At 65.7% G+C, this 57,671-nt stretch carries 50 protein-coding genes and 2 tRNA genes (2 of these 52 running past the window's edge); 19 read left to right on the top strand and 33 right to left on the bottom strand.

Annotated features, from left to right (window positions below; translation table 11 throughout):
* The 3 genes in view from CXR02_RS12120 to CXR02_RS12110 are tightly spaced (at most 57 nt apart) and all read right to left on the bottom strand, a layout consistent with a single transcriptional unit that may run on beyond the window.
* Positions 1-42: the 5' portion of an NAD-glutamate dehydrogenase gene (locus CXR02_RS12120; RefSeq protein ID WP_104062211.1), read on the bottom strand. Its footprint begins 4,812 nt before the window's first position; 42 of the gene's 4,854 nt are visible here — the first part of the coding sequence; its start codon is at positions 40-42; its stop codon lies beyond the left edge, outside the window.
* Positions 43-99: 57 nt separating this feature from the next.
* Positions 100-1,407, bottom strand: a complete 1,308-nt coding sequence (locus CXR02_RS12115; protein ID WP_104062210.1) for a P-loop NTPase — start codon at positions 1,405-1,407, stop codon at positions 100-102.
* A complete protein-coding gene (locus tag CXR02_RS12110) occupies positions 1,404-2,048 on the bottom strand; it encodes a hypothetical protein (RefSeq protein WP_104062209.1) in 645 nt (214 codons plus the stop codon). Before CXR02_RS12110 ends, CXR02_RS12115 begins: the two co-directional genes overlap by 4 nt.
* Positions 2,049-2,200: 152 nt before the next feature.
* Between CXR02_RS12110 and CXR02_RS12105 the strand changes: the two genes are divergently transcribed.
* Complete coding sequence (locus CXR02_RS12105) at positions 2,201-2,416, top strand: helix-turn-helix domain-containing protein (protein WP_104062208.1); 216 nt, start codon at positions 2,201-2,203, stop codon at positions 2,414-2,416.
* Positions 2,417-2,428: 12 nt separating this feature from the next.
* Here CXR02_RS12105 and CXR02_RS12100 read toward each other — a convergent pair whose 3' ends face one another.
* Complete coding sequence (locus CXR02_RS12100) at positions 2,429-3,001, bottom strand: hypothetical protein (RefSeq protein ID WP_104062207.1); 573 nt, start codon at positions 2,999-3,001, stop codon at positions 2,429-2,431.
* 147 nt (positions 3,002-3,148) lie between these two features.
* Between CXR02_RS12100 and CXR02_RS12095 the strand changes: the two genes are divergently transcribed.
* Positions 3,149-3,952: a LysM peptidoglycan-binding domain-containing protein gene (locus CXR02_RS12095; RefSeq protein WP_104062206.1), complete on the top strand. Its 804-nt coding sequence runs from the start codon at positions 3,149-3,151 to the stop codon at positions 3,950-3,952.
* A 43-nt stretch (positions 3,953-3,995) separates the two neighbouring features.
* A complete protein-coding gene (locus tag CXR02_RS22625; protein ID WP_219816419.1) occupies positions 3,996-4,463 on the top strand; it encodes an Rv3235 family protein in 468 nt (155 codons plus the stop codon).
* A gap of 123 nt (positions 4,464-4,586) precedes the next feature.
* Here the strand turns inward: CXR02_RS22625 and secA are convergent, their stop codons facing one another.
* The 7 genes from secA to mtrA all read right to left on the bottom strand — a co-directional run bounded on the left by secA (position 4,587) and on the right by mtrA (position 14,926).
* On the bottom strand, positions 4,587-7,325 hold the full coding sequence (secA, locus tag CXR02_RS12085) for a preprotein translocase subunit SecA (RefSeq protein WP_104062205.1): 2,739 nt from the start codon (positions 7,323-7,325) through the stop codon (positions 4,587-4,589).
* A gap of 42 nt (positions 7,326-7,367) precedes the next feature.
* Positions 7,368-8,639, bottom strand: a complete 1,272-nt coding sequence (locus tag CXR02_RS12080) for a winged helix-turn-helix domain-containing protein (protein WP_104062204.1) — start codon at positions 8,637-8,639, stop codon at positions 7,368-7,370.
* Between the two features lie 32 nt (positions 8,640-8,671).
* Positions 8,672-9,397: a ribosome-associated translation inhibitor RaiA gene (raiA, locus tag CXR02_RS12075; RefSeq protein ID WP_104062203.1), complete on the bottom strand. Its 726-nt coding sequence runs from the start codon at positions 9,395-9,397 to the stop codon at positions 8,672-8,674.
* A 211-nt stretch (positions 9,398-9,608) separates the two neighbouring features.
* Complete coding sequence (locus tag CXR02_RS12070; protein WP_258060922.1) at positions 9,609-10,487, bottom strand: ComF family protein; 879 nt, start codon at positions 10,485-10,487, stop codon at positions 9,609-9,611.
* A gap of 152 nt (positions 10,488-10,639) precedes the next feature.
* On the bottom strand, positions 10,640-12,358 hold the full coding sequence (locus tag CXR02_RS12065; RefSeq protein ID WP_219816418.1) for an LpqB family beta-propeller domain-containing protein: 1,719 nt from the start codon (positions 12,356-12,358) through the stop codon (positions 10,640-10,642).
* Complete coding sequence (mtrB, locus tag CXR02_RS12060; RefSeq protein WP_258060927.1) at positions 12,355-14,160, bottom strand: MtrAB system histidine kinase MtrB; 1,806 nt, start codon at positions 14,158-14,160, stop codon at positions 12,355-12,357. Before mtrB ends, CXR02_RS12065 begins: the two co-directional genes overlap by 4 nt.
* A gap of 91 nt (positions 14,161-14,251) precedes the next feature.
* Positions 14,252-14,926 carry an MtrAB system response regulator MtrA gene (gene mtrA / locus CXR02_RS12055; protein ID WP_056343773.1) on the bottom strand — a complete coding sequence of 225 codons (675 nt, stop codon included), beginning with the start codon at positions 14,924-14,926 and terminating at the stop codon, positions 14,252-14,254.
* A gap of 154 nt (positions 14,927-15,080) precedes the next feature.
* Between mtrA and CXR02_RS12045 the strand changes: the two genes are divergently transcribed.
* From CXR02_RS12045 to CXR02_RS12020, 6 genes are read left to right on the top strand one after another with little or no spacing between them, the layout of a single operon-like run.
* Complete coding sequence (locus tag CXR02_RS12045; protein WP_258060921.1) at positions 15,081-16,424, top strand: hypothetical protein; 1,344 nt, start codon at positions 15,081-15,083, stop codon at positions 16,422-16,424.
* Positions 16,414-17,070: a DUF4129 domain-containing protein gene (locus CXR02_RS12040; RefSeq protein WP_104062199.1), complete on the top strand. Its 657-nt coding sequence runs from the start codon at positions 16,414-16,416 to the stop codon at positions 17,068-17,070. Before CXR02_RS12045 ends, CXR02_RS12040 begins: the two co-directional genes overlap by 11 nt.
* 14 nt (positions 17,071-17,084) lie before the next feature.
* On the top strand, positions 17,085-18,338 hold the full coding sequence (locus tag CXR02_RS12035; RefSeq protein WP_104062231.1) for a DUF4350 domain-containing protein: 1,254 nt from the start codon (positions 17,085-17,087) through the stop codon (positions 18,336-18,338).
* Entirely contained in the window at positions 18,335-19,336 is a 1,002-nt protein-coding gene (locus tag CXR02_RS12030) for a MoxR family ATPase (RefSeq protein WP_104062198.1), read from the top strand. Before CXR02_RS12035 ends, CXR02_RS12030 begins: the two co-directional genes overlap by 4 nt.
* A gap of 11 nt (positions 19,337-19,347) precedes the next feature.
* Positions 19,348-20,640 carry a DUF58 domain-containing protein gene (locus CXR02_RS12025; protein ID WP_104062197.1) on the top strand — a complete coding sequence of 431 codons (1,293 nt, stop codon included), beginning with the start codon at positions 19,348-19,350 and terminating at the stop codon, positions 20,638-20,640.
* 41 nt (positions 20,641-20,681) lie between these two features.
* Positions 20,682-21,395 carry a DUF4166 domain-containing protein gene (locus CXR02_RS12020; protein WP_104062230.1) on the top strand — a complete coding sequence of 238 codons (714 nt, stop codon included), beginning with the start codon at positions 20,682-20,684 and terminating at the stop codon, positions 21,393-21,395.
* 37 nt (positions 21,396-21,432) lie between these two features.
* On the opposite strand, the gene CXR02_RS12015 is transcribed toward CXR02_RS12020, so the two are convergent.
* From CXR02_RS12015 to mnmA, 7 genes are all read right to left on the bottom strand, one after another.
* A complete protein-coding gene (locus CXR02_RS12015; protein WP_104062196.1) occupies positions 21,433-22,443 on the bottom strand; it encodes a hypothetical protein in 1,011 nt (336 codons plus the stop codon).
* The gene (locus CXR02_RS12010; protein ID WP_104062195.1) at positions 22,434-22,820 is read right to left on the bottom strand and encodes a chorismate mutase; all 387 of its coding nucleotides are present in this window, start codon (positions 22,818-22,820) and stop codon (positions 22,434-22,436) included. Before CXR02_RS12010 ends, CXR02_RS12015 begins: the two co-directional genes overlap by 10 nt.
* Before the next feature lie 120 nt (positions 22,821-22,940).
* Entirely contained in the window at positions 22,941-24,656 is a 1,716-nt protein-coding gene (locus CXR02_RS12005) for an ABC transporter ATP-binding protein (protein WP_104062194.1), read from the bottom strand.
* The gene (locus tag CXR02_RS12000; RefSeq protein WP_104062193.1) at positions 24,653-25,666 is read right to left on the bottom strand and encodes an ABC transporter permease; all 1,014 of its coding nucleotides are present in this window, start codon (positions 25,664-25,666) and stop codon (positions 24,653-24,655) included. The genes CXR02_RS12005 and CXR02_RS12000 overlap by 4 nt, the downstream gene beginning before the upstream one ends.
* Positions 25,666-26,748 (bottom strand): ABC transporter permease, encoded by a 1,083-nt coding sequence (locus CXR02_RS11995; protein ID WP_104062192.1) that lies wholly within the window; start codon positions 26,746-26,748, stop codon positions 25,666-25,668. The genes CXR02_RS12000 and CXR02_RS11995 overlap by 1 nt, the downstream gene beginning before the upstream one ends.
* Positions 26,749-26,841: 93 nt before the next feature.
* The gene (locus tag CXR02_RS11990; protein ID WP_104062191.1) at positions 26,842-28,482 is read right to left on the bottom strand and encodes an ABC transporter substrate-binding protein; all 1,641 of its coding nucleotides are present in this window, start codon (positions 28,480-28,482) and stop codon (positions 26,842-26,844) included.
* Between the two features lie 174 nt (positions 28,483-28,656).
* On the bottom strand, positions 28,657-29,781 hold the full coding sequence (mnmA, locus tag CXR02_RS11985; protein ID WP_083510467.1) for a tRNA 2-thiouridine(34) synthase MnmA: 1,125 nt from the start codon (positions 29,779-29,781) through the stop codon (positions 28,657-28,659).
* Between the two features lie 207 nt (positions 29,782-29,988).
* Between mnmA and CXR02_RS11980 the strand changes: the two genes are divergently transcribed.
* The gene (locus CXR02_RS11980) at positions 29,989-31,260 is read left to right on the top strand and encodes an NAD(P)/FAD-dependent oxidoreductase (protein WP_104062190.1); all 1,272 of its coding nucleotides are present in this window, start codon (positions 29,989-29,991) and stop codon (positions 31,258-31,260) included.
* Here the strand turns inward: CXR02_RS11980 and CXR02_RS11975 are convergent.
* Positions 31,236-32,468 (bottom strand): cysteine desulfurase family protein, encoded by a 1,233-nt coding sequence (locus CXR02_RS11975; protein WP_104062189.1) that lies wholly within the window; start codon positions 32,466-32,468, stop codon positions 31,236-31,238. The genes CXR02_RS11980 and CXR02_RS11975 overlap by 25 nt on opposite strands.
* A 56-nt stretch (positions 32,469-32,524) precedes the next feature.
* Entirely contained in the window at positions 32,525-33,187 is a 663-nt protein-coding gene (locus CXR02_RS11970; RefSeq protein ID WP_181037206.1) for a metalloregulator ArsR/SmtB family transcription factor, read from the bottom strand.
* Between the two features lie 91 nt (positions 33,188-33,278).
* Between CXR02_RS11970 and CXR02_RS11965 the strand changes: the two genes are divergently transcribed.
* Positions 33,279-33,719, top strand: coding sequence for a hypothetical protein (locus tag CXR02_RS11965; RefSeq protein WP_104062187.1), 441 nt, complete (start codon positions 33,279-33,281; stop codon positions 33,717-33,719).
* Here the strand turns inward: CXR02_RS11965 and CXR02_RS11960 are convergent.
* Positions 33,716-34,387 (bottom strand): hypothetical protein, encoded by a 672-nt coding sequence (locus CXR02_RS11960; protein WP_258060920.1) that lies wholly within the window; start codon positions 34,385-34,387, stop codon positions 33,716-33,718. The two genes, CXR02_RS11965 and CXR02_RS11960, sit on opposite strands and share 4 nt — an antisense overlap.
* A gap of 168 nt (positions 34,388-34,555) precedes the next feature.
* Here CXR02_RS11960 and CXR02_RS11955 point away from each other — a divergent pair, with 168 nt between their 5' ends.
* The 4 genes from CXR02_RS11955 to CXR02_RS11940 all read left to right on the top strand — a co-directional run bounded on the left by CXR02_RS11955 (position 34,556) and on the right by CXR02_RS11940 (position 37,740).
* Positions 34,556-35,518, top strand: coding sequence for a J domain-containing protein (locus tag CXR02_RS11955; protein WP_104062186.1), 963 nt, complete (start codon positions 34,556-34,558; stop codon positions 35,516-35,518).
* Positions 35,519-35,584: 66 nt separating this feature from the next.
* On the top strand, positions 35,585-36,052 hold the full coding sequence (locus CXR02_RS11950; RefSeq protein ID WP_058931909.1) for a tRNA (cytidine(34)-2'-O)-methyltransferase: 468 nt from the start codon (positions 35,585-35,587) through the stop codon (positions 36,050-36,052).
* A 202-nt stretch (positions 36,053-36,254) separates the two neighbouring features.
* Positions 36,255-36,863, top strand: a complete 609-nt coding sequence (gene sigK, locus CXR02_RS11945) for an ECF RNA polymerase sigma factor SigK (protein ID WP_104062185.1) — start codon at positions 36,255-36,257, stop codon at positions 36,861-36,863.
* A gap of 1 nt (position 36,864) precedes the next feature.
* Positions 36,865-37,740: an anti-sigma factor gene (locus CXR02_RS11940; RefSeq protein ID WP_104062184.1), complete on the top strand. Its 876-nt coding sequence runs from the start codon at positions 36,865-36,867 to the stop codon at positions 37,738-37,740.
* A 47-nt stretch (positions 37,741-37,787) separates the two neighbouring features.
* On the opposite strand, the gene CXR02_RS11935 is transcribed toward CXR02_RS11940, so the two are convergent.
* The 4 genes from CXR02_RS11935 to CXR02_RS11920 form a co-directional block, all read right to left on the bottom strand.
* Positions 37,788-38,567, bottom strand: coding sequence for a PIG-L deacetylase family protein (locus CXR02_RS11935; protein ID WP_104062183.1), 780 nt, complete (start codon positions 38,565-38,567; stop codon positions 37,788-37,790).
* A 3-nt stretch (positions 38,568-38,570) separates the two neighbouring features.
* A complete protein-coding gene (locus CXR02_RS11930) occupies positions 38,571-39,524 on the bottom strand; it encodes an electron transfer flavoprotein subunit alpha/FixB family protein (RefSeq protein WP_104062182.1) in 954 nt (317 codons plus the stop codon).
* A gap of 14 nt (positions 39,525-39,538) precedes the next feature.
* On the bottom strand, positions 39,539-40,339 hold the full coding sequence (locus tag CXR02_RS11925; RefSeq protein WP_104062181.1) for an electron transfer flavoprotein subunit beta/FixA family protein: 801 nt from the start codon (positions 40,337-40,339) through the stop codon (positions 39,539-39,541).
* 252 nt (positions 40,340-40,591) lie between these two features.
* Positions 40,592-42,202, bottom strand: coding sequence for a S1C family serine protease (locus CXR02_RS11920; RefSeq protein WP_104062180.1), 1,611 nt, complete (start codon positions 42,200-42,202; stop codon positions 40,592-40,594).
* Positions 42,203-42,488: 286 nt separating this feature from the next.
* Here CXR02_RS11920 and CXR02_RS11915 point away from each other — a divergent pair, with 286 nt between their 5' ends.
* The 3 genes from CXR02_RS11915 (at position 42,489) to CXR02_RS11905 (ending at position 47,039) form a co-directional block, all read left to right on the top strand.
* Positions 42,489-44,537, top strand: coding sequence for a TPM domain-containing protein (locus CXR02_RS11915; RefSeq protein ID WP_104062179.1), 2,049 nt, complete (start codon positions 42,489-42,491; stop codon positions 44,535-44,537).
* 110 nt (positions 44,538-44,647) lie between these two features.
* Complete coding sequence (locus CXR02_RS11910) at positions 44,648-45,433, top strand: PspA/IM30 family protein (protein WP_056343844.1); 786 nt, start codon at positions 44,648-44,650, stop codon at positions 45,431-45,433.
* Between the two features lie 130 nt (positions 45,434-45,563).
* On the top strand, positions 45,564-47,039 hold the full coding sequence (locus tag CXR02_RS11905; RefSeq protein WP_104062178.1) for a deoxyribodipyrimidine photo-lyase: 1,476 nt from the start codon (positions 45,564-45,566) through the stop codon (positions 47,037-47,039).
* Here the strand turns inward: CXR02_RS11905 and CXR02_RS11900 are convergent.
* The 5 genes from CXR02_RS11900 to CXR02_RS11880 form a co-directional block, all read right to left on the bottom strand.
* The gene (locus CXR02_RS11900; RefSeq protein ID WP_104062177.1) at positions 47,029-47,961 is read right to left on the bottom strand and encodes a cytochrome b/b6 domain-containing protein; all 933 of its coding nucleotides are present in this window, start codon (positions 47,959-47,961) and stop codon (positions 47,029-47,031) included. The genes CXR02_RS11905 and CXR02_RS11900 overlap by 11 nt on opposite strands.
* 130 nt (positions 47,962-48,091) lie before the next feature.
* A tRNA-Met gene (locus CXR02_RS11895) sits at positions 48,092-48,168 on the bottom strand.
* Positions 48,169-48,314: 146 nt separating this feature from the next.
* Positions 48,315-48,388: transfer RNA gene (locus CXR02_RS11890), tRNA-Met, on the bottom strand.
* Positions 48,389-48,468: 80 nt separating this feature from the next.
* The gene (locus tag CXR02_RS11885; protein WP_104062176.1) at positions 48,469-51,477 is read right to left on the bottom strand and encodes a UPF0182 family protein; all 3,009 of its coding nucleotides are present in this window, start codon (positions 51,475-51,477) and stop codon (positions 48,469-48,471) included.
* A gap of 136 nt (positions 51,478-51,613) precedes the next feature.
* On the bottom strand, positions 51,614-52,642 hold the full coding sequence (locus tag CXR02_RS11880) for a PDZ domain-containing protein (protein WP_104062228.1): 1,029 nt from the start codon (positions 52,640-52,642) through the stop codon (positions 51,614-51,616).
* Positions 52,643-52,938: 296 nt separating this feature from the next.
* Between CXR02_RS11880 and CXR02_RS11875 the strand changes: the two genes are divergently transcribed.
* Positions 52,939-54,360 (top strand): zinc-dependent metalloprotease, encoded by a 1,422-nt coding sequence (locus CXR02_RS11875; RefSeq protein ID WP_104062175.1) that lies wholly within the window; start codon positions 52,939-52,941, stop codon positions 54,358-54,360.
* A 225-nt stretch (positions 54,361-54,585) separates the two neighbouring features.
* On the opposite strand, the gene CXR02_RS11865 is transcribed toward CXR02_RS11875, so the two are convergent.
* The 3 genes from CXR02_RS11865 to CXR02_RS11855 all read right to left on the bottom strand — a co-directional run.
* A complete protein-coding gene (locus tag CXR02_RS11865) occupies positions 54,586-55,209 on the bottom strand; it encodes a dihydrofolate reductase family protein (RefSeq protein WP_104062174.1) in 624 nt (207 codons plus the stop codon).
* A 133-nt stretch (positions 55,210-55,342) separates the two neighbouring features.
* Positions 55,343-55,954, bottom strand: coding sequence for a M48 family metallopeptidase (locus CXR02_RS11860; protein ID WP_104062173.1), 612 nt, complete (start codon positions 55,952-55,954; stop codon positions 55,343-55,345).
* A protein-coding gene (locus CXR02_RS11855; RefSeq protein ID WP_104062172.1) for an ATP-dependent DNA helicase UvrD2 crosses the window boundary here: on the bottom strand, positions 55,951-57,671 show its 3' portion. 415 nt of this gene lie beyond the right edge of the window; the window shows 1,721 of its 2,136 coding nt (coding positions 416-2,136); its start codon lies beyond the right edge, outside the window — the gene reads right to left on this strand; the stop codon is at positions 55,951-55,953. The genes CXR02_RS11860 and CXR02_RS11855 overlap by 4 nt, the downstream gene beginning before the upstream one ends.

The raw sequence follows: 57,671 nt of genomic DNA, 5'->3' as shown, positions 1-57,671 counted from the left end.
AATGGCCAAGGCTTGATCCTCCACGCTGGATCCAGACGACATCAACAAACGCCTCCATCACAAGTTTGATGCTGCACCGTCGCAGCTCCTACGGCGAGCCTAGCCCTTTCGGCGACGCCTCGGTGTGGAAGAAAATACAGAGGATCGGGAAGATCGCTGGACAGGTGCACAAACCAATTCAGCGATCGCGTGCCTGAGCTTGGAATCTGGCGCCGTTTCGAGCAGCAGAGAGCCGCCTAGCAGCGCCGCATCAGCTGCGGGGCTGTCCGCCGGAAGGAAGACCGCGATCTGCGACGACGGACCATACCGTTCCCACGCATCCTTCAGCTGGCGTTCCGGGGACCTCCCCACCGCCGCCGCCCGGACCTTGTTCATCACCACAACAGGCGACACCTGCGGGACTGCCAACTCGAGCTCTGCGAGTCCGCGGACCAGCCGAGGAACCCCCACCGGATCGGCGGCCCCCACGGCATAGACGGTGTCCGCCAGTTCCAGGGTCCGCAGGGTCGCGGCATTCCGGCGCGGAGCCATCGTGTCGAAGCTGAGTTCCTCGTCCGCCTCCAGGCAGAAGCCGGTGTCCACAACCACGACGTCGGCAACCTCTTTGGCGCGGTCCAGCACCAGCGACAGTGCTGCTGCCCGTAGTTCGGTCCACCTGTCCGCCCGGGTGATCCCGGTCAGGACCCGGAAAGTTCCAAGCTTGGTGGTGACCGGTGTGGCCACTTTCAGCAGCGCATCGGCGTCGAGCAGTCCCTGGTCGGCAAGCCGGCAGGCCTGCGCGATCCCCGCAGATTCATCCAGCAGGCCCAGGACTGCGGCGATGCTGGCCCCGTAACTGTCGGCGTCAACGAGGAGCACGGACTTCCCATCCGCAGCCAGTTCCCCCGCGATGTTGGCTGCGACGAAGGTCCGGCCGGGCGAACCGGCGGGACCCCACACGGCAATGATCTTGCCTTCCCCGGAGGCCGGCGGCACGTCCGCCTGGTCTGCGGGACGCTGACGCAGCGCAGCACTGGTATCCCCCAGCCCACTCCCGAACGTCGCATCCTTGGCGGTGCCGGTCAGCTGGGCAACCGCCTCGGCAATCCTGCCGGCCAGGGCGGCAGACTCTACGCCGGTCAGTGCGGAGGCCACACCGATCCCACGCAGCCTGGCGGCCTCGTCGGCGTCATCCGTGAGGGCGATGATCGCCACGCCCACGGCTCCGAGCCGGTCAACAAGCGAAGCAGTCAGGCCCTCGCAGCCATCGGCGACAACCGCCGCCCGTGCCAGGCCGCTCTGGCAGGCGGCCAGCAGCTCAGTCAGTTCGGCGCAGCGCCGGACCACCGTGACGGGACCGTGCAGCCGCTCCAACCCGCCCACCACATCCTCGCGGGACTGGCCCACCGTGACTACGGGGATGCTCATGAGGCCCCGCCGCCCGGGTTCCACACCACTGAAATCTTGGCCTGGTTCGCCTGGGCGCCGAGAATGGCCGGCATCTGGCCGTCGGCAACCAGCACCAGCAGCACCGTATTGCGGGAGGACCCCAAGGCCGTGGAGCCGGCGGTCACCTGTGCAATTTCCGCGCCGGGCAGCAGGAGCTTCGGCTCACTGAAGCCGTTGCGGGCATCCGGCAAGGCAACCCAGACGTCCACCCGGGTCCCGGCAACCGCCTGCGGCGGCAGTGCTTCCTCAATGGTCACGGCCACGGGCTTGCGGTCCAACGAATCCACGGTGGCCAAACTTTCCTTGGGCACTAATTGGTTCTTGCCGATTCTTTGGACTGCGACCAACCCGTCGGGGAGCCCTGCTTCAACGGTGACGTAATGCTGTTCGGTCTCACCCAGGCGGACCTTGGCCCGGACCACGTTGTCCGCGGTCAGCTTCTCACCCACCGCAATGGAGTCCCTGGCGGCGTAAACCTCGGTGGTCTGATCAGCGCTGCCAACCAGCGAGATCACTCCCACGACCGATGCCAGGACCAGCAGCACGCCAACCAGCAGCCGGGGATCCTTCCACGACGGCGGTTTCAGCCTGGCACCTGTAGTAACAGCATCGTGGCTCATGCTCTTCTCCCCCTAGCTCCGGTCCAGGCGGCTGGCTGCGTCCGGACACCTCATTGTTACGGCATGGGCCCCGGAACAAAAGTCAAAAGACCAAACAACATCAAACTGTGGATAACCGCACCAGATGACGCCTTCAATGGCAAAATGGAGCTATGCCCAGATTCCTGACTCTCGCCGATGTTGCTGAACAGCTGCAAATCAACTCGCCGGCGGCCTATGCCTTGGTCCGCAGCGGAGAACTGAAGGCCATCCAGGTGGGTGGGCGCGGGCAGTGGCGCGTCGAGGAAAAGATGCTGGAGCAATACATCGAAGAGCGTTACGCCGAGGCCAGCCGCATGATCCAGGAAGCCAAAGCCAAGCAGGGCTGATACAGCCCGCCGCTACAGTTCCCCTGCACTCCGTGACCGCAGGGCACCCAGCGCCGCAAACGGTATCGTGGCTACCTGCCGAACCTGTGATGCACGCCGGGACTCCCCGGGGCTGACCAGCGCCAGGTCCAAAAAGTCACTGCCCACCCGGTCGATGACTCCGGCCAGCCCGGTATCCCTTTCCGGCGCGTGGCGCAGAGTGACTGCAAGTTCGGCCCGGTCCCGCGCCAGGCCCCGCAGCGCATGCGCCAATCCGATCCGTCGCCGCACGTGCGAAGTCTCGGCCACGGAGCCGCGGCCAAGGCCCGCATACCGTGCCACCGCGCCGTAAGGGACCAGGACCTGGTGACGCAACTCGTTCAGGACCAGCGCATCGGCGCCGGCATGGCTCAGGGTTCCTTCGAAGGCGCGCCCACACGCCAGGTACACGGCCACGTGGCTGTGCAGGGAACCACGCAAACGGTCAGCCAGGGCTACGGAGGCTGTTTCCGCTCTGGCCCGCTCAGAGATCTCGGCATCGACGGCCAGCCGCTCGCCCTCGGCGAACTGTGCCTCCATATCACTGAACAGTGCATCCCAACGCATGGGGCCAAGCGTAGGGTGCGGCTCATTCGCGGTCAATTCGCCAACAACTTCACTCCAGTCTCTGGACAAACCCACCAGAGTTACGTCAAACTGGTCCTAGACACATCAAACTGCATCAAACTGCATCAAACATAAGATGGGAACACCATGACGGCAGGTACAGCACGCGAGCTCCGCGCAGACGCCGTCATGGCAGCGTCCATCCTCCTGTTGGGATTCTTCCTCTGCGTTGCCGGCGGGGACATGGTGGATCGGTGGCAACTGTCCACGGCACGCCGGCAAGGCCCTGACCTCGATGACCTACTCGGTGCCGTGGCTGTCGCCGCAGGGCTGGCCATCGTGGCGTGGTGGATCTTCTCGATGATTGTGGCGGCAACGGCTGCCGTGCTGGACAGGTGCGGCAAGCGGCGGGCCGCCGACAGGGCAGGCAAGTGCTGCCCGGCATTTATGCGGCGGCTGGCGGTGGCCGCACTTTCCGTGCAACTGCTGTCGGCACCGTTGGCCCACGCCGCCATACCGCCGGCCGGACCCGCCTGGGTACCTACACAGGAAGTGGCCGTCCAGGCCCAATGGTCCCCCACAAACGGCGACCGGCAAATCCCGGAACAAGAGGGCACAGCTCCCGGGGACCCGGGAGAACAAGTCGTGCAAGCACGTGCGGCGGCGGTCCGGCCCGACTGGCGTCCCAGGCCGCCGGTTCCGGACCCCGGCCTATTGGCGGCCCAGCCCGTCCGTGCGGAACAGGGCACACCACTTGCATTGAGTGAGGTCACGGTACTGGCGGGCGACACACTGTGGGACATCGCGTCCCGCCACCTGGGCCCGGCGGCTTCGGATGTGGACGTCGCCCTGCACTGGCCCCGCTGGTACGAGGCCAACAAATCCCAGATCGGCGAGAGCCCGCATGTCCTGCTGCCCGGGCAGATATTGAAAGCACCTTCCGCGGCCTGACCGACGTTCCGACATTCATCAGCTCACGACTAAGGGGAATCACATGTACGCAGTTACGCCAATCCGCTCCGCCACGGTTAACCCGGGCAGCGCGGCAGCAGTCCGCCAGGTTCCTCCGCGCACCACTTCCGCACCGGTCGCGCCGCTGCGTGCAGCAGACGAGAACTCCGAGATCCTGGCGATCACACGCAGTACCGTGCAGGCGGCCATGGAAGTCCTCGCAGGCGTCCGGCCGATCCACCAGCTCGCCCGCCGCCTGGATCCGCGCTGCCTCGCCGTCCTGCAGCACCGCGCGGCCCTGATCCGCCGCGAACAGGCCCGCTCCGCCTCGCCATCCCTGGCCCGGCTGCACAGGAATTCCATCGTGCGCTCCGTCCGCGCCTGCGAGGTCGCCCCGGGCATCTATGAGGCAAGCGCCGTGGTGGTTGATGACATCCGGGCACGGGCTGTAGCGGTCCGGCTTGAGCGCAGCAAGCAGGTCTGGCGCGTGACCGAGTTTATGGTCGGCTGAACCGCTTGCCGACGAATGCAGAAGTGCCCGGAGCTGAGGCTCCGGGCACTTCCAGTATCGAACTATTTCAGCGACGATCTATTGCAGTGCCGACCTATGGCTGATCAGTCTCGATCCCTGCTGTCAGCGGCGCTTTTTCCTGGCCGGACGCTTGGTGGCATCCTGCGCTGCAGCCTTGGCAGGATTTCCGGACCGTGAAGAGACACGACCCTCCACCCGGGTCTGCGATGCGCCGTCTTCACCGGGAGCCGTGTACTGCAGCTGGGCCGGCTTCTCCGGCGCTTCCAGTCCGGCAGCGTGGATCCGCGGCTCAACGTGCTCGGTGTGGCCACCTGCTGCATCGGGCACCACCACATCCTGGGCCGGAGTCACCTCAACTTCAAGGTTGAACAGGAAACCGACGCTTTCCTCGCGGATGGCCTCCATCATGCTCTGGAACATAACGAAGCCCTCGCGCTGGTATTCCACCAGCGGGTCACGCTGTGCCATGGCGCGCAGGCCGATGCCTTCCTTGAGGTAGTCCATCTCGTACAGGTGTTCCTGCCACTTGCGCCCGATGACCGAGAGCACCACGCGGCGTTCCAGCTCGCGCATGCTCTCTGCGCCGATGGTCTCTTCCCGGGTCTGGTAGACCACACGGGCGTCGGAGAGCAGCTCCTCCTTGAGGAATTCAACAGTGAGCTTGGACTTGCCGCCGGCTTCCTCGATGATCTCTTCCCCTGTGACGCTGACCGGGTAGAGCGTCTTGAGGTTGGTCCACAGCTGCGAGTAATCCCAGTCGTCGCCATTGCCTTCGGCCGTGGCGGAGTCGATCAGGGCGGTGATGGTGTCCTCCACGAAGAACTGGACCTTCTCGTGGAGGTCGTCACCTTCGAGGATCCGGCGGCGGTCACCGTAGATGGCTTCGCGCTGGCGGTTCAGGACGTCGTCGTACTTGAGGACGTTCTTGCGCTGCTCTGCGTTGCGGCCTTCAACCTGGCCCTGGGCAGACGCGATGGCCCGGGAAACCAGTTTCGATTCCAACGCCACATCGTCCGGGACCGAACTGTTCATCAGCCGTTCGGCCGCGCCGGAGTTGAAGAGCCGCATCAGGTCATCGGTCAGGGAGAGGTAGAAGCGTGATTCGCCGGGGTCGCCCTGGCGGCCGGAACGGCCACGGAGCTGGTTGTCGATGCGGCGGGACTCGTGCCGCTCAGTTCCCAGGACATACAGCCCGCCGAGGTTCAGTACTTCCTCGTGTTCGTCCTTTACGGACTGCTTGGCCGCCTCCAGGGCAGCCGGCCACGCGGCCTCGTACTCTTCGGAATTCTCTTCCGGGTCCAGCCCTCGCTTGGCCAGATCGGCCACCGCAGTGAATTCGGCGTTGCCACCCAGCATGATGTCAGTGCCGCGGCCTGCCATGTTGGTGGCCACCGTAACAGCACCCTTGCGTCCGGCCTGCGCAACGATGGCCGCTTCACGGGCGTGGTTCTTGGCGTTCAGGACTTCGTGCCTGATGCCTTCCTTGGCGAGCAGCCCGGAAAGGTATTCGCTCTTTTCGACACTCGTTGTGCCCACAAGGATCGGCTGGCCCAGTTTGTGACGCTCGGCAATGTCCTTCACGACGGCGTCGAACTTCACTTTTTCATTCTTGAACACGAGGTCCGACTGGTCGATCCGCTGCATGTCCCGGTTGGTGGGGATGGCCACCACGCCGAGCTTGTACGTGCCCATGAACTCGGCGGCCTCAGTCTCGGCCGTGCCGGTCATGCCTGCCAGCTTGGAGTACATCCGGAAGTAGTTCTGGAGCGTCACCGTGGCCAGGGTCTGGTTTTCGGCCTTGATCTCCACGGCTTCCTTGGCCTCGATGGCCTGGTGCATGCCCTCGTTATAGCGGCGGCCAGCCAGGATGCGGCCAGTGTGTTCGTCAACGATGAGCACTTCGCCGTCGAGGATGACGTAGTCCTTGTCCCGCTTGAACAGTTCCTTGGCTTTGATGGCGTTGTTCAGGAACCCGATGAGCGGAGTGTTCGCGGATTCATAGAGGTTCTGGATGCCCAGGTAGTCCTCCACCTTTTCGATGCCGCTCTCCAGGACGCCGACCGTGCGCTTCTTCTCGTCCGCCTCGTAGTCCTCGCCGGCCTTCAGGCGCTGCACCACCTTGGCGAATTCGCTGTACCACCGGTTGGTGTCGCCCTGGGCAGGACCGGAAATGATGAGCGGAGTGCGGGCTTCGTCGATGAGGATGGAGTCGACCTCATCAACAATGGCGAAGTTGTGGCCACGCTGGACCAGTTCTGACTGGTCCCACGCCATGTTGTCGCGCAGGTAGTCAAAGCCGAATTCGTTGTTGGTGCCGTAGGTGATGTCCGCGGCGTACTGCTGCCTGCGCACCGCGGGATCCTGGTTGGACAGGATGCAACCGCTGGTCAGGCCAAGGAAACGGTAGACCCGGCCCATGAGGTCTGACTGGTATTCGGCAAGGTAGTCGTTCACCGTGATGACGTGGACGCCGTTGCCGGTGAGGGCGTTAAGGTAGGCGGGCAGGGTGGCCACGAGCGTCTTGCCTTCGCCGGTCTTCATTTCGGCGATATTGCCGAGGTGGAGCGCGGCGCCACCCATAAGCTGGACGTCGAAGTGACGCATGCCCAGGGTGCGGGATGAGGCCTCCCGCACGGCGGCGAATGCCTCCGGGAGGAGATCGTCCAGGTGCTCGCCGTCCCGGTGGCGGGCGCGGAGGTGGTCTGTTTCCTCGCGGAGCTCAGCATCCGTGAACGTTTTGAACGAGTCTTCGAGCGCATTGATGGAGTCGGCATAGTTCCGCAGGTGCCGCAGGGTTTTTTTGTCACCCGTGCGGAGAAGTTTTTCGATAAGTGATGCCACGTGAAGATACTCCCAGTCTTATGCTGCCGAATTCTGGCGTTTTTAGTCTACGGGAGAGACACAGGCCACGCGGCCGGTGTTCCCTGAGAGCGGAGCGGACCCGGCGCGGTGACGCAGGGCGGCGCCGAGGGACTCTGCCAGGTCCCCGATCGGGCTGACCACAATGTCTTCCAGTTCCAGCCATTCGGCCATCAGTTCCAGCTCGGCGGCGAGCTCGACGGCGGTCCCTGGCGGTGCGTCCGGCTCACCGTAGGCGGACCTGACCAGCAGATTTCCTGCCGCACGGTCCGCTTTCAGGTCCACTCGCGCCACGATGGTGTCACCCAGGAGAAAGGGCAGGACGTAGTACCCGAAGCGCCGGAGGTGCGCGGGCGTGTAGATCTCGATCCGGAAGTGGAACCCGAAGAGCTCCTCAAGCCGGCGCCGCTCGAAGACCAGGGAGTCAAAGGGACTGAGCAGGGCGCGCCCTGCCGCCCGCCGCGGCATTGTGGCGTCGGCATGGAGGAATACCTTCCGGTCCCAGCCTGCGACAGCCACCGGCTCCAGCCTCCCTGTGCTGACCAGGTGGTCCACAGCGGCGGCAGCCGCCTTGACCGGTGTACGGAAGTAGTCCGCGAAGCACTTCACGGTTCCGATGCCATGGGCTTGCGCGGCCGCGTCGATGAGCCGATGCATGGCCTCAACAGGGTCCGGGGTGGCTTCCAGGGCCAGCCGGCGCGGCAGCACCCTGGCCGTCAGCGTGTACTTTCGCTCGAACTGTTCGGTTCTGGACGCCGCGGAAATGGTGCCCCCCTCGAACAGGTCTTCAAGCACGCGTTTGACGGCGTTCCAGTTCCATCCCCAGTTCTCGTCCCGCCGGTCCTCCACGTGCCCGATGTTCACCGTGAGTTCCGCCGCCGTCATGGGCCGCCCGGCGGCGAGGGCGGCGAGGATCTTTCCGGCCACCGCGTCGCGCAGCTCCGGGTCCAGGGCGGACGCACCCACCCACGTGCGTTTCTGCCACAATCGGAGGTCCTGGAAGTGCTCGGGCCGGATGAAGCTGGCCTCGTGCGCCCAGTACTCCATCATGCGTCGGGGAGGCGAGCTGGCCATCCGCTGAAGAATGGTGCGGTCATAGCTGCCGAGCCTTGAAAAGAAGGGCAGAAAGTGACTGCGGGACAACACGTTGACGGAATCGATCTGGACAAGCTGGATCCGGGCAAAGGTACGGCCCACCGTCCGTGAGGTCACGGGGCCGGCGGGCCGTCCTTTGTCGAGTCCCTGAGCTGCCAGGGCGATCCGCCGGGCCTGGTTAAGGCTCAGCGTCGCTGGCACATCAGTCCTTTCATTGAGGGGTGTGAACCACCCTAGACTTTTGCACCCTCGTCATCGGAACGGTAGGCGAGGATTTTTTCTTCGACGGCCGTCTCCCCCGGTTCGCATTCGTGGTCCAGGGTGATCACCCCGTACGTCCAGCCACGGCGCCGATAGACCACCGAGGGCGTGTTGGTGGCCTTGTCCACAAACAGGTAGAAATCGTGGCCCACGAGCTCCATGTTGTCCACAGCATCGTCAAGGGTGAGGGAGGCCGCAGGGAAAACTTTGCGCCGGATCAGCACCGGGGAGTCCCCAGCCGGAATGTCGTTCTCGACCTCGTAGGGCGATCGTTCAACAGGTGCTGCCTGGGGTTCGCTGCGATGGCTCGCCTCGACATAAAGGGGCTCACTGGTACTCGCGGGTTCCAGTGATGCGGTGGCCTCACGTACTGCCTTGGGGGTGTGGCGCCCGTGGTGGACCTTCTTGCGGTCCTTGGCGCGGCGGAGACGTTCAAGCAGCTTGGTGTAGGCGAGATCGAACGCAGCGAATTTGTCTGCGGCGCTGGCTTCGGCACGGATTACGGGTCCCCGGCCCAGGACCGTCACTTCAACGGTGAGCTGGTCGCCGGTCTGGCGCGCATTCGTTTCCTTGGAAACCTTCGCGTCAACCCGCTGGACCTTGTCGCCAAGTGACTCGATCTTCGAGATCTTCTCACCGGCGTATTCGCGGAAGCGGTCTGAGACCGTCAGATTTCGTCCGCTAATCATAAACTCCATGGTGCCCTCCAAATGACTTCGGTGACACGACGGCGGCACATCCCACGGGCCGATCTGCTTGACAGTCGAGCCCCTTTCCGAGCCGCCATCGAAAGGTACAACTTGTTCTTGGTACCCACAACCGACGTTAGTTCATAGCCACCTGTTATTCATCCTTTCTTCGTTTATTTTTTTCTAAGACGGGCAGCGTTCCGCCAGCTCCCGGGGCGGGCTATTCGCCGCCAGCTGAATCCGGCGGGCGTGTCGCGGCAAGGACCACCGCCCCCACCACCACGGCGCCGCTGACGTGCAGCGCGCGGGCTGCTTCCGCGAGTGTGGCCCCTGTGGTGAGGACGTCATCGACAATGATGCAGCGGCGTCCGGCCACCCGCGCGCGCTGGCGTTTCGGGACCTTCATGGACCCCTTGACCCGGCTCGCCCTGGCCCCGCGGCCGAGTCCCTTTTGGCCTCCAGGCAGCCGCTCCAGTGCGGCGCGGCGCCGGGGTTTCCGGATCACGTCCACCACCGGTGTACCGCGGATGGTGGTCCCCCGACGCAACTCTGCGAGCAGGAGGTGGACCGGGCTGAATCCCCTCTTGATGTAGCCGGCCGTACTGCTGGGCACCGGAACCAGGCAGACGCCGTCGACGCCGGCCACGGACGCGGCAATACCCTGCCCTAGTCCGCGCGCCAGGACTGACGTGAGCTGGTGCTGGCCATGGCTCTTGAACGAAAGCACCGCCTGCGCTAGCTCCTCGCGGTACACCCCGGCCGCCACCACGGGAAGGATCAGGCCGCCGTCGACGTTCATCAGGGCCGGCGCCTGCTCCTCTGCCCGGAACGGGTGCCTGGTCAACAGGCGGACGTGGCGTTCGCACATGACGCACAGGGCCAAGTCCTCCGCACCGCAGCAGACGCAGTCCACAGGGACGGCAAGTGCCAGCAGCTCCGCGGCGGCCACGCCCATCTGGTCGGCGGCCCGCAGCCAGCGGCGGTGGTGGCCGCCGCGATGCTTGGCGGACTGCAGCGGAGGCGGCAGGAGGTCCGGATCCAGGCTTGGCGCATTTCTGGCGGGACTTCCCCCGGAGCCGCCCCCAGCGCGGCCCCCCACGCCCCCCGACCGGCGCGCAGGCGCCTGGCGATCAGGCGGGTGGCGAGCAGGCGGGTGGCCGGCAGGAGGACATCCGGGCTGAACTTCGGTCACACCCCATGGTGGTCTGCCGGCCGCGGCCCCGGAACCTCTGGTCCGCGCTATGTGGAAAGCTACCCAGGGAATGAGGGGTCAATGGGGCCCTTCAGCTGGGGCGACCAGCCGTTGCCAAGCCGCTGGAAGATGCCCTCGGCCGATTGTCCGTAGATTTCCTCCAGCCCGTTGCCGGCGCTGAGCCACACCAGGCCGGGCCACGGAGCCAACTGCTGGGGTTGTCCGGAGGTAAGGGACAGCAGCTCCGGCGTGACGTTCGAGCCTGCCGAGGCTTTCATCACTGCGACCGTTGTGTCGTTCACCCAGACGCCCTGGTCCGGGTCACCGGAAGCCACTAGGGTGATCGGGGCAGTCAGTTCCCGGGGTGTCCCGTCGGCGTTCCGGATGATCCCGGCAATCTGCACCTTCGTCTTGCCGTTTTGTTCCGAAATGACCAGCGCCCGGACGCCCTCGCGGGAGATCCTCAGCTCCTTGACGGTTCTTCCGGCCAACCACGACGGCGTGAGCGTAACGGTGGGGACGGCGGCACCTTCGGCAACTCCGATGGGCCGGTAGGCCACTACCTCCGTACCGCCGGTAGCTCCCGGCCCTGCGGCCCACACCCAGTCATGAATACTGAAGGACGGGTGCGTAATGGTGCTGCGCGTTGTCAGCGCACGGGCGGGCTGTCCCGGCACCATGCTGTAGAGCGTCGTCCGGCTTTCGTTGAGGAAGGCAACGGTCTGGGACACCGGGGATTCCGCCGGGTAGCGGGGCCCGAGCGATGAAACTGGCTGCATATCCGGCAGCGGGGATACCCTGTTGTTTTCGTAGCGAACCAACTCATTGCCGCTGACGGCAATCTCGCGGACCGGCACGTTTTTGTCCCGCACCGGGGGCAGCACCGAACCGTTGTCTTCGACGCGGACCAGGTCCTGGTTGGCATGCAGCTCCACATTAACGACGTCGGGCTGGCTGCGGAACGTGAGCGAAAGCTGCGTCTGCATCCGGAGCCGGTCCTCCGTGGACGCCTCGGTGAGTTCCTTGGCGGTGAGGTCCACCTGCGCGGCGCCGGACACCACCGGAACGGATTCGCGGGCAAGTTTGATGCCGGACGGGAAAGCGCTCACCACCGCGCCCCGAAGGTACGGCGCGGGGCCGGCCAACAGGGCACTGGTCATGGCTTTGACGGTCTTGTTCTTGATGAACCAGCGGACATCAGGGACAGCATAGGTGAAGCTGGGATCGTAGAAGTAGATGGGGTAGGCGCCGTAGATGACCTTGAAGGTTTCCTCCGGGATCGCTGTTCCGTCCGGGATGGCTGAGATCCGCCATTCGCCGTCCACCTGGGTGAGCGTGGCCGGGATGTTTTCGACGGTGCCTTCGGGCATCTGGGTGGCGATGCCGTCAACATCCACGCTGTAGGCAACGTCCAGCTGGTAGTTGTAGACGTTGTCGACGCCGGTGCCCACCACTTTCGCCTCGCGGTACACCAGCGCGCGCTGGTCGGGTTTCCAAGATACTGACGCTGCCTGCGTCAGGTATTCGCGGGCCACCGCGTAGTCCCCCTCATATCCGGTACCGGCACGGTAGAAGTAGTCAATGATATTTTCCGGAGTAGCGCCGGGCTGGGGTGCGGCCGGGAGAAACACCGGTGCGTTGACGTTGCCGGCGCTGCCTTCCGCGCTCTTCCCCACCGGCCCGGCCGTGGGAATGCGAGCGCAGGAGGCCAGGACCAGGACAACGACGAGCAGCACAACGCTCCTCTTCAGCATCGCCCGGACTTTTCGTGCCGTCATGAAGATTCCTTCGGTGTTGCGCCCGTCCCGGCAGGGGCGCGCCCGGCGCCCTGGCCACGCCCGCCGCCAGCGGGGACATCAGGCGCCCCAGTGGGGCCGGGCCCCAGGACCAGCACGTTTTTCGAATGTGGGACGTCGGGGAGGATGATGTCCTCCGGCTCAAGCTGCACAGGTGAGCGGTCGATCTCCTCGCCCTGGCGCAACGGAATGGTCAGCCGGAAGTTGGCTCCTCTACCCTTGTTTCCCCATGCCTGCAGCCAGCCGTTATGGAGTTTGGTGTCTTCCATGGCGATGGACAGGCCCAGTCCGCTGCCTCCGGTGGTGCGGGCCCGTGCCGGATCCGCACGCCAGAACCGGTCAAAGACACGGGCCGCCTCGGCCGGGGTCATGCCGATCCCCTGATCCCGGACAGCAACTCCCACCGCTGACTGGTTGGCCGCCACAGTCACGGTGACCGGCCTGCCTTCGCCATGCTCCACTGCATTCAGGATAAGGTTCCGCAGGATCCTGTCGATCCTCCTGGCGTCCATCTCCGCGACAATTCCGACGGCGGGAGCCCGGAGGATGATCTCCGAGCCGTATTCGGCCGCGACGGGCGCTGCCCCGTCAATGACGTGGGCGATCACCTGCAGGATGTCCTCGGGCTCGGCGTCGAGCATGGCCACGCCGGCATCGAAGCGGGAGATCTCGAGCAGGTCGGCCAGCAGGGACTGGAACCGCTCCACCTGGTTGTACAGGAGTTCCGCGGAGCGCTTGTTGATGGGGTCGAAGTCGTGGCGGGCGTCGTACAACACTTCCGCGGCCATCCGGACGGTGGTCAGGGGCGTGCGCAGCTCGTGGGAGACGTCGGAGACAAACCGCTGCTGCATCTGGGACAACATGGCCAGCTGGGTGATCTGCTCCTGGAGGCTGGCGGCCATGTGGTTGAACGATGCCCCTAGGCGGGCAACCTCGTCTTCGCCTTTGACCACCATCCGCTCCTGCAACTGACCGGCCGCGAGCTTCTCCGACACCAGGGCAGCGTGGCTGACGGGGCTGACAACGTTGCGGGTGACGTACCAGGCGATGGCCCCGATCATCAGCACCAGCACCGCGCCGCCGGCCAGGAGGACGCCCTGGATTTCGTCGAGCGTCTGCTGGGCGGTGTTGACGTCATAGATCAGGTAGAGCTCGTACACGGTCCCGTTGAAGGTCACCAGGTTGCCCACGGCGATGCCCGGCCTGTCCTCGGTGCCTACCGGAATCACGGTGGAGGCCCAGTACTGGTCCTTGCCTGATGCCTGGACCGCCGTACGGAGTTCAGACGGGATGACGCTGACGGTCAGCTGGTCCGACGCCCGCGACTCCACCCAACGGTTCCTGGGTTTGGTCTGTTCGGGCTTGGCTTCGAAAACGTAGCGGCGCTGGATGACGGAGCCGCGGCCTTCCACGGCGTTCAAAGTGTCGTAGACCAAGGTGATGACGCTGGACTGGTCGGTGACCTGGGCGCCGTCGAACGTCTCCTGGACCTGTTTGACGTAGTATCGGGTCTCGGATTCGGCCTGGGTGAGGCGCTCCTGGAACAGGTTGTTGGCGATCTGGTTGGACAGGTAGGCGCCCACGGCGCCAAAGGATGTCACGGCCAGCAGCAGCGTGGTGAGGACTGTCCGGAACTGCAGGGACCGGCGCCAGCGTCGACGCATGGCCCGCCCGGCGGAACGGACCGCAGGGAAGAAACGGGTCACGCCGAGGCGGACAAGGCGGCCCACCCGTAGCCCCACGATTACTCCACGGCGCCGCCAGATCCGTGCCCGGAATGGCAGCGTTGCCAGCTCCGACGGCAGCGCATCCGTGTGCTCCGGGCCCTTGGCTGCGGGAAGGTCCGGGGCGCGGTGCGCTTCTGGTCCTGAGGGCTCAGGAACCTGCTTTGTAGCCGACACCACGAACCGTCAATACAACTTCGGGAGCTTCCGGATCCCGTTCAATTTTTGACCGGAGGCGCTGGACGTGGACGTTGACCAGCCGGGTGTCCGCCGCGTGGCGGTAGCCCCAGACCTGTTCCAGCAGCAGCTCGCGGGTGAACACCTGCCATGGCTTCCGCGCCAGGGCTACGAGGAGGTCAAACTCCAGGGGCGTGAGGGAAATCCGCTCATCGGCACGCTTCACGGTGTGGCCGGCCACATCGATGGTGATGTCAGCGATCCGCAGCGTTTCAGGCGCCTTCTGGTCGCCGGGCCGCAAGCGGGCACGCACGCGTGCCACGAGTTCGGCGGGTTTGAACGGCTTGGGTACGTAGTCGTCTGCGCCGGACTCCAGGCCGCGGACGACGTCGGACGTATCCGACTTGGCCGTGAGCATGACGATGGGCACGTCCGATTCGGAGCGGATCTGCCGGCAGACCTCGATGCCGTCCACGCCGGGCAGCATCAGGTCAAGCAGCACGAGGTCAGGCTTCGATGAACGGAAAATATCCAGCGCCTGGCTGCCATCGGCGCAAAAGACCGGCTCAAAGCCGTCGTTGCGCAGAACAATCCCAATCATTTCGGCCAGCGCTTCGTCATCGTCAACTACCAGAATGCGTGCCTTCATAGTTATATATTCCCTTATTGAACAGGGTTTGTCCTGTTGAACGGCCTTACGGCATGGCGCCACGCTATGACGCCCGACGCCGGAACTATAGGCTGGCAACACGCGGACAGTCCCGCACGGGGGAAGGAACAGGGTGCCACACCAGGATCCGAACATGCAGCAGCCGCATCCTGCCGGCGAGGCTGGGAAGGGCCAGCCGTCAGGGAACCAGCCTCCATGGGGCCCGCCGCCCGGCCCGGCACAGCAGCCCTGGGGCGGCCAACCCGTGTGGGGCGGCCAACCCGTGTGGGGCAGCCAACCCGTGTGGGGCAGCCAACCCGTGTGGGGCGGCCAGCCGGTGTGGGGCGCTCCTCCGGGTGGCCCGCCGGCTTGGGGCACTCCGCCGCACAATCCCTACGGCGGTCCGCCGCCGTACCAGCAGCCGCGTTATGTTGCCCCGCCCAAACCCGGCATCGTTCCCCTGCGGCCACTGATGTTCGGCGAGATCCTGGATGGCTCCTTCCAGGCGATCAGGCGCAACGCCAAAGCCATGCTGGGCGCCGCGCTGCTGGCGCAGACGCTCGCCGCAGTGCTCACGGCAGTTCTCAGTTCATTTTCCGCCACGTCCGCGGCGTCACTTGAAGCCTGGGCGGCGGGCCTGACGGAGCAGGACCTGGTCCCGCTGGTGGTGACGTTCGCGTCCGGGATCCTGCTCGTCTCGGTGCTCACCGTTTTTCTGTCCGCGGTGCTTCAGGGCGCCATGGTGGTTCCGGTCGCCAGGTCCGTCCTCAACCGCCCCACCGGCTTCACGCAGATGTGGTCCCTGGCGCGGTCCCGCGCTGGTGCCCTGATCCGCCTTGCGGCCCTGCTGGTGGGCGGCGGGCTCCTCGTTGCGCTGCTGTTTGTGGCGCTGGCAGTGCTGCTGGTCAGCACCGTCGGCGGAGTGGGGGCCCTGATCCTCATCCCGCTGGGGCTGGTGTGCTTTGTGCTGTACGTATGGGTCTATATCAAGCTTATGGTGGCCCCTGCCGCCGTTGTAGTGGAGGAACTCGGTGCGATGGCCGGCATCCGGCGCTCCTGGGAACTGACACGCAGCAATTGGTGGCGGCTCCTGGGCATCACGCTGGTGGTGGGCATCATGGTGGGGGTCATCGCCCAGGTCGTCACGATTCCCGTCACACTGCTCACCGGCTTTTACACCGGCGTGGTCTCACCCCACGGCGGTTCCGAGCAGGCCATGACGGCGGCCGTGGTGGCGGGCGTTGCCACCGCGGTCGTTACCGCAGTGGTCGCCGCAGCGGGTTTTGCCTTCCAGACCTCCGTGATGGCGCTGCTCTACCTCGACCTCAGGATGCGCCGGGACGGACTGGATATCGCCCTGCTCCGGCTGCTGGAATCCGGAGCAGATCCCGACGGCGTCCCGGGCCGAGGCGTTCCGGTCTACCGGGCGGGACCCGGCCAAAATCCGCGGCCGCCCTACGGGGCAGCGCCCGGCGGGGCATGGCCGGATGGCCGCTGAACCACCGGTCCTGCCTGGCCGCGATGAGGCCCGCCGCTGGGCCGAAGAAGAACTTGCCAAGCCGGAATACCGTGACGCGGCCCCCGGCTGGCTGGACAGTGTGTGGGCGGACATCCTGGACTGGCTGCGGTCCCTGGACGGCGGCTCCGGCCCGGACACCACCGTGGCGGCGCCGTGGATCGGTGTGGCGACCGCCGTGCTGATCGGCGCCGCGGTCGTCCTGGCCCGCCCGCGCCTCAACGCGAAGGCCAAGCGTGCCGGAGACGTGTTCGACGTCGGCACAACAGTCAGTGCCGAGGCCTACCGCGGGCGCGCGGCGGCCGCTGCCGCAGCCGGCAACTGGAGTGCCGCCGCCGTGGACTGTTTCCGCGCGCTGGTGCGCACAGCCGAGGACAGAACACTTTTCGACGCGCGGCCGGGCCGGACCGCGGACGAGGTGGCGCACGAACTGGCCACACCGTTTCCGTCAGAGGCCGGCCGCCTGACGGAAGCCGCGCGAACTTTCGACGGGATCCGCTACGGAAATGAGTCCGCAGGCCAGGCTGACTATGCCGCGGTGCGCGAACTGGACATTGCCCTGCAGTCCCTCACACCGGCGAGCGCCGCCCTGCCCGCTGAACGTAACGAACCGGCGGTTCCGCGATGACGCAGGGTCCCACGATGCAGACCCCATCGCCGGATCTTCTGACGCCCAAGCTTCCGACCTCGGGTGCAGCGGAGGCGCAGCCGGGTTCCTCCCCGGCACTCCGATCCGGGTCCGGGTCCAGCGCCGGCTCCGTTTCCGGTGCCCGTGCCTGGCTCCGGCGGCACCGCGGCGGGGCAGCGATCGGCGTGGCGGCCGCCGTCGGACTGGCGGTGATTATTTCCACCCAACTCGCGCCAAAGGGCGATTCCCTGCCCTTATCCGTGCATAACGCCGGGCCGGGCGGCGCCAGGGCAGTCAGCGAGATACTGGGCCGCCACGGTGTCGAGGTCCAGGATGTTGAATCCTTTGACTCCGCCACGGCAGCGCTCGCGGGCCGGCCGGGTGCCACCCTCCTCCTGTACGACCGGAGCGGATTCCTGGACCAATCCCGGCTGGACGAGCTGACCGCACGTGCGGGACGTGTAGTGATGGTGACTCCGCGGCTGGGCACGCTGAAGGCCCTCGATACCGGCATCAGCCAGGCCGGTGTGGTGCCTGAGTCAACGGCGCTCCTGGAACCGGGCTGCGATCTCACCGATCCCGCGGCGGCAGGTGCTGTCTCCGGAACCGGCGGATTCCTGTACGACGGCGGCACGGTGTGCTTCAGCCCGCCCGGAAGCACCGCCGGGCTGCTTGCCCGCACGGATGACGGAGGCCTGACCGTCCTGGGCAGCACCGCCCTCCTCAACAACGGCGGGCTTGCCGGCCACGGCCATGCCGCACTGGCCCTGCGGACGCTGGGCGGCTCAGAGGTCGTTGTCTGGTACCTGCCCGGACTGGGCGACGCGGCCGCTGCGGAGTCAACGCAGACACTTGATGACCTCGCCCCTGACTGGGTGGCATTCCTGGGGCCCTGGCTGGTCTTTGTGGCCGTGCTGGCCATTGTGTGGCGCGGGCGCCGCCTCGGCCCGCTCGTGTTTGAACCACTCCCCGTGGTGGTCAAGGCCGTGGAGACCGCAGAAGGCCGCGCACGCCTTTATCAGGATTCCCACGCACTGGACCGGGCACGGGACAACCTTCGGGCCGGCACCCTGGTTCGCCTGGCACAAGCCCTACGAGTCGGATCCCAGGCCACTGCCGACGACGTGGTGCAGGCAGTGGCCCGGCACCTGGGCCGGCCGGAAATAGATATCAGCGGACTGATCCAGGAACGCCCCGGTACCGCAACCAGGCTGGTGCAATGGTCACAGGAACTGGACAAACTAGAGAACGAGGTCAGGACCCGATGAACGAACCGTACGGCGCCCCGCAGATCATGGATTCCTCCCCTCGGACGCTGGATCCCGCCCGGCAGGCGCTCCTGGATGTCCGCCACGAGGTTGCCAAAGCCGTGGTGGGCCAGGACGCCACCGTCACGGGACTCCTTATCGCGCTGCTTTCCCAGGGGCACGTTCTCCTCGAGGGCGTGCCCGGTGTGGCCAAGACACTCCTGGTCCGCGCCCTTTCCGCCGCGCTGAGCCTTGACACCAAACGCGTACAGTTCACCCCTGACCTGATGCCCGGCGACATCACCGGTTCCCTGGTCTATGACTCGCACACCTCGGAATTCAGTTTCCGCGAGGGGCCGGTCTTCACCAACATCCTGCTGGCCGACGAAATCAACCGGACGCCCCCGAAGACGCAGGCTTCCCTGTTGGAGGCCATGGAAGAGCGGCAGGTCTCGGTGGATGGGGTGTCCAGGCCGCTGCCGGCGAACTTCCTGGTGGCGGCAACCCAGAACCCCGTGGAATATGAGGGAACCTATCCCCTGCCCGAAGCCCAGCTGGACCGGTTCCTGCTCAAGCTCACCATGCCGCTGCCCAGCCGGACTGACGAGGTGGAAGTGATCCGGCGGCACGCGGCCGGCTTCAATCCCCGGGATCTTGCTGCCGCCGGTGTCCGGGCGGTGGCCGGCGCCGAGGACCTCGAACGGGCGCGGCAGGCCGTGGCCACCGTTGCCGTCGAACGGGAAATCATCGGCTACATCGTGGACCTGGTGCGCGCCACCCGGCAGGCGCCGTCGTTCCAGCTGGGCGTCTCGCCCCGCGGTGCGACTGCACTGCTTAATACGGCCCGCGCCTGGGCCTGGCTGTCGGGCCGCAGCTTCGTCACCCCGGACGATGTCAAGGCACTGGCGCTGCCGTGCCTGCGCCACCGGGTGGCCCTGCAGCCCGATGCCCAGATGGACGGGGTCCGCGTGGACGATGTCCTGGGCAGCATCCTGGCGTCCGTCCCGGTCCCCCGCTGATTCGCTTGAACATGGCACTCTCCGGACGGTTCGTCGTGCTGGCACTGCTGGGCCTGGTGCCGGTGCTGCTGTTTCCTGGCGGGGGAACGGTCCTGGGCGTGGTCGTGGCACTCGCTGCTCTCCTGGGCCTGGACCTTGGCCTCGCCGCTTCCGCGCGGGCTATCATCGTCACGCGCGCCGAGCCCGGCAACGTGACGCTGCACGGCACGGCCGCTTCGGTCCTCACGCTGCGCAACAGTGGCCGGCGACGCTTGCGCGCCACTGTTCGAGACGCGTGGCAGCCATCCGCCGGGGCTGTGAATCCGGTCCAGGACCTGGACATCCCCGCCCTGGAAAGCCACCGGATGACCGTCCGGTTACAGCCGGTCCGCCGTGGCGACGTGGGCGTCCGGCACGTCACTGTGCGCTCCCATGGACCCCTGCGGCTCGCGGCACGCCAACGCACGTTAGACTGCACCGGCCTCCTGCGGGTCCTGCCGCCGTTCCATTCCCGCAGGCACCTCCCCTCGAAGCTCCGGAAACTCCGCGAACTCGACGGCAAGGCCGCCGTGCAGATCCGGGGTGCCGGCACCGAATTCGACTCGCTGCGTGACTACGTCCGCGGGGACGACGTCCGGTCCATCGACTGGCGCGCAACCGCCCGCCGGTCCGCCGTCGTCGTCCGCACCTGGCGCCCTGAACGCGACCGGCGCGTGGTGATCATGCTGGATACGTCCCGCACGTCAGCGGCGAGGATCGAGGACGAACCAAGACTGGATACCGGCATCGAAGCTGCGCTCCTGCTGGCGGTCCTGGCCGAGCGTGGCGGTGACCGGGTGGACTTCCTGGCCTACGACCGACGTCCGCGGGCAAGGGCCGGTTCCGCCACCACCGGAAACCTCCTGGGGCAGCTGGTGCAAGCGATGGCGCCCCTCGAGGCGGAACTGATTGAGCTTGACTGGTCCAGCCTCCCCGGCCAGATCCGGGCGGTCTCCGCCCACCGGTCCCTGGTGGTGCTGCTGACCTCGTTGGACGGCGGGGCACCGGAGGAAGGTCTCATTCCCGTGGCCGCGCAGCTCGCGCAGGCGCACGTTGTGGTGGTGGCCGCCGTCCGTGATCCCATGCTGGGGCGGATGCTGCGGGAGCGTGAGAACGCCGCCGGCGTGTTCCGGGCGGCAGCGGCCGAACGCGTACTGCTGGAACGGGCGGCGGTCAGCGCCGAACTCCGGCACCACGGGGTGGAAGTGGTGGATGCGGAGCCACACCAACTGCCGCCGCAGCTTGCCGACATGTACATCCGGCTCAAGGCGGCCGGTAGATTGTGAATTACGGCAGCGCCGCTGACGTTACCGGCCAGGAGGTCACCATGAACGTCCCTATCTACCGGCAGGCCCTGGGCGAGGACTTCCACCGGCTGCAGCCTGAGCTGCAGGAGTACTTTTCCCTGGCTCCCGGCTCGGGGCACTACGGCGTCGGCGAGGGTGTGTTCGACGTTGTGGGCTGCCGGCAGGCGTGGCTGCGGCCGCTGCTCAAGCTGACCTCCGGGGAGGAGGCGTTTTTCCCGGATTACGGGGAAGGCATCCCCTTCCGGATTGAAAACCATGCCCACCAGGATCCGTTCGGCCGCTCCAGCCTCACTGCCCGGCGGGAAATCCGTTTTCCCGGGCACGTGCGGATATTCCAGGACACCACCAGCCTCGTGGATTCCGACGGCGGCCCGCGGCTGGTGGACTACCTGGGCCGTTTCCGGCGCATGGTGACCGACCTCAAGCTCAGCGTGACGGAGGAGGGTAGGCTGCGCGGCGTTTCCGAAGCGTCGCGGCTGTTCCTGGGCCCCCTCCGCCTGCCGCTGCCGGCCACGGTGGATGCCAGGGCTTACGCCGAGCAGTGGTGGGACGGCGCCGCAGGCGAGCACGGACAGCATCGGATCCAGGTCAAGGTCATCCAGCCGCAGATCGGTCTGGTCCTGGTCTATGCGGGCGGCTTTGACTACCGCCTGCGTCCCTACATCGGCGGCAGTTCGGCGCAGAGTTTCCTGCCCCGCTACGCCCAGCCGGACCGTTGGGAAAACCGGACGTAGAAGTCTTGCCCTTAGGTCCGCCCAGCGATGGGTCCACTCAGCCGTGTGCGCGCTGGTTCAGGCCGTCGGCAACCTGGGTGAGCCGGCCCAGCACCGCTGTGGCGGTGACCGGCGTGTGGCCGGCAAGTCCCGCCGCGGGGGTGACCCGGATACTGCCCAGGGACGACGCCGGCAGCCCCAGCTCGTGCCATGGCCGCCAGACGGACTCCACGACGTCGGCCACCCTGGGCAGCGTGCCACGGCTAACGTCCAGGGCGCCGGCCCAGATCCGCTTGCCTGCCTCCACTGCCGTGGCCAACTGCTCCCACTGCCGTGTGGTCAGGGCCCTCAGCGGTACGGCCACGCCGTCGGCGCCGGCGGCAATGATCCGGTCGATGGGGGCCTCAATTTCAGGCACGGAGACAACGATTTCGGCGGCACCCGCGGCGCGCAGCGCCTCGACCACCACCTGCCAGGTCTCGGTGACCTCCTGGCCACCCACCGCCCGCAGCGTGCGGTAACCGCTCGACGTCGGAATAGTGCCGGCCAGTACGGCGGCGATATCAGGCTCGTCGACCTGGACCACCAGCCGCGCGCCCGGAACCGCGCTGGAAATCCGGGACAGGTAGCCGCCAACCCCTGCGGCCAGCGAGTCGGCAATGTCCCGGCGTGCGCCGTAATCGATCAGCGCCCGTTCGCCGTTGTGCAGGTGCAGCCCCGCGGCAAGACTCAGCGGTCCCAGCAGCTGGACCTTGAGTTCGGGGGCGCGGGTGTCCTCGGCACCGGCAACGTCAGCCAGGACGTTGATGTCGGTGGACAGTGCCGACGCGGCCCGGCGGAAATCCTTGCCGGGACGGTCCACCAGCCGCCAGCCGTACGGCTGGACATCCACGGCCATTTCAACCAGGAGTGCGGCCGTCCGCCCCAGGGCGTCCGAGCCGACGCCGCGGTCCGGAAGTTCTGCCAGGAACGGCAGGTGCGGGCTGCCGAGCTCGCCGCGGATAATGCGGGCAGCCTCCACGGGGTCCTCTCCCGGCCAGGGCCCAAGCCCGGTGGCTGTTACTTCCACTCTGCAGCGGCCTGGTGGTCCTCGGCGATGGCTTCATGATGGCGGATGACCTCGCCGATGATGAAATTCAGGAACTTCTCCGCAAACGCGGGATCGAGGTGTGCATCCTCTGCCAGCCGCCGGAGTCGAGCGATCTGGGCCGATTCCCGGCTCGGATCGCCGGCCGGGAGCCGGTGCGCGGCCTTGAGGAAGCCGACTTTCTGGGTGGCCTTGAACCGTTCGGCCAGGAGGTACACCAGCGTCGCATCGATGTTGTCGATGCTGGAGCGAATGGACAGCAGTTCCGCCATCACCGAGTTGTCCACCTGGCCTGCCAGCGAACTCGCGGCGGCATCGTAGGTGTCGGTGTCGGGAACATCGTGGTTTTGCTGCGTCATGGTCCAAGTCTATGGGCAGCCGCGGAAAACCTTCCGGTGTTAAGCGGCGGACGGACACCCCGCCTGGTGGGGCGGGATGTCCGTCTGATTGGTGCCGCGACTGTGTTGTCGCCGGGGTGCCTACTGGGCCAGCAGCGCCCGGTGCGCTTCCCGGCGTCGGGCCTGTTCGTCCGGATCAGGGACCGGCAGGGAGGCAATCAGCCGTTTGGTGTAGTCGTGCTGCGGCGCGCCCATCACTTGGCTGCCGATGCCCTGCTCCACCAGCTTGCCCTTGTACAGGACGCCCACCCACTGGGACAGGATGTCCACCACCGCGAGGTCGTGGCTGATGAACAGTGCTGCGAACCCGAACTCGGCCTGGATTTCCTTGAAGAGTTCCAGGACTTTCGCCTGCACCGAAACGTCCAGGGCGGACGTCGGCTCGTCAGCGATCAGCAGCCGTGGGTTCAGGATCAGTGCGCGCGCCAGCGACGCCCGCTGGCGCTGCCCGCCGGACAGCTCGTGCGGGTACCGCTGGGCGTACGACGCCGGCAGCTGCACTGATTCAAGCAGTTCAGCAACGCGTTTGCGCGCCTGCGCCGGGCTCGGGTTGGTGTGGATGATCATGGGCTCCGCTACGCAGTCGCCGATGGTCAGCTGGGGGTTGAAGGACGCAGCCGGATCCTGGAACACAAAGCCAATATCCTTCCGGAGGGGCTTGAACGTCCGCTCCTTAAGGTTCAGCATCTCGTAGCCGAGTACCTTCAGGCTGCCGCCCGTGGTCCGGTTCAGGCCCGCGATGGCCCGGCCGATGGTGGTTTTCCCTGATCCGGATTCGCCCACCAGTCCAAAGACTTCGCCCTGGGACACGGTGAAGCTGACCCCGTCCACGGCCTTGAAGGCCGGAGTTCCCAGCCTGCCGGGGTACTCGATGGTCAGGTTGGTTGCCTCCACCAGCACGGGCGAACCCTGGTGGGCGCGTTCCCGCAGGCCCTCCGACGCCGAGTTCCGGCCCAGGTGGGGCACGGCGGCCAGCAGCTTCTTGGTGTAGTCCTGCTTGGGTTCGGCGAACAGCACGCGCACCGGCGCTTCCTCCACCACATCACCCTGGTACATCACCACCACGCGGTCCGCGAGGTCGGCCACCACGCCCATGTTGTGGGTGATCAGCACGATCGATGTGCCGTACTTGTCCCGGAGGTCCCGGAGCAGCTCCAGGATTTCGGCCTGGACGGTGACATCCAGGGCTGTGGTGGGTTCATCCGCCACAATCAGTCCCGGGTTCAGGGCCAGCGCGGCGGCGATCACCACGCGCTGCTTCTGGCCGCCGGAGAACTGGTGCGGGTAGTAGTTGACCCGATGCTCCGGATCCGGGATCCCCACTTTGCGCAGCGCCTCAATGGCACGGGCCTTGGCGTCCTTGGCCGAGACCCGCTTCCCGCCGGGACCGCCGGCATGGGCACGGATGCCCTCAGCAATCTGCCAGCCCACGGTGAACACCGGGTTCAGGGCCGTGGAGGGCTCCTGGAACACCATGGCCACATCGCGGCCGCGGATCTGCCTCAGCTTCGCGGCGCTGACGCTGATCACGTTGTTCCCGTTGATCAGGACGGCGCCCCCGCTGGTGGCAGTCTCCGGAAGCAGCCCGAGAATGGTTTTCGCGGTCACCGTCTTGCCGGAGCCGGACTCGCCGACGATGGCCAGGACCTCGCCGGAGCGGACGTCCAGGCTTACATCCTTGACGGCGTAGACGTCTCCGCTGTCGGTGGCGAAGGTGACTTTGAGGTGGTCGATCTCCAGGACGGGCTGGTCCGCCGGCCTGGACTGGTCAGATACCGAACCAATATTGATGGTCAAGATGCTCTCACTTCCGCTGCAATGGCGGCGTTCGCGGCGGCGGTTGGTGATCCCGGACCGCCCTTGCCGCCTGCAGCCTTGCGCCCGCGCAGCCGCGGATCGTTCAGGTCATTGATGCTTTCGCCCACGAGGGTGAGGCCAACCACCGTCAGGACGATGGCGATGCCGGGGAACACACCCGTCCACCAAATGCCGGAAGAGGCATCGGCCATCGCCTTGTTCAGGTCAAAGCCCCATTCAGCGGCGGAACTTGGCTCGATACCGAAGCCAAGGAAGCCCAGGCCTGCCAGGGTGAGGATGGCTTCGGAGGCGTTCAGCGTGAAGATCAGAGGCAGGGTCCGGGTTGCGTTGGAGAAGATGTGCCTGCTGATAATCCTGGCGCTTGAGGCGCCAACAACCTGGGCGGATTCCACAAACGGTTCAGCCTTGAGCCGGATGGTTTCAGCACGGATCACCCGGAAGTACTGGGGTACAAACACTGCCGTGATGGCAAACCCGCAGGCGAGAATTCCGCCCCAAAAGCCAGACTGTCCCTTATTGATGGCAATCGACATCACGATAGCAACGAGGAGTGTCGGGAAGGCGTAAATCGCGTCAGCAATCACCACCAGCACCCGGTCCAGCCAGCCGCCGAAGTAGCCACTCACTAGTCCGAGGAACACTCCCAGGAAGATGGACATCAACACGGCAGCAACTATCACCGCCATGGCTGTCTGCGATCCCCAGATCATCCGGGACAGCACATCGTATCCGCCCACGGTTGTTCCCATCAGATGCTTGCCACCGGGTTCGGCCTGCGCCGGGAACGAACCGGCGTCATCGGAAATCTGGGAATACCCGTAGGGCGCCAGCACCGGCGCAAATATCGCGGCCATGACAAAGACAGCGCAAAGGACGACGCCGATGAGCAGCATGGTCCGTTGCAGGCCAACGCTTTGGCGGATGTGGGACGAGACCGGAAGCCGGTCCAGCAAGGACTTCTTTTTCGGTTCCAAAACTGTGGTACCCATCAGTACCTCACTCGCGGATCAATCAGGGCGGCGGCAATATCCACCACGAAATTGGTGATCGCCACAATGACGGCCAGCAGCATCACGATGCCCTGGACAGCCACAAAGTCACGCGCGGTAAGGTACTGCGCCAGCTGATAGCCGAGGCCCTTCCACTCGAAGGTGGTTTCGGTCAGCACCGCACCGCCGAGCAGCAGGGCAATCTGCAATCCCATCACCGTGATGATGGGGATCAGCGCAGGCTTGTAGGCATGCTTGGTCACCAGCCGGTATTCACTGACACCTCGGGAGCGGCCTGCCTCAACATAGTCCCTGCCCAGCGTGCCGATCACGTTGGTACGGACCAGACGGAGGAAGACGCCCGCGGTCAGTAGGCCCAGCGCGACGGCCGGCAGGACTGCGTGGTGGACGATGTCGCCAAAGGCTGCCAGATTGCCGCTGCGAAGGGCGTCCAGCCAGTAGACGCCGGTGGGCGCTGCCAGCCGGCCCATCGCTAATTCCGTTGTCGTGGATGCACGGCCGGCCACGGGGAACCAACCCAGTCCTACAGAAAACGTCAGCTTCAGCAGCAGGCCGGCAAAGAAGACAGGGGTGGCATAGCAAAGGATGGCGAACATGCGCAGGACAGCGTCCGGAACCTTATCGCGTTTGTGGGCGGCGAACATACCCAGCGGTATTCCCACGAGCAACGCCACTATCACGGCGTTGATGCTCAGTTCCAGGGTGGCTGCACCAAATTTCGCGAGCATCTCGATGACGGGCCGGCCATCTGAAATAGTCCGGCCGAAGTTTCCGGTGGCGATGTGGCCAAGGTACTCGATGTATTGGATGAACAGGTTCCGGTCATAGCCGGCCTGGTGAACCAAGGCGTCGATTTGTTCCTGCGGGAGGCGCCCGCCCTGGGCTGCGGTAATGGGATCGCCGGTGATCCGCATGAGGAAGAAAACGAGGGTGACGAGGATGAAGATCGTCGGGAAGATCAGCAGGAAGCGAATCAGGATATACCTCCCGAGGCCACCTCCCGCGGATTTGGATATGGGGGCCGCCACCGTTGGCGGCGGCGCATCTATCAAAGTGGCCATGCTGAACCTGCTTGGTCTGGAAATCGAAAATGTGGAGCTAACGCGTAGGAGGCAGGACCGGCCGGCCCCACCCCCTACGCAGGTATTTAGCTGTTACTTGGAAACGGTGCCGAGCCGGAACTTGAACGACGCGTCAAGTGTCGAATCCACGCCCTTCACCTTGGTCCCCGAAACGGCAACCTGGGCGCCCTGCAGCAACGGCAGGGTGGAGATGTCCTTGGCCAGAAGGTTCTGGACCTCCTGTATGGTCTTCTCGCGCTCTGCCTTGTCAGCCGTGACGAGCTGCTTGGCGATCAGCGATTCGACCTCAGGGTTGGTGTAGTGGTTGTTCATGAAGCCACCGCCCACGAAGAAGGGTGTCAGGTAGTTGTCCGCGTCGCTGAAGTCCGGGAACCAGCCCAGTTGGAAGACGGGGTAGCTGTCTTTTTTCGACGCCGAGTTATACGTGACCCACTCGGTGGACTGAAGGTCCACGGTGAACAGACCGCTCTTCTCCAACTGGTCCTTGACCATGGCGTATTCGTCACCGGATGACTTGCCATAGTGGTCAGGGTTGTACTGCAGTTTGATCGTCACCGGGCCGGTGATGCCGGCGTCGGACATGACCTTCTTGGCCTTGTCCAGGCTGGGTTTGCCGGAGCCATCCCCATAGGCCTGCTTGAACGATTCGTTGGCCCCCACGAAACCGGACGGGACGTTGGACCACATAGGCAGGTACGTGCCCTTGTAGACCTGGTCCGAAATGGCCTGGCGGTCGATGAGGTTGGCAGCGGCCTGCCGGACGGCAAGCGCCTTCTTCGGGTCCGCTTCGGGAGCCTTGGCTCCGTACGGCATGGTGTCGTAGTTGAAGACGATGTACCTCATCTCGCCGCCGGGTCCGACATGGACCGTGACGTTGGAGTCCTTCTTGAGGTCATCGATGTCCGTGGCGCTCAGGCTGCGGTTGGCAACGTCGATCTGCCCGCCCTTGACCTCCAACTTCATGTTGGTCTGGTCGGTGTAGTACTTGATGGTGGCCCCTGCGTTGGCGGGCTTGCCAAGCACTCCCTTGTAGTCCGGCCAAGCCTTCAGGCTGACCAACGTGTTCTTGTTGTAGGAGTCGATGATGTACTGGCCGTGGAAGGCATTGGCCTTGACAATTTCCTCGTCGCTGAGGAGCTTGTCTGCCGGGAAGACTTCATCGTCAACAATCGGGGCGGCCGGGCTGGTCAGAATCTGCGGGAACGTCTGGTCGTTGGCATTCTTCAGTGTGAAAACCACGGTACTGGCATCAGGTGTGGCAATGGAATCGATGTTGGACAACAGCGAAGCCGGCCCGTTGGGATCGTTGATGGCAGTCTGGCGATCAAAGGAGAACTTGACGTCTTTGGAATCCAGCACGTGCCCGTTGGCCCATTTGAGGTCACTCTTGAGTTTGACGGTGAATTCGGTGGGCTTGGTGAAGGAGGACGATTCGGCCAGGTCCGGCACGGGGTCGGCACCACCGGGCTTGGAGTTCAACAAGAAGGAGTAGATCTGGTTCATCACCATGAACGAACCGTTGTCGTACGAGCCCGCGGGGTCCAGTGCGGTGACCTTGTCTGTTGTGCCGTACGCAATGACGCTGCTGGCATTCTCCGATGCTGTGCTTCCACCGCCGCCGCCACCCGAGGGGCCCGTGCAGGCCGTCAATGCGAAGGCGGAAACGCCTGCGAGCGCAATTGCGCTGCGCAAGGCTTTAGTGCTCTTGGTCATCTGTGAACTTTCTGTTCGATGAGTACGCGCTCGCCGCCCGCAAATGGGTGTCTTGGCTTGAGCGGGCAGCGCGCTGTCCTGATGCCTAGATTCAACCAGACGCCGGACTCATCAACCGGCTTTTTTGTGAGTTGAGACACAAAATTTACCTGACCAGGGTAAATTTGCTCCGCCTCAGAGCTCCGCGCGCTGCAACGACCGGGCAGCGTCGATGGTGGCCTGGCCCAGGACGCGGCTGCCCTGGTAGAGGACCACTGTCTGGCCGGGTGCCACACCGCGCAGCGGATCGGTCAACGTGACCAGCAGCTGGGGTGCACCCTCGCCGGGCAGCATTCGTGCAGTTGCCGGCACAGGGTCCCCGTGGGCGCGGACCTGGGCATAGCAGTCAAACTCGGCGCCCGTTTCGATTTCCGCGATGGGCAGGCCGGCCCACGAGACCTTGATGCCGCGGATCTCGTCAATGGCCAGCAGTGCCTGGGGCCCCACCACTACCTTGTTTTCCTTGGGCCGGATCTCCAGGACGAACCTGGGCTTGCCGTCCGCTGCGGGTGTGCCGAGCTTCAGACCGCGGCGCTGTCCCACGGTGAACGCGTTGGCTCCCGGGTGCTCCCCCACCTTCGTACCGGTCTCGTCCACAATGTCGCCGGTGGTCATGTCAATCTTTTCGGCGAGCCAGCCGGCGGTGTCGCCGTCGGGAATGAAACAGATGTCATGGCTGTCGGGCTTGTTGGCCACTGACAGTCCACGGCGCTCGGCCTCGGCCCGCACCTCAGCCTTGGAGGGCGTGTCAGCCAGCGGGAACATGGAGTGCTTGAGCTGCTCGTGCGTCAGGACACCCAGGACGTAGCTCTGGTCCTTGGCCCAGTCCGCGGCCCGGTGAAGTTCGGGGTTGCCGTCGGCGTCCTTGATGACCTTGGCGTAATGCCCGGTGCAGACGGCGTCAAAGCCCAGGGCGATGGCCTTCTCCAGCAGGGCGGCAAACTTAATCCGCTCGTTGCAGCGCATGCAGGGATTGGGGGTCCGCCCGGCAGCATACTCATCGATGAAGTCCTGGACCACGTCTTCCTTGAAGCGCTCCGAGAAATCCCAGACGTAATACGGAATGCCCAGCACATCGCAGGCACGCCACGCATCGCGCGAGTCCTCGATGGTGCAGCAGCCGCGGCTGCCCGTCCGCAGGGTGCCGGGCATCCTGGACAGCGCAAGGTGAACGCCGACGACGTCGTGCCCGGCCTCAACGGCACGTGCTGCGGCAACGGCGGAGTCGACTCCACCGCTCATGGCTGCTAGAACTCGCATGCTGGCTTTCTTTAGGGTTCGGGGGATGCCGGCAGAGGGCGGCTGCCGTTCAACCGGCGGCCGCAGGAATAGCACAATGCCTGCCGCACCAGTCTATCGCCACGCCGAATCCTCCCCAAAAGACCCTTGACCCAGCGGACCTTCACTTCTAAAGTCAGAATCAACGGTTTTAGACTTCGAGCACACACCGGCGGGAATCGGGCGGACATGGCTGAGGACATTGCTACTGCGGGGGACATTGTGATTGCCGGCGGCGGCCTGGCCGGGGCCACCGCGGCCAAGACGCTGCGGGCGGAAGGGTTCAAAGGCCGGGTGACCATCATCGGCGCAGAGCGCCATCCTCCGTACCTGCGGCCGCCGCTGTCCAAGGAGTATCTGCTGGGCAAGGCCGCCGAGGACGCCGTCCCGGTGGTGCCGCCAGGCTGGTACGCGGAGAACGACGTCGGACTCCGCCTGGGTGCCCGCGTCACGGGCATCCGGCCGGACGCCAGGACGGTGGAGCTGGACGACGGCAGCACGCTGGCATACGGTTCCCTGCTGCTCGCCACCGGGGCGGCGCCCCGCACCCTCCGCCTGCCCGGAAGCGACCTGGCCGGCGTCTCCACCTTCCGCACCCTGGACGACAGCCGTCGGTTGCGCAGCAGTCTGGCGGTGGGCGGCAGAAACGTGGTGATGATCGGCTCCGGCTGGATCGGCATGGAACTGGCTGCGGCTGCCGCCACGTACGGCAACAACGTCACGCTCCTCGGACTGGAAGAGATCCCCCTGGCCGGGGCCATCGGCCCTGACCTCGGGCGGTTCTTCCGCAGACTCCACGAAGCCAACGGCGTAAGCTTCCGGCTTCCCGCCTCGGCACGGGAAATCACCGGCCACGGCGGCGCTGTCACCGGGGTGGTCACCGATTCCGGAGAGGCGCTCCCTGCGGACATCGTGGTCATCGCCGTCGGCGTGGTTCCCGAGACGGGCATCGCGCAGGCGGCCGGCCTGGCCCTGGACAACGGGATCCTCACGGACGCGTCCCTGCGGACCAGCGCGCCCGGCATTTTTGCCGCCGGCGACATCGCCAACGCCTTGCACCCCTTCACCGGCCAGCACCACCGCAGCGAGCACTGGTCCAATGCCCTGAACGGCGGAAAGGTGGCCGCCAGGGCAATGCTCGGCCAGGATGCAGTCCTGAGCACCATCCCCTACTTCTACACCGATCAGTACGACGTCAGCATGGAGTACTCGGGCTTCCCGGCCCTGGCGACGGGCGCTGAGCCGGCGATCCGGGGGTCACTGGAGGGCAAGGAGTTCATCGCGTTCTGGCAGCAGGATTCCAGGGTGGTGGCCGGGATGAGCGTCAACTGGCCGCGGAAGCCACAACCCGGCGCGCAGAAGACCATCAAGGCCCTCATCTCGGCCAGGACCCGAGTCACAGCGGAGCGCCTGGCCGACAACTCCGTTGGGCTCGATCAGCTCCTGCCGGAGGACGCCTGACGCGCTACCGTTCCCGCCGTCTGGATCGAGGATTCATGCCCGGCCATCCCTGCTTGGCGGGCGCGTTGGTACGCGCCGGGGAGGGCTGCCAGCAAGGCATCCACGTCCGCGTCGGTTGAGGCATGTCCCAGCGTGAAGCGCTGGGCGCCGCGGGCTGTCTCCTCGTCCAGCCCCATGGCCAGCAGCACGTGGGACGGGCGCGGGACACCGGCCGTACAGGCGGATCCCGTGGAGGATTCCACCCCCACCAGGTCCAGCAGGAACAGCAGCGAATCACCCTCGCAGCCAGGGAACGTGAAATGCGCGTTGCCGGGCAGCCGCCCCTCCCCCGGGGCGCCGCGGAGCACAGCTTCGGGCACCCGCTCCAGTACGCCGTCGATGAGCCTGTCCCGCAGGGCCGCGATCCTCGCGGACTCCGCGGCAAGCTGTGCGGTGGCGGCTTCTGCGGCCGCAGCGAAGGCGGCGATGGACGCCGTGTCCAGCGTCCCGGACCGGACATCGCGTTCCTGGCCGCCACCGTGCTGCACCGGGGTCAGCTTGACGGCCCGCCCCAACAGGAGGGCACCGACTCCCACCGGTCCGCCGATCTTGTGCCCGGAAACGGACATGGCGTCCAGTCCAGAGGCCTTGAAATCCACCGGCAGCGAGCCGAATGCCTGCACGGCGTCCGAATGAACCGGCACCCCGGCGGCGTGCGCCAGCTCCACAATCCTGTGCACCGGCTGGATGGTGCCCACCTCATTGTTGGCCCACATAACCGCCACGAGCGCAATAGTTCCAGGGTCCCGGGCCAGCTCGGCGGAGAGGACGTCCAGGTCCACCACGCCGTCGCCGTCCACCGGAAGCCATGTGACAGCGGCACCCTCATGCCGCTCCAGCCATTCCACCGTGTCCAGCACGGCATGATGCTCGACGGCGGAGCAAAGGATGCGCCGCCGGGCCGGGTCCTCGCCGGAACGGGCCCAGTACAGGCCCTTGACTGCGAGGTTGTCCGACTCAGTGCCCCCGGACGTAAAGATGACCTCGGAGGGATGGGCGCCGGCCGCCGTCGCGATGGCTTCCCTGGCGTCCTCCACGGAGCGGCGGGCACGGCGGCCCGAGCCGTGCAGGGACGAGGGATTGCCGGTGCGGGACAGTTCCCGGGTAAGGGCTGCCAGCGCCTCGGCAGAAAGGGGCGTGGTGGCTGCATGATCGAGGTAGACGGGCACGCCTCAATTCTAGCGGCGCCCAGGGCGGCGCCCCCGCGCCCCTGGCTGATCGGGCCTCAGGGCGGGGTGATCCTGGCACAACACTGGCCAGGCTCGCTGTTCGGCGCTATGCGTTCCTCCGGCTCCCCGCATGCCGCAGCCGCGCCCCGCAGAAATGACCCGTTCATGGCGCAGACCACGTCCGGATGCCCGTCCGAGAGCCGGTGGAACGGGCAGTTAACAAGCGTCAAGCCGCCCTCGCCGTCCGGGCTGGGCTCGTAGCCCTCCCCCGCGATGAAGACCTCCAGGCTTACAGCGCCGGAGGCAAGGGCCTGGCCCTTGCGGTACGAGGTGGCGAGCAGCGAATCGCCCACCGCGGTACCGGTCGCTGTGGAATGCTCGATGGCCGCGGCGAGCAGTTCGCCGGCGAGATCGTAGTTGCGGTCAGGCACGGAGGCGCCGATCTCGCTCGTTGCCTGCCGATACATCTTCGCCGGCCGCCCGGAGCCAGGACCTGACTTCCCGGACGCCTTGTGGAATTCCACCGCCAGGAGTCCGTCCTGGACCAGCCTGTCGAGGTGGAAGGACGCCGTGCTTCTTGGCAGCCCGAGGGCCAGCGCCGCTTCATCGCGCCCGATTGCGGCATCCGAGGCAGCGATCAGCTCAAACAGCTGCCGACGCTTCTCGTCGCCCAATGAAGCGACTGCCGCCATGCGGCGGCCCCACGGAAGTCTGCGCACACTGTGCCCCTCACTCTAAAAACAACATCAACTTGCTTAATGGTGCCGATCTTTCTAAAATAACAATACCTACTTTTAGAAAGATTCCACCATGACAACCAACGCAAAAATCAACGCAGCCGGCCGGCTTCAGGCTATGGCACCGGACAGGCAGGCCTTCTTCCTGCTGCGCACGGTGTTCATCGTCGCACCGATTCTCTTCGGGCTGGACAAGTTCACCAACATCCTGACCGACTGGACCATCTACCTCGCGCCGGTGGCCACCTCGGTGGTGCCGGTCTCGGCGCAGACCTTTATGTACATCGTCGGCGCCGTGGAGATCATCGCCGGCATTGCGGTGGCGGTCCGTCCCCGGTTCGGTTCCCTGCTGGTGGCCGTCTGGCTGTTGGGCATCATCATCAACCTGCTGGTCCTGGGCAGCTTCTACGACGTGGCGTTGCGGGACTTCGGCCTGCTCGTGGGTGCGCTCGCCCTGAACCGCCTGTCCCTGCCGGGTCCTGGCGCCGGCACGGTAAGTAACCGGCACGGCTAATTCGACGGCGGGACCAGCAAGAGGCGTTCTGCGACGTCGGCCCGGGCGGCTGCCAGTGTGGCGTCATCCGGGCAGGCCACGGAAATGTAGACCGATGATGCGGCGGTACCGAACACCCTGGCCATAACGGCTGTGGACCTGACGCCCGGTTGGCCCGGTTTCTCCAGCACCATCACCTCGGCCGATGGCCCCGGCTTGCCAACATCACCGCCCCACCGCAGCGTCGCGGTCTTCAGATAACCGGGCAGGATAGTCGGATCCAGGTACGTGAAGAGGCCAATGGTTGACTCTTTGTCGTCCTGGCGTGCCAGCGGGACCTGGTTGGTGCGGACCTTGGCCGCCACCAGGCATCCATCAGCCATCAAATACTGGCTCTCGCCGGCCACGTTCTCCTTGACCTGCTGCCAGCCGGGCACTTCCTTCAGTCCGTCCGAGATCCCCACGGGGACCCCGGCGGCCAGGGAACCGCCAGCGGAGAACGGCATGTCCTTTGCTGCCACCGCTTCTGCGTCATGGCCAGGGGTAATGGTAGGGGTGGCCAGTGCGGTGACGGTTGGCTCCACTTTCGGGGCGGCCGGATCGGGCACGTCAACACTGCAGCCTCCCAGTACTGTCACGCCAAGCAGCGCCCACGCCACGAGTACAGCCGCCTGTGCCTTCACGTCCACCCCAATATGTTCGCCCGGACGGCCAGCCTGCCGTCATCCTCAAAGAGTCTAGACGCCGGGCCGCGGGAACCACCGAGGCCTGCGCAGACGTTGTGTGGACAGGCCGTAAACTGGGGCCCACCGGGCTGCCTGCCGTGGACTGGCCAGACGAAGAAAAAGGATGAGTGCTTGACCGAGAGCAGCAGCTCCTACTACGAGGTGCTCCGTGTCGCCGTGACGGCCACCGACAAGGAGATCAAGGTGGCCTACCGCCGGGCCGCGCGAAAGGCCCATCCTGACCATGGCGGGGACGCCGCTGCTTTCCGGCAGGTGACGGCAGCATACGAAACCCTGATAGACCCGACGCGCCGGAAGGCCTACGACCGCTCGTATGCCGCAGGAACATCCCGCAACACCGACGATTCCGCCGCGGGGCCGCACTTTGACGCGCCGGCGGCAGGAAGCCATGCATCGGCAACCGTGCACAGGACCACCACGCCCCGGAATACCGCGGGCGATCCGCCCCTGTACGTCCCGGCCTACGATGCTGCGGCCTCCGAGGCGTCCGGCATGGTGCCGCTCATCCCGTTCGCCCAGGCCAGCCAGCAGGTCCACGGGATGCCGCGCAAACGGGGCATTTTTGGCGCCGAAGCCCGAATCCAGCGCGAACTGCGCACGGTGCAGCTCATCACCCGCCAGGTTCTGCCCGCCATTCCTGCGGCCCGGCTGGTCAACGGCCTGCAGTCCCCGGCCGATAACAGCCACATCGACCACGCACTCCTGTCCGGCTACCGGCTGGCGCTGATCGGTTCCATGCTGCTGCCAAAGGGCGCCTACGCCTGGGACGGGCAAACCCTGAGGCACGGCGGACGTTCCATCGCGCCGCCGCAACTGGCCCACGTTGTCCGGGCCATGCAGGACATCTTCCCGGAACTGAACGTCACCGGCTGGACAGTCATCCACAGCGCCGACGGCAACCTCCACGAACCCGTCATCGACCGCCACCGGCGAACAGCCGGCACGTCCGAGACCATCCAGGTGGTGAACGCGGCGGGCCTGGTCCGCGGCCTCAAGCACTTCCTCTCCTCCGGCCCCACACCCAACACCGTCAATGTGTCCGTGCTGGCCAGGCTGCTTCGCGGCATGCACTGAACCGTTGCATGCGCTGGGAAGCGGGCACTGAACCGTTGACCCGGATTGGTTGACTAGGATTGGACCGTGTTCCGAATCCTCTTCCATGCCCCCGAAATCCCCGGCAACACCGGCAATGCGATCAGGCTGGCAGCCATAACCGGCGCCCAACTGCACCTGGTGGAACCCCTCGGCTTTGATTTCTCCGATGCCAAGCTCCGGCGCGCCGGCCTGGACTACCACGACCTCGCCGTCGTCACCGTCCACAAAAGCATCGAGGACGCCTGGCGCGAACTGCAGCCGGAGCGTGTGTACGCCTTCACCTCGGACGGCACTGCCAGCTATGCGGACATCGCCTACCGCCCCGGGGACGTCCTGATGTTCGGCCAGGAATCAGTGGGCCTGCCGGAACACCTCAAGAGCGATCCGCATGTCACGGCCACCGTGCGGCTTCCCATGCTGCCGTCCCTCCGTTCGCTGAACCTGGCCAACGCGGCGTCCATTGCTGTCTACGAGGCCTGGCGCCAGCAGGGATTTTCCGGCGCCCAGATTTGAGCGCCCGTTCCGGACGCCCGCGGCCCATCCGGACGGCTGTCGGCACCGAATCACTCCTGACAGCAATTCCAGGGCGAGGAAGGAGCGGCAGGTGACACTGCTAAAAACTAGGCGGGCGGCGCCGTCGGTTTTCCCCTTTCCCCGAGGCAGCGCCGGCCGCGATGCTCAGGTTTCACCGCCGGGCGACCTATGCTGGGTAGTGATGGAAACTCCCAACGCGCCAAACTCCGAGGCCCCGGCCGCAGTCACAGACTCACCGGTGGATCTCAGCAAGCGCTTGGCCGGGCTGCTCGCACGCATAGCGGGCGGCGACCAAGCCGCGTTTGCCGAGTTCTACCAATTGACCTCACGCAGGGTTTTCGGCATGGCGCGGCGGGTCCTCATCGATCCCGAACTCAGCGAAGACACCACGCAGGAGGTATTCCTCCAGGTCTGGCAGAACGCGACGAAGTTCAACCCCGAAGCAGGCAGTCCGCTCTCGTGGCTGATGACCATTTCGCACCGCCGGGCCGTGGACAAGGTCCGTTCCTCGCAGTCGGCCACCGACCGTGAGGCAAAGTATGGCGCCAGCAGCCAGGACGTGGACCACGACTCCGTCTCCGCCGAGGTGGACAGCAGGCTCGAGGCCGAAGCGGTGGTCCGGTGCCTGGAAACGCTGACCGAAACACAGCAGGAATCCGTGCGGCTGGCCTACTACGGCGGCCTCACTTACCGCGAAGTCGCGGAAAAGCTAAACGCAGCAGTACCCACCATCAAGTCCCGCATCCGCGACGGACTGATCCGCTTGAAGACCTGTCTGGGGGTGAGTTGAGATGACAGAAATGAATAGTCAGGGAGGCACCCGCCGTCCCGGCTCGTTCGGATCTGAGATCGCCGCCGACCTGGAATCCGGGCGGGCCGTGGATCTCGCCGAGCTCTATGCCATGGACGCGATCAGCGATGCTGAACGCGCCGCCATTGACCGCTACATCTCCGCCGCGCCCGACGCTGAGCGCAGCGCCTTCCTTGAGCGCCTCCGCCAGGCCAGGGAGACCCTCGCGGCGTCCTTTACGGCTGAGGCGGAACCTCCCGCGGATCTTTTCGCACGAATCGTGTCCCAGTTGCCGTCCCTCGCGCAGCTGCCTGCCGATGGGCCAATAACAGTCGTGGCTCCCGCCACCACGGCCATGCCGGCCGAACATTCGCCGGCAGAGGCGCTGGATGAGCTCGCCGCGGCCAGGGTCCGCCGGGAAGAACGACGCCGGCCTGCCGGCGCCCGCCGCTGGCTCACCGCAGTCGCAGCTGCCGCCGTGATCGCCCTCGGTGGCGTAGGCGTGGGCGCCTACATCACGGACCAGAACGATCCCCTGAACCAGGTGGTCCGGGCCGCCGACGTCCGCGAAGCCTCCGTACCTGTCTCCGCCGGAGGCACCGCCACAGTGCTGATTTCGTCGTCGAAGGATGCCGTGGTGGTCAAGATGAACGATGTACCCGCACCGCCGGCCGGCAAGGTATATCAGATGTGGCTGATCCCGAAGGACGGCTCGGCACCGGTTTCCCAGGGCCTGATGGACGAAGCAGCCTTGTCAAAGCCTGCCGTGGTGAAGGGCATTGCGTCCGCTGCAGCGCTCGGCATCACCGTGGAGCCTGTGGGCGGTTCGGCTACCCCGACGTTCCCCACTGTGGCTGCCGCACCGCTGGGCGCCTGAGCCCGGGGCGGCTGCGCCAGAGGCCAGCCGCCCCACCACCGGACGTCCTAGAAGCCGGCGATCGTCCCCGGGCCGTTGACGGCGACCACGTGGAAGGCTTCGGCGCTGCGGCCCTCACCAAAGCCCGCACGCCGTGCATTCATGTGCAGGCCGTTCCGCACCGCCGCTTCCATGGCCGCGACGTCGGGATGCTGACTCACGTGCACGTGGATCGCGTCGAGCTTGGCGTCCACATGGTCTGTGACATCCTCAAAGTGGTTCTCCCGCTCTTCGGGCCCGGCATAGAGCCACAGCCACGGCAGCTTGTAGGCCGCGAGGCCTGCCTCGGCCAGCTCCGGATAGGCGAACGGGTTTTCGACCGCAGGGTAGACAGCCCGGGTCACGGCCTCCCCCACGGCAAGGTGGTCCGGGTGGCTCTTCTGGAGGCGGTTCCAATTCCGTTCCGGATGCATGGCGAGCACGACGTCGGGACGGACTTCCCGGATCAGCTTCACCACACCTTTCATCACCTCGTGCGTCGGTTCCAGGTAGCCGTCGCGCTCATAGAGGTAGTGGATGTCGGTCACGCCCACGAGTTCGGCTGCCCGGCGCTGCTCGGCCGCCCTGAGGGCGATGATCTCCGCCCGCTGCGCCGGGTCGAAGCCGCCCGCGTCGCCGTCGGTCATGATGCAGTAGCTGACGTGGATTCCCGCGGCCGTCCAGGCGGCGATGGTGCCGGCCGCACCGAAGTCGATGTCGTCCGGATGGGCGGCGAAACAGAGCACCCGCCCAATCCGGTGGATGTCCGGGTTGAACGGGCTCTGTGCTGAGGCAGCGGAGGGGGCCAAGGGTCAGCCTTTTCGCTTCTTGATTTCTTCGGTGGCCTGCGGAAGGACGTCGAAGAGGTCCCCGATGATGCCAAAATCGGCGATTTCGAAGATCGGCGACTCGGCGTCTTTGTTCACGGCCACGATGACCTTGGCTGTCTGCATCCCCGCTTTTTGCTGGATGGCACCGGAAATGCCGGCTGAGATGTAGAGCTGGGGCGACACGGTCTTGCCGGTCTGGCCCACCTGGGCGTCGTGGCTGATCCAGCCGGCGTCCGTGGCTGCACGGGAGGCCCCGACGGCAGCACCGAGGGCGTCCGCCAGCTGCTCCACGGGGCCGAAGTCGCCGTCCACTCCGCGTCCGCCGGCCACCACGATGCGGGCGTCCGACAGATCCGGGCGGCCGCTGGCCGCCTTCTGTTCGCGGGCGGTGACGCGGGCCGCCGTGGCCGTGCCGTCCGCCGGCACTTCGACGGTGGACGTCTCCGGGGCGGAAGCCACGGATGCCGGCTCCGGCGTGACGTTGATGGCCTTCACCGTCAGCACGGAAACCGCCGTGGTGGCCCTGGCAGAGGTGGTGTAGGACCCCGCGAGGACCGACTTGTGGGCTGTACCGTCGGCGTCGACCGCCACAACGTCGGTGATGACGCCGGCGTTGAGCCGGATGCCGAGCCGCGCCGCGATCTCTTTGCCTTCGGGCGAGTTGTCCAGGAGGACCGTGCCGGCCCTGGCAGCACGCGCGGCGGCCGCGAGATAGGCTGCCTTCGCCGAGACAAGGTAGTCATCCAGGTCCTGGGCGGAGGGCCGGAAAACGGCGGTGACGCCGTATTCGGCGAGCGTGGCCGAAACATCCTGATGCAGATCGCCGTTCACGGCAACAGCGGTCTCTCCCAGGGAACGTCCCAGGGTGAGCAGTTCGAGGGTGCTCTTCTTCAGGGCATCGCCGGGGTTGTCAATGAATACGAGTACGTTTGCCATGTCTGTGATCCCTCTTAGAGCAGCTTCTGGGCGGCCAGGAAGTCGACGAGCTTGATGCCGGCGTCGCCTTCGTCGGTGATGATGGTTCCGGCTGTGCGCGGCGGGCGTTCCTCGGCAGCGGTCACTGTGGTCCACGATCCGGCGTGGCCCACGTGCGCGGGATCGACTCCGATGTCGGCCAGCGACAGGGTGGTGATGCTCTTGCGCTTGGCCGCGATGATGCCCTTGAAGTTGGGGTAGCGCGGCTCGTTGATCTGGTCCGTCACGGAGACCACCGCGGGAAGCGTTGCTTCGACGGTCTCCGAGTAGGTGTCGGCGTCGCGGCGCGCGGTGAGGCGGCCGCCGTCGACCGTCAGCGAGGACGCGAACGTGACCTGCGGCAGGCCGAGGCGCTCGGCGAGCTGGGCCGGGACCAGGGACGTTTCGCCGTCGGTGGACGCCATGCCCGTGAGGACAAGGTCCACCGGCGCGCCGGTGCCAATGTGGCGGATGGCGGCCGCGAGCGCGAGCGAAGTGGCGGCGGCGTCTGAGCCGGCCAGTGCACTGTCCGTGAGGTGCACGCCTTCGGTGGCGCCCATCTGGAGTGACTTCTTCACCGCGTTCACTGCACCGGACGCGCCCATGCTCAGCGCAATGACCTGGTTGCCGGCCTTGGCGCCACCGCGGGCCTCAGCCAGCTGCAAAGCCGCCTCCAGCGCGTATTCGTCCAGCTCGGAAAGGATGCTTTCGTCACGGTCCGTGGTGTAGCCCTCGCCAGTGAGGTGTCGGTCGAACTGTGCGTCCGGTACATGCTTGACCAGGACGATGATCTTCAATGTCTCTTCCACTGTGTTTACAGCAGCCTTCCATGCTTGTGGACAGCCAGCCGGATGGGGTCATGGCCTCGGAACGCCCGGGGTACGGGTAGATCCTAGCTAACCATATAGCCGTCCCCCGTTGCCGTCCCGTTAACGCCTGTGTCACGGCCCTGCCCGGGCGCACCGGAACGCGGACGACGGCGGCGGCGGTCATCTTGGTGACCTCCGCCGCCGTCGTTGATTGTTTGCCGTGCGGTCTGCTGTTCAGGCCTACTGGTCCGCTGCGGTGCCGAGCGTGACGTCGAACGTCTGTTCCTGGCCGTTGCGCAGGACGGTGAGCTTGACGGTGGAGCCGCCGGCCTGCTCACGGACGGCCGCTGTGAGCTGGTTGGGCTCGCTGATGACCAGGTCGTTGAACTTGATCACCACGTCGCCCACCTTGATGCCGGCCTTGGCGGCAGCTGAATTCGGCTCGACCGTTGCCACGTCGGCACCTACGGAGAAGCCCGAGGACGAGCTGCTGGACGACTTTTCCTTGACGCTGACGCCCAGCTGGCCGTGGGAGGCCTTGCCGGTATCAATGATCTCCTGCGCCACACGCTTGGCGTGGTTAATGGGGATGCTGAAGCCCACTCCGATATTTCCGCCGGTGGTCGAAGAATCGGAGCCGGCGGACGCGATGGCCACGTTGACGCCGATGATCTCGCCCTTGGTGTTGACCAGGGCACCACCGGAGTTGCCGGGGTTGATGGCGGCATCCGTCTGGATCACATTGATGGAGATGGACCCCTGGTTCGCGGTGCTTTGGCCCTGGCCACCGTTCGGCGGGGCGAACTGGAAGCCCTGATCGCCGCCCTGGGAACTGTCGCCTTCCTTGGGTGCTGCCGATGACGCAACGCTGATGGTCCGGTTCAGCGTTGAGACGATGCCGTCCGTGACGGTGCCTGTGAGGCCCAACGGGGAGCCGATGGCGATGGCGGTGTCGCCGACGTTGAGCTTGCCGGAATCGCCGAGGGTCGCAGGAGTGAGTCCCGATGCGTCGTCCACCTTGATGACTGCCAGGTCAGAGAGGGGGTCCGTGCCCACGAGCGTGGCCTTGAGGACCTTGCCCTTGCTGGTGCGGACTTCCAGGGTTGCGTTGGCGCTTTGGCCATCCAGGGTCACCACATGGGTGTTGGTGAGGACGTGCCCCGCGTCGTCCAGGATGATGCCTGAGCCTGTTCCGCCTGAACTTCCGCTCGTCGCGCTGATAGTCACCACGCTGGGTGAAGCCTTCAGTGCTGCCGCCGTAATGGCGTTGACGTCGTCCTTGTTGTTCACGATGACGGTGTCAGTCTGGCTGCTGCTCGCCGACGACGGGGAGCCGTTGTTGAAGAGGTTGCCCGAACCGACAGTGGCAACGCCGCCACCCACGAGGCCGGCGGCCAGGATGCTGGCCACCAGGGTGCCGACGCCGAACGAGGCTTTCCGGCGGGGCGCGTGGGCCGGGTTCGGGGCAGCGTTGTACTGGCCTGCATAACCGCCCGGAACGGCGGAATGCGCTCCGTAGTGGCCATATTGCTGGCCGCTCGGCTGGACGGCGCCGTACGGACCGGGGATCGGCTCGCCCGGTCCTTGCTGGCCCGGTGTCTGCTGGCCGGGCGTTTGCTGGCCCGGCGTCTGCTGGCCGTAGAACGGCTCGCGGGGAGGAAAAACCGGACGGGGTGCACCCGGCAGCGGCTGGGTGGGGTTGTCAGGTGCCCCGGAGCGGTCCAGCTGCTCGGTCGGATTAGCCTGACCGACAGCGTCACTGCGGACCTCCGCAGGGTTCTGGTCCGCATTCCGGTTCTCATCCGGACTGCGGTTCTCCGGCGCTGCACCCTGGGTTGGGTTCTCAGTCATTGGACTTCCTTTCATCCTCATCTGCATTAACTATGTACCGTCTGGCTGGAACTGGGGCGAACGTTGGCTGGGAGGTTGCTGGGAGACCGAATTCCGCTGCCAAGAGGCACTTCCAAGGGTTTCGCTGGTGGCATATTCGCCGCTGTGGACGCACCAAGAGGTGCACCATAGAATCAAAAGGAAATGCCACAGCGACCTGCGGCTTTACACCACGCGTGGGGGCGCTGCTGCATTCTGAGACGCTTATTCGTCCCGAATCGGTGTCAGGCGTGCTGAAGGGTTGCACATGCGGTCAAAGTTCAAACGTATCCTCGCCGTGATCGGCCTGACCGGGCTGCTCGCGGTTCCTGCCGGCGCGGCCTGGGCTGAAGACCCGGTGACCATCCCACCCGGAACCAACATTGTGGACAACGCCAAGGTTCTCGGCGGACGCAGTGGCGAGGTCCAGGAAGCCATCCAGAAGCTCCTGAAGGACCACAAGTACAACCTCTATGTGGTGACCGTGGACACGTTCACCAACCCAACCGTTCCAGCTGACTGGGCCGCGGCCGTTGCGACGAACAAGGGCATGGGCAGGTCCGACGCCGTCCTGGCGATAGCCAAGGATGACGGCAAATTCAGCTTCGTCCTGAACTCTGCCAGCCCCATCAAGTCCAAACAGGGAGCCATCAGCCAGAACGCCGTCACAGCCAACCTGGCTGGCGGCAAGAGGGACTTCGCCCAGGCTGCCATTGACACCGCTGGAGCCATCGGGGATGCGGCAGGCGGCGGCAGCGGCAATGTCCCCTCGGGTGATGGCGTCGGCGCAGCTGTCCTCGTTGGCACGGGCGTAGTTGCCGCCGGTGGAGCCGGCGCATACGTCTACTTCCGTAACAAACGGAAGAAGGCAGCCCAGGCGTCCAGTGCCAGCTACGGCCCCCAGGGCGCCGAGCTCGATCCGCTGGCCTCGCTCAGCATCGAGGAACTCCGACGTAAGAGCGGTTCCCTCATCATCGAGGCCGACGACGCCATCAAGTCCAGCGAACAGGAACTCGGCTTCGCGGAGGCCCAGTATGGCGATGCCGCGGTGGGGAACTTCACCAAGGCCCTGGCCGAGGCCAAGGCCCACATGTCGGAATCCTTCAAGCTCCAGCAGCAGCTTGACGACCACATCCCGGACACGGAAGAACAGCAGCGCAGCTGGCTCGGCGAGATCATCCGCCGGTCAGAGGCAGCGCTCGGCTCGCTCCAGGAGCAGAAGGCCGACTTCGACTCGCTCCGGGAGCTCGAGAAGAACGCCCCGCAGGCACTGGCAGCCATCAGCGCCGGAGCCCACGAAGCCGATGCCAAGATCGCCAGCGCCGAACAGTCACTGACGGCCTTGCGGGCCAAGTACGCGGACAGTGCTCTGGTGCAGGTCGCTGACAACATCACCCAGGCCAAGGAACGGCTGGCTTTTGTGCAGAACGCCACGGCCACCGCCCAGGAGAAGCTCACCGCAGGCGAGGGTAGCCTCGCCGCGGTCGCCGTGCGGGCATCTGAAGAGAGCCTGCACCAGACCAACGTTCTGCTGGACGCCATCGCTAAGGTGTCCACCAGCCTGGACGAGGCCCGCAATGGGCTGGAGGCGGCCGTCGTTGAAACCTCCCAGGACCTCGCGCAGGCGAAGGCCATGATCCAGTCCGGCGAACACCCCGAACTGGCCGGCCCGGTAGCCGGTGTTGAAGCCGCTCTGGGCCAGGTCAAGGCCGAAATCCAGGGCGGAAAGATCGATCCCATCGCCACCCTGCAGCGCGTTGAAACAGCGCACCAGGCCCTGGACCAGTCCCTCACCGGCATCCGGAACCAGCAGGACCAGGCCCGCCGTGCCCAGGCGTCGCTGCAGCAGACCATCATGTCGGCGCAGGCGCAGATCAGTGCCACGTCGGACTACATCACCGCCCGCCGCGGCGGCGTGGGCACCGAGGCCCGCACGCGGCTCGCCGAGTCCCAGCGCAACCTCGACTACGCGCTGTCCATCTCCCGCAACGATCCGGTTACTGCCCTCACATACGCCCAGCAGGCCCACGCCCTCGCGGCCCAGGCAGCGCAGCTGGCCCAGGCAGACGTCGACAACTTTGGTGGCTACGCCAACCAGGGCTTCGGCGGCGGTGGCATGTTCGGCGGGCGCGGCGGAGGCGGTGGCGGCCTCGGTGGCGCCATCCTTGGCGGTATCCTCATCAACTCCATCCTCAACGGCGGCAGCGGCGGAGGCTGGGGCGGAGGCCACAGCGATGGTGGCGGCTGGGGCGGTGACTCCGGCGGAGGGGACTTCGGCGGAGGAGATTTCGGCGGCGGAGACTCGGGAAGTTTCTGATCCGACAAAGCTAGTCGCCAACAGGAACCAACCTGCAGGCGAAAAGAAGCGCTACAACAACTGTTCACTGATCTCAGTGGCCACCATTGAGCAGGACGAAAGGTAACACCATGGTTAAGCAGTCCATTTTCGGCCGGATCGCACAGCTGGCAAAGGCAAACATCAACACCTTGCTGGACAACGCTGAGGATCCGCAGAAGATGCTGGACCAGATGGTCCGGGACTACACCAATAACATTGCGGAGGCTGAGTCCGCCGTAGCCCAGACCATCGGCAACCTGCGTATGCTCCAGGATGACTACCGCGAGGACATCAAGAACGCCCAGGACTGGGGCAACAAGGCCCTCGCCGCGTCACGCAAGGCTGACGAATACCGCAGCGCCGGCGACAGCGTTGACGCCGAGAAGTTCGACAACCTCGCGAAGGTAGCGTTGCAGCGCCAGATGTCCGCGGAAAGCGAAGCCAAGGGTGCTGAGCCGAGCATCGCCTCGCAGACCGAGGTAGTGGACAAGCTCAAGTCGGGCCTGGACCAGATGAAGGGCAAGCTCAACGAACTCACCAGCAAACGCAACGAGCTGGTTGCGCGCTCCAAGACGGCCGCGGCACAGTCCCAGGTGCATGATGCCATTAAGAGCATCGACTTCATGGATCCCACGAGCGAAGTTGGCCGCTTCGAAGAGAAAATCCGCCGCGAAGAGGCCAAGGTCCGCGGACAGCAGGAGCTTGCCGCGTCGAGCCTGGACGCCCAGTTCAACCAGCTGGAAGACCTCGGCGAGCAGGTGGAAATCGAAGCACGCCTGGCAGCCCTGAAGTCCGGCGGGGCCAAGCCGGCCATCGGCGCTTCCGGCACCCGGTCCGAGTCCACAGTCGACGAAGCCGACTTCGACAAGCTGTAGCCAGCCGCGTCCGCCGCTGAGTGGGCCACCCGGGGCCGGGGTTCATCACGAACCCCGGCCCCTGGCATGTCCGGACAGAAACCTGCAAACGGCCGTGCGGCTGCTGTCGCCGATGTGTAGCGTGGAGGCCATGGTCTCCCCCGTCGTATCCTCCATCGTCTGGCTCCGTGATGACCTTCGACTGGACGATAACCCCGCCCTGTCCCACGCCGTCGAACTCGGCCTGCCGCTGACAGTGGTCTACATTCTCGACGAGGAATCCCCGGGAATCCGTCCCCTGGGAGGCGCGGCCCGCTGGTGGCTGCACCACTCGCTGACTTCGTTGGCGGGGGCGCTTGCTGAGGCCGGTTCCGCACTCATCCTCAGGCGCGGACCTGCCAGCCGTGTGATCCGGGACCTGGCCGCGGAGACCGGCGCAAAGCACGTGCTGTGGAACCGCCGCTACGGCGGTCCCGAGCGGTCCCTGGACGCGGACATCAAGGCCTGGGCGGCGGAGGACGGCATCGAAGCGGCCAGCTTCCAGGCCAACCTGCTGTTCGAGCCGTGGACCATCACCACCGGCAGCGGCGGTCCCTACAAGGTGTTCACGCCTTATTGGCGGGCCTGCACAGCGTCCGGCGAGCCCCGTCCGCCGCTGGATGCGCCGGGCCGCCTGCCCTCCCCCGCCGTCGCCGGCTCGATGAAGCAGGCCTGCAGCGACGAGCTGACAGAGTGGTCGCTGCTGCCCGTGTCCCCGGACTGGAGCGGCGGACTGGCTGAGACCTGGCAGCCCGGGGAAGCCGGAGCGCACAGCAGGCTTGAGGACTTCCTGGACGGGCCCGCACAGGACTACGGCACTGGGCGGGACATTCCCGGTGTGGAAGGCACTTCCAGGCTGTCCCCGCACCTCCGTTTTGGTGAAATCAGCCCGTTCCGGGTCTGGTACGAGCTCCGCCGCCACTTCCCCCGCGAGGCGACGCCCGACGTCGGGATCTTCCGGTCCGAGCTGGGCTGGCGGGAGTTCTGCTGGCAACTGCTTTACGCCAATCCCCAGCTGGCTACCCGAAACTACCGGCCCGACTTCGACCGCTTCGAATGGCAGCAGCCCACCGCCGCGGAACAGGAGGCGTGGGAACAGGGCCGGACCGGCTATCCGCTGGTGGATGCGGGGATGCGGCAGCTGTGGCAGACCGGTTGGATGCATAACCGGGTCCGGATGGCGGCGGCGTCATTCCTCGTCAAGAATCTCCTGGCCGACTGGCGTCTGGGCGAGGCGTGGTTCTGGGACACCCTGGTGGATGCCGATGCAGCCAGCAACCCCGCCAACTGGCAATGGGTTGCAGGCTCGGGCGCCGATGCGTCCCCGTACTTCCGGATCTTCAATCCCGTCACGCAGAGCAAGAAGTTCGACGCCGACGGCCGGTACCTTCGCGAGTTCATTCCGGAACTCGCCCACATGGACCGCAGAGCCATCCACGAACCGTGGAAGCAGCCCGATATCCACGGCTACCCCGCGCCCGTGGTGGGACTCCCCGAGTCCAGGGAGCGTGCGCTGGCCACCTACCAGAGGCTTCGGGAGGACCGGCAAGGCCAGGACAGCGTCACCGGCCCGGAAACTAGCGGCTGACTTTGCCCATCAGGGAGGCGATGGGGCGAAGGAAGAGGGGACGTGCCAGGAACCAGGCTGCCACCATGGCAGCCACCGAGGCGACGAAGACCCAGAAGCCGAACCAGCCGGCGTCGTCGCTACCGCCGTACATGTGGTTCAGGTTCCGCAATGCACCGGTGGCGAGCACCAGGAGGACATGCACCACGATGAACGCCACGAAATAGATCATGACCGGGAAGTGTATGGCCCGCGCGAGCTCAATGGGGTAGGCCTTATTGAGAGCCGTGGCCTTCTTGGGCCAGGCGGAGGACGTCCGAATACCGGAGATGAAGGCAAGTGGTGCGGCGATGAAGACCGTGGCGAAATACGTCAGCAGCTGCAGCGCGTTGTAGTTGACCCAGCCGTTGTCGGTGGGCCAGTTCAACGAGGCGTACTGAAGCGCTGCGGAGAGGGCATTGGGGATAACGTCCCAGCTCGTGGGCACGATCCGCATCCATTGGCCGGTGGCGAACAGCAGGATGGCAAACACCAGGCCGTTGAGGACCCAGAGCGCATCCAGCGTCAGGTGCAGCCAAAGCTCCAAGGTGATCTTGGTGGGCGCATTCTTGGTCTTGATCAGGCCCTTGTTGTTGCGCGTCCAGTGGCCGCTCGGCCGCGTGGTGGTCCGCACCTGCCAGCCGGTCCTGATGATGAGCAGCAGGAAGAAGCCGTTCAGGAAGTGCTGCCAGGCCAGCCACGCCGGGAATCCCACAGGCGCGCCGTCAGGCAGTTCCGAATGGCCCGGATAGTCAGCCAGGAACGAGGCCACCGCAGGAAGGCCGGTCATCCACTTGGCCAGCAGCACCACGAGCACCAGCACTACGAGCGCGGCAGGAACACCCCAGTAGAGTCTTGACCGCTTGCTCGTCGAGGAGCCGGGCTTCTTCGTGGGTGTGGACATCGAACAACATTCCTCTCGAGAATGACTGACCGGGTGCTCAAATGGCTTTGCGAACGAGAATACTAGGAACCAGGTGTAATCGGGCAAAAGAAGACCCCGGCCGGCATCATGCCGGTCGGGGTCTTCTACATGGTTGCGGGGACAGGATTTGAACCTGTGACCTCTGGGTTATGAGCCCAGCGAGCTACCGAACTGCTCCACCCCGCGTCGCAAGATCAACACTACCGTACTTTGGAGTAGGTAAAAACCAATCGTGATTGAGGGTCCCACGACGCCGAGGTTGCCTGCCTGGGACAGGTCCGCTTAAACCAAAAAGTCCGGATTCTGTTTCCAGAATCCGGACTTTTCGCCAGTTGCGGGGACAGGATTTGAACCTGTGACCTCTGGGTTATGAGCCCAGCGAGCTACCGAACTGCTCCACCCCGCGTCGCAAGATCAACTCTACCGTCCGGTGAACGGGAGGCCAAATCCTGGTGGCGTGATGTGCGTCTCGCTGGGTCAAACCCCTTAGTTGCTGGCCGCCGGCGAGGGCGTCGCCGTCGGTGTAGCTTCCGGCGACGGTGTCGCCCCGGGCGATGGCGTGGCTTCAGGGGCCGGCGCCGGGATCTTGCCCTCGGCGTCAATAGCCTTCTGCAGGGCCGCCGCGAGCTTCTTCTGCTCTTCCCCGTAGGCTGCAAAGTCGCCAGCCGCCAGGGCTGCCTGGCCCGCCTTGATGGCGGCGTTGGCCTCATCCAGCGCGGCCTTCAGGTCAGCCTGGGCACCTGCACTCACCGGCGGTGTTGTGCCAGGAACAGGCGGGGTCTGGCCGGTGTTGCCGGAGTCGCCCGCGGCAGCGCCGGAATCGCCGCCGAAGAGTTGCTTCAGGGCACCGTCGAGGGTCGGCGCAAAGCCGACCTTGTCACCGAAGGCCACCAGCACACGCTGCAGGGTGGGGTAGGACGTCTCGCCGGTCGACTTGAGGTAAACCGGCTGGACGTACAGGATGCCGCCGCCCACAGGCAGAGTCAGCAGGTTGCCGTTGAGCACCTCTGAAGCACCCTGCCTCAAAAGGTTCAAAGCCTGGGACACCGTGGGATCGGAGTTGAACTTGTTCTGGGCCTGGCCTGGCCCGGGAACCTGTGTTTCCGGCGGAATCTGCAGGAGCCTCAACTTGCCGTAGCTGTCCGCCTTGACGCCCTTTTCGTTTCCGGCGTCAGAGTCGGCCGCCAGGAATCCGTAGAGCACGTTCCGGGCAGTGCCGTTGACGATCTGCGGGATGAAGGACGAGGTGAGCTGGAAGGCCGGCTTGTCCTGGTCAGGCATCTGCAGTGACATGTAGAACGGCGGCTGCTTGACTTCCGTATCCACCGTGGGATCGTTCGGCACGCTCCATACTTCGTCGCTCTTGTAGAAGCTCACTGGTTCCGTGACGTGGTAGCGGCCCAGGAGCTCGCGCTGCACCTTGAACAGGTCTTCCGGGTAACGGACGTGGCTCATGACATCGCCGGACATCTCGGAGTACGGCTTCACGGATGTGGGGAAAACCTTCTGCCAGGCCTTCAGTACGGGGTCCTGGTCGTCCCACGCATAGAGGGTCACCGAGCCGTCATACGCGTCGACCGTGGCTTTGACGGAGTTCCTGATGTAGTTCACCGAGCTGTTCGGCAGGGCAACTGTCCGGCCTGACGTGGTCTGGGAGTCCGCGGTGGCAGCCGAGAGCTGCTCCTGCTGCGAGTACGGGTAGTACTGGCTGGTGGTGTAACCGTCCACGATCCACTTGACGCGGCCGTCAACAACGGCCGGGTAGGCGTTGCCGTCAACGGTCAGGTACGGGGCAACCTTTTCCACGCGGTCACGCGGGCTGCGGTCGTAAAGGATCTGCGACTCTGCGTTGACGCCGTCGGAGAGCAGGAGGTCCGAGGACTGGAACTTGATGGAGTAAAGGACCTTGTTGAAGAAGCTGCCCACGTTGGGCCCGCCGTTGCCGGTGAAGGTGTACTGGGTTTCCCCGTCCCCTTCCTTGCCGGAAGGCCTGTCCTGTTCGCGGTGCGGTGATCCCGCAGGCGCCCCCACAATGGAGTACTCCGGGGAGTCTTCGCCGAAGTAGATCCGGGGCTCGTAGGTGGAGTCATCGCCAAGGACACCGGTGGACGGGATGCCCGACTGGAGGAACTCCGGCTTGCCGTCGACGGTGAATTTGTTTCCCTTGGCCGCCACAACGCCGTAGCCGTGGGTGTAGACGACGTGCTGGTTGAGCCAACCTTGCTGGTTGGTGGCAACGTTCGTCGGGTTCAGCTCGCGCACGGCGATGACGGTGTCCTGGATCTTGCCGTCAACCTCGTATCGGTCGACATTCAGTGCATCTGGGAACTGGTAGTACGGGCGGTACTGCTCCAGCTGGGAGAACGCGTCGGAGATCAGGTTGGGGTCCAAGAGCCTGATGTTGGCGGTGGTCTGCGCGTCCGGAGCCAGCGCCCCAGTGCTGGCAGTGTTCGTCGCGTCATAGCGGTCCACCTGAATCTGGTCCAGGCCATAGGCTGCCCGGGTCATCTCAATGTTGCGCTGGATGAACTCCTTCTCCAACGTCTGCTCGGAAGGCCGCACCTGGAACTGCTGGATGACCCACGGGTAAACGCCGCCGGCCAGGATTGAGGTGATGATCAGCATGGCCGTGCCGATGACCGGCAGACGCCAGCGGCCGATAACTGCCGCGATGATAAAGAGTATGGCTACGAGCCCCGCCGCCACGGCGAGGATCGCCTTGGTGGGGATCACGGCGTTCACGTCCGTATACAGCGCACCGGCCCAGCGCCCGCCGTTGCCCTGCAGGGCCGCGTAGCGGTCCAGCCAGAAGTTTGCGCCGAGCAGGATCAGGAAGGCTGCGCCGGTTACCGCGAGGTGGATCTGTGCCGCGCGGCTGGTGAACACGCCGCGTTCCATCAGCCGGATGCTGCCGTAGAGGTAGTGGGTGAGGATTCCGGCGATGCCGGCCACCACAACCACGCTGATCAGGAAGCCGGTGACGAATCCCAGGAACGGAAGAGTCATGAGGTAGAAGCTGATGTCCAGGCCGAACTCAGGATCGCTCTGGCCGAACGGTTCCTGGTTGAAGAACAACAGCACTTTCTGCCATTGGCTGGCCGCGGCGCTGCCCGCGAACAGCCCGAACAGGATGGGCAAGCCCACCATAACGACGCGGCGGACCGGTTCAAGCTGGGCCTGGTAGCGGTTCAGGTTGTCGCGCATCTCGGAGTCCGGCGCGTACACGGGCCGTGCGTGGTAGGCAACCCGGATGGCAAAAAAGACGGCCAGGAACATAAGCGCGAAGCCGGCGAGGAAGATCCCGATCCGCGAGAGGTTTTCTGTCACAAACACTTCGAAGTAGCCGAGCTGCCGGTACCAGAGGACGTCAGTCCACACATTGGCGAAGAAGATGAAGCCCACCACTGCGATGGCAACAACAATCAGCGTGGGCGTTAGGGCCCCGCGTCGCGAGGGGGGTCTTCCGGGCGGGATGGGGCTGGTAGGACGGGACAAACTCGGTACCTCATAGCTGGTCGTCAGGTTTACATGAGAAGCGTGCGTGCGGTTGACGTCCGGCACCGGTCAAGCGTGTGGCAACGTCCGTCATATCTGCCACGAGTGGCGGTAAAGCTTAGTTCCTGGCCTCAGTCTAGTTGCTGGCGCATACCGGCAAAGCGCCCGTGTCCTGCCCGGATCCGGCGAGTTCGACGGCGTGACGCGCGTCTGCGATGTTCTCCACTTTGAACACCTGCAGTCCCTCCGGCACATGGCCCACAACTTCGTCGCAGTTTTCCGCCGGGGCGAGGAATACGGTGGCTCCCCCGGCACGCGCGCCCAGCATCTTCTGCCGGATGCCGCCGATGGGACCTACGGCACCGTCGGGGGTAATGGTCCCCGTTCCGGCGACATGTTTGCCGCCGGTCAGGTCCCCCGGCGTCACGGTGTCGATGATGCCCAGCGCAAACATCAGCCCGGCACTGGGTCCGCCAACCTTGTCCAGTGAAATCTTCACGTCGAACGGAAACGTGAACAGGTACTTGAGCATGACTCCGAGAATGTAGCGGCCTGCACCGTTGTTCATGGGGGTGATGGTCTGTGTGACGGATTCCCCTGCGCGCTGCACCACCAGGGTGGCCGGAGCTCCCTGGCCGGCGGCCAGTTCCTCCTGCACCACGGCGAGCGACGTGATGGGTTTGCCGTTGATCGATTCGAAGATGTCGCCGTTTTCAACCTTGCCCGCCGACGGCGAACCGTCCGGGAGCCCCGCGGCCTGGAGCTGCTGGCCGAAAGGTATGTCGAGCTCCTTGAGTGCTGACGCCACCGCATTCTCCTGCGACGAGGTCATGGCCACGGAGCTCTGTTCGTCGGCCTCCTCCTTTGTGGTGCCGCTGGGGTAAAGCATCTCCACCGGGCGAACGGACTTGGACCCGTCCAGCCAGGCGGCGAAAGCACCCAGGATGCTCACCGGGCCGTTGGGGCCGCCGTCGACATAAACGGTGGTCAGGTCCAGATTTCCCTTGGCGGGATAGGTTTCGTGGCCCGTCACGCTGATGACGGGGCTGCCCTGACTCTGGCCGAGGGTGTTGAAGGTTGGTCCGGGCGATTCCACAACATAGGGCACCGGTACGGTGACGGCCGCGATCCCCAGTCCCAGCGCCAGGACGCCGGAAAGCATCATCACGGACACCCGCCGGTCCCCGGGCGGGGAGCTGCGGGGGGCATTCTGCCCTGTTGGCGGGGTGCCAGCTACACCCGATCCGGGCGCTGCGGCACTCGCTGTAGTGCCGGTGTCGAGCTCTGGAGCGTGGTCCTCATGCGGATGATCGCCGCGGGTTGTAGTCACTGGATCAACACTACGCGGTGCCGCCCGCGGCCAGCTCTTTGCCTACAGCGAACGTGACGCCTGTCCGGCAGACAGCCGCCCCAGCCCGGGGTACCGTGAAGTGAACAGTCACACCGACGATCGGCGGGATCATGACCTCCAACCCACTCAATCCGTCCAACGGCGATGATACGCCGAAGGATCCGTTGACCGAGATGCTGCAGAACCTGATGGGCGGCAAGGGCATGGAAAACTTCGACCCCGCCGAACTCGCAAAGGCAGCCGGCCTGCCGAACGACCCCAATCTCCTGGCCCAGATGTTCTCACAGGTCCAGGCCATGATGAGCGCCCCTTCCGAAGGGCCCGTCAACTGGCAGCTCGCGCACGAGAACGCCCGCCGGGTTGCCGCCAGCAGCGCCGACCCGTCCGTCACGTCCCTGCAGACCCGCGAAGTCGACGAGGCCCTGCGGCTGGCCGAACTGTGGCTCGATCCCGTGACCGACCTTCCTGCCACCGGCCTGATCGGCCGTGCGTGGTCGCGTGCCGAGTGGGTGGAAGCCACCCTAGGAACATGGAAGCGGCTGACCGAGCCCGTAGCCAACAGCATCGCCAACGCGCTCTCCAGCGCCATGACCGAACAGATGCCCGAAGAGATGAAGTCCATGATGGGCGGGGCCTCTTCCATGCTGCAGAACATGGGCGGCGCGATCTTTGGGATGCAGCTGGGGCAGGCGATCGGTGCCCTGTCCGCCGAGGTTGTCAGCTCCACGGACATCGGTGTTCCTCTGGCTGACCTGGAAATGGCGCTCCTGCCAGCCAACGTGTCGAAGTTCGGCGAGGGCCTGGGCCTGCCGGAGAACGACATCCGGCTGTTCCTGGCCGTCCGCGAGGCAGCCCATTCACGGCTGTTTGTCCAGGTGCCCTGGCTGCGCGGCCACCTGCTCGGCGCCATCGAGGCCTACGCCCGCGGCATCCATATCGACACTTCCAGGATTGAAGAGCTGGCCCGCGACCTGGACCCCAGCAACCCTGAAGGCATCCAGGAAGCGCTGTCCCAGGGTGTCTTTATGCCGCAGCGGACCCCTGCTCAGGAGCAGGCGCTTGAGAAACTTGAGACGGCCCTGGCCCTCGTTGAAGGCTGGGTGGACGAGCTCACCGCTTCGGCCACAGAGAAACTGCTGCCCTCCGCCGGTGCGCTCCGGGAAACAGTCCGGCGACGCCGTGCCACCGGCGGTCCGGCGGAACACGCTTTTTCTTCCCTGGTGGGACTCGAACTGCGCCCCCGCCGCCTGCGCGAGGCTGCCACGCTGTGGGCCACGCTGAAGGACGAACGGGGCATTGCCGGACGCGATGCCATCTGGCAGCACCCGGACCTCCTCCCCACCGCCGAGGACCTCGACGACCCGCAGGGGTTCAGTGGCCGCCGCCAGCTGGCCGAGGCCAGCGACAGCGAAGTGGACGACGCCCTGCAGAAGCTGCTGAGCGGCGGCTTCGACAACGCGCCGCAGGATGATTCCGAAGGCGGTGAAGACGGCGACCAGCCCACCGGCGACGGTGAGCAGCCCAAGGGTTAACCGGACCACACCGTACGACGGTGGCCGCGCCGCCCATGGTCGAGTTCGCCGGGGTCTGGCGCGAGATGCCCAGGTTCGTCTTTTCTCGGACCCTCACGCAGGCCCACTGGAATACCCTGGCTTGAAGGGACACAGACGTTCGGCGATGGCGTGGTACAGCTGAATTATTCGAGCGACGGCGCCTAGCGTGTGTTGCGGCGCAATGTCGTGGAATGCAGCTTCAGCCTAACTTTCCTGGCCGCTGGCAGACATATCGCCGACCCCAGGGGTGCCATCGGCGAGCGCGTAGCGCTGCAGCACTGCACCCTTCGGTGAGGCGACGACCGGCTCGATGAGTCTGAGCTTCGTCGGAACCACCCCGCCGGCGAAAACCTTCTTTCCACCGCCGAGGAGGATCGGATACACCCAGAGCGTGAGCCGGTCAAAGAGCCGCTCGGCGAACAGGGTCTGCACGAAGTCGAGACTGCCAATGACGTGGATGTTCGCGTGCCGGTCGCGCAGTTCGCGCACGGCAGCGACGACATCAGGACCCAGCAGTGTTGAGTCGGCCCACTTGAGGGCCGGCGACTGGCGCGAGGCCACGTATTTCGGGAGGCGGTTGAACAGCCGCGCAATTCCCCCGTCCGCGTGCGGCCAGTACGCGGCGAAGATGTCGTAGGTCCGTCGCCCAAGCAGCAGCGCGTCCATGCCCACCATCCCGGAGTCGACCTGCTCGCCGACGACTTCATCTAGGAGGGGCGCCTGCCAGCCGCCAAACGCGAAGCCGCCGTCAGCATCCTCGTCCGGCCCGCCGGGCGCCTGCGCGACGCCGTCGAGCGTGGTGAACAGGTCGATATGGATGAGTCCCATGCCGTACTCTTTTCCCTGGTGCCCGTCGTCGCCCCGGCGACGGGATCACTTCGAGGCTGACACATGGTCCCCCTGCGAAGCAACCATTTCCCCGGCTCGACCCGAGCATCTGGCGACGGTTAGGAGAGACTCTCTAGTCGGCGTCGCCCGGCTCTGAATCATTGCTGCCCGCGGTCAGGCCCCGTGAGGTGGCGAACGAGACGCCTTCCAGGAACGCCTTGGCCCGCATCGTCTCGGGGTAAGCCTCCAACAGCTTCCAGAACGCGGCGTTGTGCCCGGCCACCAGCAGGTGCGCGAGCTCATGCAGGAGGACATAGTCGATGACCCACGGCGGCATGCGCCGGAGCTTGTCGGAGAGCCGGATGGATCCTTCCGACGGTGTTGCGGAGCCCCAGCGCGAGTTCTGGTTGCTGACCCAGCGGACCGACGTCGGGACTGCCCTGCCGCCGAAGTACCGGGCCGAAAGGGCTGCGGCGTGGGCGGCCAGGGCAGTGTCAGTGGCCGGCTGTTTGCTTCCTTTGCGGGAGCGCCGCTCCCCCTGGCGGTGCAGCTTCTCCAGCATGCGGTGCACCCATTCAGACTCCTGCGCGGCGGTGAACCGGGCCGGAATGGCCACCACCGCTGTCCCGTTCTCCCAGAAGGCAGCCACTGTCCGGGTCCGGCGGGCCGACCGCCGCACCTCAACCGGTGATCCGTCCGCCGTGGTGACGGGGAGGGTGTCCTGTCCTGCCGGCCGGCGGGTCACAGGGTGGTGCTTTCGACGAGCACCCGCAGCACGTCTTCGCCGTAGCGTTCCAGTTTGGACGGACCCACGCCGGCCAGTGCCGCCAGTTCCTCCAGCGTGGACGGTTTGGCCTCTGCGATGGCCGTCAGCGTGGCATCCGTGAAGACGACAAATGCCGGCACTTCGGCGGCCAGTGCAATTTCCTTCCGCCATTGCCGAAGGGCATCGAATGTCTGTTCTTCGTAGCTGGGAGGACAGTCGTTGCAGCGGCCCACCTTGCGTTCGGCGCCGCTGGCCAGCATGCTCCCGCAGACCCTGCAGGTGGCGGGGGCCGTCGATTTCCGGCGCGGCGCCGGCCCTTTTCCGCGGGCGCTGGAGCTGGCCACCGAGTTGGGCCGGAGCCCGTCGAGGAAGCGTGAGGGTTTGCGGTTGGCCCGGCCGCCCGGTGTCCGTGCCGTGGACCAGGAGAGGGACAGGTGCTCGCGGGCGCGGGTGATGCCCACGTAGAGCAGGCGGCGCTCCTCATCCACGGATTCGGGTGTGTCCGCGAAGGAAATGGGCATCAGGCCTTCGCAGAGGCCCACCAGGAACACGGCGTCCCATTCGAGGCCCTTCGCGGCGTGCAGCGATGCAAGCGTCACGCCCTGGACAGTGGGAGCGTGCTGCGCCAGCGACCGTTCCTGGAGTTCATTAACAAAGTCACTGAGACTGAACTGCTCGCCGCGGACGTGGACCAGCTCGTCCGCGAGCGCCACCAGCGCTGCCAGGGACTCCCAGCGTTCGCGAAGCGCGCCGCCGTTGTGGGGCGGGGCGTCCGTGTAGCCGAGCGAGGCCACGATATCGCGGACCAACTGGCCGAGCGGTTCCGGCGTCGCCGTTTCTGCGACGGCCCTGGTTGCCGCGCGCAGCTGAAGGATGGCGTCGCGCACTTCCTTGCGGGCAAAGAACCGCTCACCACCGCGCAGCTGGTAACTGATGCCGGCCGCCGCGAGCGCCTGTTCGTAGGCCTGGGACTGCCCGTTGGTGCGGAAAAGGACAGCCACCTGGCTGGCGGGAGTGCCGGCGTCGAGCAGCTCCTGGATCTTGATGGCGACCGTGGCGGCTTCGGCTTCATCGTCGGAGCACTCGGTGAACTGTGGGACAGGCCCCGCCGGCCGCTGCGCCACCAGCTGCAGCGGAGCCGCCCAGGCAGCATCGGCCACCGGTCCGCCGCCGCGCCGTGCGGCCAGGAGATCGTTGGCCAGCTTGACCACCTGCGGCGTGGAACGGTAATCCCGGATCAGTTTCACCACATTGGCCTCAGGGTACTGTGCCTTGAATCCCAGCAGGTGTTTGGGCGAAGCGCCGGTAAACGAGTAGATCGTCTGGCTCGCATCGCCCACAACGCACAGCTCGTCCCGCCCGCCCAGCCACAGCTCCAGGAGGCGCTGCTGCAGCGGCGAAACGTCCTGGTACTCGTCCACCACAAAATGCCGGTATTGCTCACGAACGGTGGCCGCGACTTTCTGGTCCTCCTGCAGGATCCCCACCGTGATCAGGAGTACGTCCTCAAAATCAATGATGTTGCGGTCCGTCTTGACATCCTCATAGGACTGGAAGACCCGGGCGACGGCGGTGAGGTCGAACCCGCCGGGCGTTCCCCTGCCCTGTGCGTTCTCCAGGTAGTTGGCCGGGGTCAGCATGGAGACCTTGGCCCACTCAATCTCGGAGGCGAGGTCCCGGATGGACGCGCGGTCAG

The sequence above is a fragment of the Arthrobacter sp. 4R501 genome, from assembly GCF_002929755.1.
Taxonomy (GTDB): Bacteria; Actinomycetota; Actinomycetes; order Actinomycetales; family Micrococcaceae; genus Arthrobacter.
Note: the sequence above shows the minus strand (reverse complement) of the source record. Positions and strands in the feature narration are given on the sequence as shown.

Bases quoted from the DNA above. Each gene is read 5' to 3' on its own strand.
- CXR02_RS11875 (WP_104062175.1), top strand. From the start codon at position 52,939: ATGACCTCCAACCCACTCAATCCGTCCAACGGCGATGATACGCCGAAG.
- CXR02_RS11920 (WP_104062180.1), bottom strand. From the start codon at position 42,202: ATGACTGAGAACCCAACCCAGGGTGCAGCGCCGGAGAACCGCAGTCCG.
- CXR02_RS12115 (WP_104062210.1), bottom strand. From the start codon at position 1,407: ATGAGCATCCCCGTAGTCACGGTGGGCCAGTCCCGCGAGGATGTGGTG.
- mtrA (WP_056343773.1), bottom strand. From the start codon at position 14,926: ATGAAGGCACGCATTCTGGTAGTTGACGATGACGAAGCGCTGGCCGAA.
- CXR02_RS11900 (WP_104062177.1), bottom strand. From the start codon at position 47,961: ATGTCCACACCCACGAAGAAGCCCGGCTCCTCGACGAGCAAGCGGTCA.
- CXR02_RS11930 (WP_104062182.1), bottom strand. From the start codon at position 39,524: ATGGCAAACGTACTCGTATTCATTGACAACCCCGGCGATGCCCTGAAG.
- CXR02_RS11965 (WP_104062187.1), top strand. From the start codon at position 33,279: ATGACAACCAACGCAAAAATCAACGCAGCCGGCCGGCTTCAGGCTATG.
- mnmA (WP_083510467.1), bottom strand. From the start codon at position 29,781: ATGCGAGTTCTAGCAGCCATGAGCGGTGGAGTCGACTCCGCCGTTGCC.
- sigK (WP_104062185.1), top strand. From the start codon at position 36,255: ATGGAAACTCCCAACGCGCCAAACTCCGAGGCCCCGGCCGCAGTCACA.
- CXR02_RS11905 (WP_104062178.1), top strand. From the start codon at position 45,564: ATGGTCTCCCCCGTCGTATCCTCCATCGTCTGGCTCCGTGATGACCTT.
- CXR02_RS11990 (WP_104062191.1), bottom strand. From the start codon at position 28,482: ATGACCAAGAGCACTAAAGCCTTGCGCAGCGCAATTGCGCTCGCAGGC.
- CXR02_RS12020 (WP_104062230.1), top strand. From the start codon at position 20,682: ATGAACGTCCCTATCTACCGGCAGGCCCTGGGCGAGGACTTCCACCGG.
- CXR02_RS12025 (WP_104062197.1), top strand. From the start codon at position 19,348: ATGGCACTCTCCGGACGGTTCGTCGTGCTGGCACTGCTGGGCCTGGTG.
- CXR02_RS12035 (WP_104062231.1), top strand. From the start codon at position 17,085: ATGCAGACCCCATCGCCGGATCTTCTGACGCCCAAGCTTCCGACCTCG.
- CXR02_RS11995 (WP_104062192.1), bottom strand. From the start codon at position 26,748: ATGGCCACTTTGATAGATGCGCCGCCGCCAACGGTGGCGGCCCCCATA.
- CXR02_RS11910 (WP_056343844.1), top strand. From the start codon at position 44,648: ATGGTTAAGCAGTCCATTTTCGGCCGGATCGCACAGCTGGCAAAGGCA.
- raiA (WP_104062203.1), bottom strand. From the start codon at position 9,397: ATGGAGTTTATGATTAGCGGACGAAATCTGACGGTCTCAGACCGCTTC.
- CXR02_RS12065 (WP_219816418.1), bottom strand. From the start codon at position 12,358: ATGACGGCACGAAAAGTCCGGGCGATGCTGAAGAGGAGCGTTGTGCTG.
- CXR02_RS12110 (WP_104062209.1), bottom strand. From the start codon at position 2,048: ATGAGCCACGATGCTGTTACTACAGGTGCCAGGCTGAAACCGCCGTCG.
- CXR02_RS12010 (WP_104062195.1), bottom strand. From the start codon at position 22,820: ATGACGCAGCAAAACCACGATGTTCCCGACACCGACACCTACGATGCC.
- CXR02_RS12105 (WP_104062208.1), top strand. From the start codon at position 2,201: ATGCCCAGATTCCTGACTCTCGCCGATGTTGCTGAACAGCTGCAAATC.
- CXR02_RS22625 (WP_219816419.1), top strand. From the start codon at position 3,996: ATGTACGCAGTTACGCCAATCCGCTCCGCCACGGTTAACCCGGGCAGC.
- CXR02_RS12100 (WP_104062207.1), bottom strand. From the start codon at position 3,001: ATGCGTTGGGATGCACTGTTCAGTGATATGGAGGCACAGTTCGCCGAG.
- CXR02_RS12045 (WP_258060921.1), top strand. From the start codon at position 15,081: ATGCAGCAGCCGCATCCTGCCGGCGAGGCTGGGAAGGGCCAGCCGTCA.
- CXR02_RS12030 (WP_104062198.1), top strand. From the start codon at position 18,335: ATGAACGAACCGTACGGCGCCCCGCAGATCATGGATTCCTCCCCTCGG.
- CXR02_RS12095 (WP_104062206.1), top strand. From the start codon at position 3,149: ATGACGGCAGGTACAGCACGCGAGCTCCGCGCAGACGCCGTCATGGCA.
- CXR02_RS12040 (WP_104062199.1), top strand. From the start codon at position 16,414: ATGGCCGCTGAACCACCGGTCCTGCCTGGCCGCGATGAGGCCCGCCGC.
- CXR02_RS11880 (WP_104062228.1), bottom strand. From the start codon at position 52,642: ATGATGCTTTCCGGCGTCCTGGCGCTGGGACTGGGGATCGCGGCCGTC.
- CXR02_RS12000 (WP_104062193.1), bottom strand. From the start codon at position 25,666: ATGGGTACCACAGTTTTGGAACCGAAAAAGAAGTCCTTGCTGGACCGG.
- CXR02_RS11865 (WP_104062174.1), bottom strand. From the start codon at position 55,209: ATGGGACTCATCCATATCGACCTGTTCACCACGCTCGACGGCGTCGCG.
- CXR02_RS11980 (WP_104062190.1), top strand. From the start codon at position 29,989: ATGGCTGAGGACATTGCTACTGCGGGGGACATTGTGATTGCCGGCGGC.
- CXR02_RS11940 (WP_104062184.1), top strand. From the start codon at position 36,865: ATGACAGAAATGAATAGTCAGGGAGGCACCCGCCGTCCCGGCTCGTTC.
- CXR02_RS11915 (WP_104062179.1), top strand. From the start codon at position 42,489: ATGCGGTCAAAGTTCAAACGTATCCTCGCCGTGATCGGCCTGACCGGG.